General features: G+C 60.8%; 56 protein-coding genes. 36 read left to right on the top strand and 20 right to left on the bottom strand.

Features of this window, described 5'->3' with window-relative positions; translation table 11 throughout:
* Positions 1 to 87 precede the first annotated feature (87 nt).
* Both GXB78_RS21375 and GXB78_RS21370 read left to right on the top strand, forming a co-directional pair.
* Positions 88 to 303 carry a dodecin gene (locus GXB78_RS21375; RefSeq protein WP_039757080.1) on the top strand — a complete coding sequence of 72 codons (216 nt, stop codon included), beginning with the start codon at positions 88 to 90 and terminating at the stop codon, positions 301 to 303.
* Positions 304 to 432: 129 nt separating this feature from the next.
* Positions 433 to 657, top strand: coding sequence for a DUF1161 domain-containing protein (locus GXB78_RS21370; RefSeq protein ID WP_329516868.1), 225 nt, complete (start codon positions 433 to 435; stop codon positions 655 to 657).
* A gap of 163 nt (positions 658 to 820) precedes the next feature.
* Here the strand turns inward: GXB78_RS21370 and GXB78_RS21365 are convergent, their stop codons facing one another.
* Entirely contained in the window at positions 821 to 1822 is a 1002-nt protein-coding gene (locus GXB78_RS21365; RefSeq protein WP_329516867.1) for an LLM class flavin-dependent oxidoreductase, read from the bottom strand.
* A 240-nt stretch (positions 1823 to 2062) separates the two neighbouring features.
* On the opposite strand from GXB78_RS21365, the gene GXB78_RS21360 reads away from it, so the two are divergent.
* Together GXB78_RS21360 and GXB78_RS21355 are read left to right on the top strand one after the other, a co-directional pair.
* Positions 2063 to 2494: an OsmC family protein gene (locus GXB78_RS21360; protein WP_016772308.1), complete on the top strand. Its 432-nt coding sequence runs from the start codon at positions 2063 to 2065 to the stop codon at positions 2492 to 2494.
* 240 nt (positions 2495 to 2734) lie between these two features.
* Entirely contained in the window at positions 2735 to 2974 is a 240-nt protein-coding gene (locus GXB78_RS21355) for a DUF1161 domain-containing protein (RefSeq protein ID WP_329516866.1), read from the top strand.
* A gap of 4 nt (positions 2975 to 2978) precedes the next feature.
* Here the strand turns inward: GXB78_RS21355 and GXB78_RS21350 are convergent, their stop codons facing one another.
* Together GXB78_RS21350 and GXB78_RS21345 are read right to left on the bottom strand one after the other, a co-directional pair.
* Complete coding sequence (locus GXB78_RS21350) at positions 2979 to 3398, bottom strand: PA0061/PA0062 family lipoprotein (RefSeq protein ID WP_329516865.1); 420 nt, start codon at positions 3396 to 3398, stop codon at positions 2979 to 2981.
* A gap of 40 nt (positions 3399 to 3438) precedes the next feature.
* Positions 3439 to 3861 carry a PA0061/PA0062 family lipoprotein gene (locus GXB78_RS21345; protein ID WP_125917044.1) on the bottom strand — a complete coding sequence of 141 codons (423 nt, stop codon included), beginning with the start codon at positions 3859 to 3861 and terminating at the stop codon, positions 3439 to 3441.
* Positions 3862 to 3919: 58 nt separating this feature from the next.
* On the opposite strand from GXB78_RS21345, the gene GXB78_RS21340 reads away from it, so the two are divergent.
* Positions 3920 to 4996 (top strand): aminopeptidase, encoded by a 1077-nt coding sequence (locus GXB78_RS21340; RefSeq protein WP_329516864.1) that lies wholly within the window; start codon positions 3920 to 3922, stop codon positions 4994 to 4996.
* A 98-nt stretch (positions 4997 to 5094) separates the two neighbouring features.
* Here GXB78_RS21340 and GXB78_RS21335 read toward each other — a convergent pair whose 3' ends face one another.
* Together GXB78_RS21335 and GXB78_RS21330 are read right to left on the bottom strand one after the other, a co-directional pair.
* Entirely contained in the window at positions 5095 to 5745 is a 651-nt protein-coding gene (locus tag GXB78_RS21335) for an HAD hydrolase-like protein (RefSeq protein WP_329516863.1), read from the bottom strand.
* 28 nt (positions 5746 to 5773) lie between these two features.
* A complete protein-coding gene (locus tag GXB78_RS21330; RefSeq protein WP_329516862.1) occupies positions 5774 to 6319 on the bottom strand; it encodes a gamma carbonic anhydrase family protein in 546 nt (181 codons plus the stop codon).
* Between the two features lie 89 nt (positions 6320 to 6408).
* Here GXB78_RS21330 and prlC point away from each other — a divergent pair, with 89 nt between their 5' ends.
* The 3 genes from prlC (at position 6409) to GXB78_RS21315 (ending at position 10888) form a co-directional block, all read left to right on the top strand.
* Positions 6409 to 8460: an oligopeptidase A gene (gene prlC / locus GXB78_RS21325; RefSeq protein ID WP_329516861.1), complete on the top strand. Its 2052-nt coding sequence runs from the start codon at positions 6409 to 6411 to the stop codon at positions 8458 to 8460.
* Complete coding sequence (locus GXB78_RS21320; RefSeq protein WP_016772316.1) at positions 8457 to 8747, top strand: YheV family putative zinc ribbon protein; 291 nt, start codon at positions 8457 to 8459, stop codon at positions 8745 to 8747. The genes prlC and GXB78_RS21320 overlap by 4 nt, the downstream gene beginning before the upstream one ends.
* Positions 8748 to 8860: 113 nt before the next feature.
* Complete coding sequence (locus GXB78_RS21315; protein WP_329516860.1) at positions 8861 to 10888, top strand: M3 family metallopeptidase; 2028 nt, start codon at positions 8861 to 8863, stop codon at positions 10886 to 10888.
* Positions 10889 to 10893: 5 nt separating this feature from the next.
* Here the strand turns inward: GXB78_RS21315 and GXB78_RS21310 are convergent, their stop codons facing one another.
* A complete protein-coding gene (locus tag GXB78_RS21310) occupies positions 10894 to 11541 on the bottom strand; it encodes a phosphatase domain-containing protein (protein WP_329516859.1) in 648 nt (215 codons plus the stop codon).
* Between the two features lie 280 nt (positions 11542 to 11821).
* Between GXB78_RS21310 and GXB78_RS21305 the strand changes: the two genes are divergently transcribed.
* The 6 genes from GXB78_RS21305 (at position 11822) to GXB78_RS21280 (ending at position 19386) form a co-directional block, all read left to right on the top strand.
* Positions 11822 to 12568: a gluconate 2-dehydrogenase subunit 3 family protein gene (locus tag GXB78_RS21305; protein ID WP_329516858.1), complete on the top strand. Its 747-nt coding sequence runs from the start codon at positions 11822 to 11824 to the stop codon at positions 12566 to 12568.
* A gap of 2 nt (positions 12569 to 12570) precedes the next feature.
* The gene (locus GXB78_RS21300) at positions 12571 to 14355 is read left to right on the top strand and encodes a GMC family oxidoreductase (protein ID WP_329516857.1); all 1785 of its coding nucleotides are present in this window, start codon (positions 12571 to 12573) and stop codon (positions 14353 to 14355) included.
* A 13-nt stretch (positions 14356 to 14368) separates the two neighbouring features.
* On the top strand, positions 14369 to 15670 hold the full coding sequence (locus GXB78_RS21295) for a c-type cytochrome (protein WP_329516856.1): 1302 nt from the start codon (positions 14369 to 14371) through the stop codon (positions 15668 to 15670).
* A gap of 74 nt (positions 15671 to 15744) precedes the next feature.
* The gene (locus GXB78_RS21290) at positions 15745 to 16803 is read left to right on the top strand and encodes a PA0069 family radical SAM protein (RefSeq protein WP_329516855.1); all 1059 of its coding nucleotides are present in this window, start codon (positions 15745 to 15747) and stop codon (positions 16801 to 16803) included.
* 237 nt (positions 16804 to 17040) lie between these two features.
* Complete coding sequence (locus GXB78_RS21285; RefSeq protein WP_064365244.1) at positions 17041 to 17769, top strand: carbonic anhydrase; 729 nt, start codon at positions 17041 to 17043, stop codon at positions 17767 to 17769.
* A gap of 90 nt (positions 17770 to 17859) precedes the next feature.
* Positions 17860 to 19386 carry a SulP family inorganic anion transporter gene (locus tag GXB78_RS21280; RefSeq protein ID WP_125927300.1) on the top strand — a complete coding sequence of 509 codons (1527 nt, stop codon included), beginning with the start codon at positions 17860 to 17862 and terminating at the stop codon, positions 19384 to 19386.
* A 136-nt stretch (positions 19387 to 19522) separates the two neighbouring features.
* Here GXB78_RS21280 and GXB78_RS21275 read toward each other — a convergent pair whose 3' ends face one another.
* Positions 19523 to 20173, bottom strand: coding sequence for a hypothetical protein (locus GXB78_RS21275; protein WP_329516854.1), 651 nt, complete (start codon positions 20171 to 20173; stop codon positions 19523 to 19525).
* A gap of 370 nt (positions 20174 to 20543) precedes the next feature.
* Between GXB78_RS21275 and coxB the strand changes: the two genes are divergently transcribed.
* From coxB to GXB78_RS21255, 4 genes are all read left to right on the top strand, one after another.
* Entirely contained in the window at positions 20544 to 21671 is a 1128-nt protein-coding gene (gene coxB, locus GXB78_RS21270; RefSeq protein WP_016772326.1) for a cytochrome c oxidase subunit II, read from the top strand.
* A gap of 82 nt (positions 21672 to 21753) precedes the next feature.
* Positions 21754 to 23340: a cytochrome c oxidase subunit I gene (gene ctaD, locus GXB78_RS21265; protein ID WP_016772327.1), complete on the top strand. Its 1587-nt coding sequence runs from the start codon at positions 21754 to 21756 to the stop codon at positions 23338 to 23340.
* Positions 23341 to 23495: 155 nt separating this feature from the next.
* A complete protein-coding gene (locus tag GXB78_RS21260) occupies positions 23496 to 24047 on the top strand; it encodes a cytochrome c oxidase assembly protein (RefSeq protein WP_329516853.1) in 552 nt (183 codons plus the stop codon).
* A gap of 25 nt (positions 24048 to 24072) precedes the next feature.
* Positions 24073 to 24960: a cytochrome c oxidase subunit 3 gene (locus tag GXB78_RS21255; RefSeq protein ID WP_329516852.1), complete on the top strand. Its 888-nt coding sequence runs from the start codon at positions 24073 to 24075 to the stop codon at positions 24958 to 24960.
* Between the two features lie 83 nt (positions 24961 to 25043).
* On the opposite strand, the gene GXB78_RS21250 is transcribed toward GXB78_RS21255, so the two are convergent.
* On the bottom strand, positions 25044 to 25247 hold the full coding sequence (locus GXB78_RS21250; RefSeq protein ID WP_329516851.1) for a twin transmembrane helix small protein: 204 nt from the start codon (positions 25245 to 25247) through the stop codon (positions 25044 to 25046).
* 70 nt (positions 25248 to 25317) lie between these two features.
* Here GXB78_RS21250 and GXB78_RS21245 point away from each other — a divergent pair, with 70 nt between their 5' ends.
* Genes GXB78_RS21245 through GXB78_RS21225 form a run of 5 tightly spaced genes read left to right on the top strand, consistent with a single transcriptional unit; the run spans position 25318 to position 29226 of the window.
* On the top strand, positions 25318 to 26058 hold the full coding sequence (locus GXB78_RS21245) for an SURF1 family protein (protein ID WP_329516850.1): 741 nt from the start codon (positions 25318 to 25320) through the stop codon (positions 26056 to 26058).
* Complete coding sequence (locus tag GXB78_RS21240; RefSeq protein ID WP_329516849.1) at positions 26024 to 26617, top strand: hypothetical protein; 594 nt, start codon at positions 26024 to 26026, stop codon at positions 26615 to 26617. Before GXB78_RS21245 ends, GXB78_RS21240 begins: the two co-directional genes overlap by 35 nt.
* A 10-nt stretch (positions 26618 to 26627) precedes the next feature.
* Positions 26628 to 27707, top strand: coding sequence for a COX15/CtaA family protein (locus GXB78_RS21235; RefSeq protein ID WP_329516848.1), 1080 nt, complete (start codon positions 26628 to 26630; stop codon positions 27705 to 27707).
* Positions 27695 to 28594, top strand: coding sequence for a heme o synthase (gene cyoE / locus GXB78_RS21230; protein WP_329516847.1), 900 nt, complete (start codon positions 27695 to 27697; stop codon positions 28592 to 28594). The genes GXB78_RS21235 and cyoE overlap by 13 nt, the downstream gene beginning before the upstream one ends.
* Positions 28591 to 29226, top strand: coding sequence for an SCO family protein (locus GXB78_RS21225; protein ID WP_329516846.1), 636 nt, complete (start codon positions 28591 to 28593; stop codon positions 29224 to 29226). The genes cyoE and GXB78_RS21225 overlap by 4 nt, the downstream gene beginning before the upstream one ends.
* A 324-nt stretch (positions 29227 to 29550) precedes the next feature.
* Here GXB78_RS21225 and GXB78_RS21220 read toward each other — a convergent pair whose 3' ends face one another.
* From GXB78_RS21220 to GXB78_RS21210, 3 genes are all read right to left on the bottom strand, one after another.
* Positions 29551 to 30321, bottom strand: coding sequence for a MetQ/NlpA family ABC transporter substrate-binding protein (locus GXB78_RS21220; RefSeq protein WP_329516845.1), 771 nt, complete (start codon positions 30319 to 30321; stop codon positions 29551 to 29553).
* 64 nt (positions 30322 to 30385) lie between these two features.
* Positions 30386 to 31060, bottom strand: a complete 675-nt coding sequence (locus tag GXB78_RS21215; protein ID WP_016772337.1) for a methionine ABC transporter permease — start codon at positions 31058 to 31060, stop codon at positions 30386 to 30388.
* Positions 31060 to 32067 (bottom strand): methionine ABC transporter ATP-binding protein, encoded by a 1008-nt coding sequence (locus GXB78_RS21210; protein ID WP_016772338.1) that lies wholly within the window; start codon positions 32065 to 32067, stop codon positions 31060 to 31062. Before GXB78_RS21210 ends, GXB78_RS21215 begins: the two co-directional genes overlap by 1 nt.
* A gap of 263 nt (positions 32068 to 32330) precedes the next feature.
* Between GXB78_RS21210 and katE the strand changes: the two genes are divergently transcribed.
* Positions 32331 to 34472, top strand: coding sequence for a catalase HPII (katE, locus tag GXB78_RS21205; protein ID WP_329516844.1), 2142 nt, complete (start codon positions 32331 to 32333; stop codon positions 34470 to 34472).
* 94 nt (positions 34473 to 34566) lie between these two features.
* Here katE and GXB78_RS21200 read toward each other — a convergent pair whose 3' ends face one another.
* The 4 genes from GXB78_RS21200 to GXB78_RS21185 are packed head-to-tail and all read right to left on the bottom strand — an operon-like array spanning position 34567 to position 37366.
* Positions 34567 to 35280: a PA5502 family lipoprotein gene (locus tag GXB78_RS21200; RefSeq protein ID WP_252875375.1), complete on the bottom strand. Its 714-nt coding sequence runs from the start codon at positions 35278 to 35280 to the stop codon at positions 34567 to 34569.
* Positions 35281 to 35317: 37 nt separating this feature from the next.
* Positions 35318 to 36106 carry a zinc ABC transporter permease subunit ZnuB gene (gene znuB / locus GXB78_RS21195; protein ID WP_016772340.1) on the bottom strand — a complete coding sequence of 263 codons (789 nt, stop codon included), beginning with the start codon at positions 36104 to 36106 and terminating at the stop codon, positions 35318 to 35320.
* A complete protein-coding gene (gene znuC / locus GXB78_RS21190; protein WP_039757132.1) occupies positions 36099 to 36884 on the bottom strand; it encodes a zinc ABC transporter ATP-binding protein ZnuC in 786 nt (261 codons plus the stop codon). The genes znuB and znuC overlap by 8 nt, the downstream gene beginning before the upstream one ends.
* A complete protein-coding gene (locus tag GXB78_RS21185; protein WP_137214546.1) occupies positions 36884 to 37366 on the bottom strand; it encodes a Fur family transcriptional regulator in 483 nt (160 codons plus the stop codon). Before GXB78_RS21185 ends, znuC begins: the two co-directional genes overlap by 1 nt.
* Before the next feature lie 66 nt (positions 37367 to 37432).
* On the opposite strand from GXB78_RS21185, the gene GXB78_RS21180 reads away from it, so the two are divergent.
* Positions 37433 to 38353, top strand: coding sequence for a zinc ABC transporter substrate-binding protein (locus GXB78_RS21180; protein ID WP_329516843.1), 921 nt, complete (start codon positions 37433 to 37435; stop codon positions 38351 to 38353).
* Positions 38354 to 38481: 128 nt separating this feature from the next.
* On the opposite strand, the gene GXB78_RS21175 is transcribed toward GXB78_RS21180, so the two are convergent.
* Complete coding sequence (locus GXB78_RS21175) at positions 38482 to 39435, bottom strand: homoserine kinase (protein ID WP_329516842.1); 954 nt, start codon at positions 39433 to 39435, stop codon at positions 38482 to 38484.
* Between the two features lie 53 nt (positions 39436 to 39488).
* Positions 39489 to 39776 (bottom strand): DUF2782 domain-containing protein, encoded by a 288-nt coding sequence (locus GXB78_RS21170; protein WP_329516841.1) that lies wholly within the window; start codon positions 39774 to 39776, stop codon positions 39489 to 39491.
* A gap of 74 nt (positions 39777 to 39850) precedes the next feature.
* Here GXB78_RS21170 and polA point away from each other — a divergent pair, with 74 nt between their 5' ends.
* Positions 39851 to 42655, top strand: a complete 2805-nt coding sequence (gene polA, locus GXB78_RS21165) for a DNA polymerase I (RefSeq protein ID WP_329516840.1) — start codon at positions 39851 to 39853, stop codon at positions 42653 to 42655.
* Positions 42656 to 43076: 421 nt separating this feature from the next.
* Here polA and yihA read toward each other — a convergent pair whose 3' ends face one another.
* On the bottom strand, positions 43077 to 43721 hold the full coding sequence (gene yihA, locus GXB78_RS21160; protein WP_329516839.1) for a ribosome biogenesis GTP-binding protein YihA/YsxC: 645 nt from the start codon (positions 43719 to 43721) through the stop codon (positions 43077 to 43079).
* A gap of 191 nt (positions 43722 to 43912) precedes the next feature.
* Between yihA and GXB78_RS21155 the strand changes: the two genes are divergently transcribed.
* From GXB78_RS21155 to GXB78_RS21125, 7 genes are all read left to right on the top strand, one after another.
* A complete protein-coding gene (locus GXB78_RS21155; protein WP_016772347.1) occupies positions 43913 to 44218 on the top strand; it encodes a c-type cytochrome in 306 nt (101 codons plus the stop codon).
* A gap of 30 nt (positions 44219 to 44248) precedes the next feature.
* Entirely contained in the window at positions 44249 to 44860 is a 612-nt protein-coding gene (locus GXB78_RS21150) for a c-type cytochrome (RefSeq protein WP_042608292.1), read from the top strand.
* A 199-nt stretch (positions 44861 to 45059) separates the two neighbouring features.
* Complete coding sequence (locus GXB78_RS21145) at positions 45060 to 45701, top strand: thiol:disulfide interchange protein DsbA/DsbL (RefSeq protein WP_130910428.1); 642 nt, start codon at positions 45060 to 45062, stop codon at positions 45699 to 45701.
* Between the two features lie 14 nt (positions 45702 to 45715).
* Positions 45716 to 46594, top strand: coding sequence for an endonuclease/exonuclease/phosphatase family protein (locus GXB78_RS21140; RefSeq protein ID WP_329516838.1), 879 nt, complete (start codon positions 45716 to 45718; stop codon positions 46592 to 46594).
* Entirely contained in the window at positions 46591 to 48606 is a 2016-nt protein-coding gene (locus tag GXB78_RS21135; protein ID WP_329516837.1) for a GGDEF domain-containing protein, read from the top strand. The genes GXB78_RS21140 and GXB78_RS21135 overlap by 4 nt, the downstream gene beginning before the upstream one ends.
* 101 nt (positions 48607 to 48707) lie before the next feature.
* Positions 48708 to 49490 carry an N-acetylmuramoyl-L-alanine amidase gene (locus GXB78_RS21130; protein WP_329516836.1) on the top strand — a complete coding sequence of 261 codons (783 nt, stop codon included), beginning with the start codon at positions 48708 to 48710 and terminating at the stop codon, positions 49488 to 49490.
* A 75-nt stretch (positions 49491 to 49565) separates the two neighbouring features.
* A complete protein-coding gene (locus tag GXB78_RS21125) occupies positions 49566 to 51179 on the top strand; it encodes an EAL domain-containing protein (protein WP_329516835.1) in 1614 nt (537 codons plus the stop codon).
* On the opposite strand, the gene GXB78_RS21120 is transcribed toward GXB78_RS21125, so the two are convergent.
* Positions 51176 to 52966: an ATP-binding protein gene (locus GXB78_RS21120; RefSeq protein WP_329516834.1), complete on the bottom strand. Its 1791-nt coding sequence runs from the start codon at positions 52964 to 52966 to the stop codon at positions 51176 to 51178. The two genes, GXB78_RS21125 and GXB78_RS21120, sit on opposite strands and share 4 nt — an antisense overlap.
* Before the next feature lie 10 nt (positions 52967 to 52976).
* Positions 52977 to 54323, bottom strand: coding sequence for a sigma-54-dependent response regulator transcription factor AlgB (gene algB / locus GXB78_RS21115; RefSeq protein WP_039757147.1), 1347 nt, complete (start codon positions 54321 to 54323; stop codon positions 52977 to 52979).
* 428 nt (positions 54324 to 54751) lie between these two features.
* Here algB and GXB78_RS21110 point away from each other — a divergent pair, with 428 nt between their 5' ends.
* The 3 genes from GXB78_RS21110 (at position 54752) to GXB78_RS21100 (ending at position 55743) form a co-directional block, all read left to right on the top strand.
* The gene (locus GXB78_RS21110) at positions 54752 to 55036 is read left to right on the top strand and encodes a hypothetical protein (RefSeq protein WP_329516833.1); all 285 of its coding nucleotides are present in this window, start codon (positions 54752 to 54754) and stop codon (positions 55034 to 55036) included.
* Positions 55037 to 55111: 75 nt separating this feature from the next.
* On the top strand, positions 55112 to 55276 hold the full coding sequence (locus GXB78_RS21105; RefSeq protein ID WP_003177151.1) for a DUF1328 domain-containing protein: 165 nt from the start codon (positions 55112 to 55114) through the stop codon (positions 55274 to 55276).
* Positions 55277 to 55278: 2 nt separating this feature from the next.
* Positions 55279 to 55743 carry an inhibitor of vertebrate lysozyme family protein gene (locus GXB78_RS21100; RefSeq protein WP_329516832.1) on the top strand — a complete coding sequence of 155 codons (465 nt, stop codon included), beginning with the start codon at positions 55279 to 55281 and terminating at the stop codon, positions 55741 to 55743.
* Positions 55744 to 56010 lie beyond the last annotated feature (267 nt).

Raw genomic sequence — 56010 nt, 5'->3', positions numbered from 1 at the left:
CTTCGCCAGCGCAGCGGCGCCGAAATCAACAGTGCAATTGCCTGCTAGGCTCAATTTCACCTGCCATTCCAACCCAAGGAGATCGCCATGAGTGACCATCACACGTACAAGAAAGTCGAGCTGGTCGGTTCGTCCACTACCAGCATTGAAGACGCCATCAACAACGCCCTGGCCGAAGCCAACAAGACCCTGCGCAATCTGGAATGGTTTGAAGTGACCGAAACCCGCGGCCACATCGAAAACGGCCAGGTAGCGCATTTTCAAGTGACACTGAAAGTCGGCTTCAAGATTGTCGCCAGCTGAGTTTGAGCCAGTCTTCTGAACTTGCGCGCTGGCCGAGTGCCATAGGGAATGGCAAAGCGCTACAAGGTGAGCGCATCGGGTGGATGACCCGATGCCCGCCTCTTTCAATCCGACCAGGGAGTGCGACCGATGAAGAAGTTCATGTTGGCAGTAGGTTTGTTGAGCCTTGCGGGTGGTGCGTTTGCAGCCGGCAAGCCATGTGAAGAGCTGAAAAGCGAAATTGCAGCGAAGCTCGACGCCAAGGGCGTTTCCGGTTATTCGCTGGAGGTTGTCGACAAGGGCGCGGCGGCTGATGGTGACGTCGTCGGCACCTGCGAAGGCGGCAGCAAGGAAATCGTCTACAAGCGCGGTTGATCGCGCCTGAAATACAAAAGCCGACGTGGATGCGTCGGCTTTTTTTTGGGCGATGATTTCCCTGTGGGAGCTGCGGCACGCTGCGATCTTTTGATCTTGATTTCAAATCAGGATCAAAAGATCGCAGCCTCGTTTCACTCGACAGCTCCTACAAGGGTTCGCGTCATCCCTTCATGACTTGCGCAAGCAATTCGTAGGAATGGATGCGATCGGCGTGTTCGTAAAGATCACTGGTGAAGATCAGCTCATCCGCCTGGGTCTGCTCGATCAGCACTTCAAGCCTGGCGCGGATCTTCTGCGGGCCGCCGACCATGGCAAGGCCAAGGAAATCGCCCACCGCTTCACGCTCATGGGGCAGCCACAGGCCGTCCATTGTTTTCACCGGCGGACGCTGCACCAGGCTCCGCCCACGCATCAGAGCCAGAATGCGTTGGTACACCGACGTCGCCAGATAATCGGCTTGCTCGTCGGTATCGGCCGCCACCAGCGGCACGCCGAGCATTACGTACGGCTTGTCGAGCACCGCCGAAGGCTTGAAGTGGTTACGGTAGATGCGGATCGCCTCGTGCATGAAGCGCGGCGCGAAATGCGAGGCGAAGGCGTAAGGCAAGCCCCGCTCACCCGCCAGTTGCGCACTGAACAGGCTCGAGCCGAGCAACCATATCGGCACATTGGTGCCGGTGCCGGGCATGGCGATCACCCGTTGCTCCGGGGTGCGCGGGCCGAGGTAGCGCATCAGTTCGGCGACATCTTCAGGGAAGTCGTCAGCGCTGCCCGAGCGCTCGCGGCGCAAGGCGCGGGCGGTCATCTGATCAGAGCCCGGCGCACGGCCCAGACCCAGGTCGATCCGCCCCGGATACAGGCTCTCGAGGGTGCCGAACTGTTCGGCAATTACCAGCGGCGCATGGTTGGGCAGCATCACCCCGCCGGAACCGACACGGATCGTCGACGTGCCACCGGCCAGATAGCCGAGCAATACCGAAGTGGCGGAACTGGCGATGCCGTCCATATTGTGGTGTTCGGCGACCCAGAACCGCGTGTAGCCGAATTTCTCGACATGTTGCGCCAGGTCCAGCGAGTTGCGCAGCGATTGCGCAGCGCTGCCGTTTTCGCGCACCGGCACCAGGTCGAGGGTGGAAAATTTAACGTCGGACAGTTTTTTCATGAACCTGCATCTCCGGGTGGGGAGGCAGGTCTTTCTTGCGAACGAAAACCTGCCAAATCCATAAGCGTATTTTATGGAATGAGGGCATATACCCGAGATTCAATAGCAGCGACGAAATTTCCTACTAAAAAAGTCAACGATTCAGCCAGGCTGAACTTTGTTCCGCCGTCTATCCTCAGAAGCCTTGCTAGTAAAAACCGCGACGGCGCGGCGTTCCGCGCCACATTTGAGGAGGCAGACATGGCTATCGTGAAAAAGGCATCGGCGCATTGGGAAGGCGACCTGAAAACCGGTCTCGGCTCGATCTCCACCGAAACCGGTGTATTGCGGGAAGCGCCGTACGGCTTCAAGGCGCGCTTTGAAGGCGGCAAGGGAACCAACCCGGAAGAATTGATCGGCGCGGCCCACGCCGGCTGCTTCTCCATGGCATTTTCGATGATTCTCGGCGATGCCGGCCTGAAGGCAGACAGCATCGACACCAACGCTGAAGTTACTCTCGATCAGGTTGACGGCGGCTTCGCGATCACTGCGGTGAAGCTGATTCTCAAGGCGAAAATCCCGGGCGCGACCCAGCAGCAGTTTGAAGAGCTGAGCAACAAGGCCAAGGAAGGGTGCCCGGTTTCCAAGGTGCTGAATGCGAAGATCACTCTCGAGGCTTCGCTGGTCAGCTGATTGGGCGTTTGCCGGGCTGACGCCTTCGCGAGCAGGCTCGCTCCCACAGGGGATTTGTGCACGTCGCAGATCCAGTGTGGGAGCGAGCCTGCTCGCGAAGGCAGTCTCGAAACCTGCTCAGCGGCCGGCAATTAATACAAGGTGTGAGCGAAGTCAGAACCCGCTCCGCAGAATTGTGGTCGAATAATCGACAGCAGCTTCAGTGCACACCCGTGCGCGCTGCTTCAAGGAGCTTCATCGATGAAACGTATTGGCTTGGCGATCCTTTGCAGTGCACTGGCCACGTCCGCTTTCGCAGCCCCCAAGGACTGTGAAGAGCTCAGAAAGGAAATCGAGATCAAGATTCAGGCGAAAGCAATTCCTTCCTACACCCTGGAAATCATCACGGCGGAAGAGGCGAAGCAGCACGACTCAGCCATGATCGTCGGCACTTGCGAGAACGGTACCAAGCGCATCATCTATCAGAAAAACGGCAACTGAACCGCTAGATGATGCAGTTGAACTCGCGGTCTTCAGCGACGATTTCGCGCTTGGCATTGTACAAACGCGCACTCGGCGTGAATGCCAACGAGCGCCCTTCCAGCAGATAACGCTGGCCGGCCTCGAAGTGGTCATAGCGGATCGTCAGATAACACAGACGCTCCACCGGTCCCGTCAGCAGACTGCCACCGCCGCCAAACACTTCGAAGTCGAAACGCACCCGCAGCTCATGGCTGCCGGGGGTAACCTGGAAGAATCGGCCGTCGTTCAACCGCTGATTATCGAGACGCTCGGCCATCAGCAGTTTGCCGCCAGGGCTTGGCGTGGAGAAGTCGACCCAGGCCATTTGCGGGTCAACCGCGGGCAACGGCGTCTGGCAACCGGCGACAAGGCCGACAACGAGCAACAGCAGCACTTTACGCATGATGGATATCCACAGATCTGAATAGCCAGCATAGCGCCGATCAACTGCTCTGGCAGCCCGCCGGTGTGCCCTGACCGACTACCTTGCGCTGTTCATCATAGAGCTTGGCCCAAGGCCGGAAGCCGATACTGCCAGCCTGCAACTGATAGCGCTGGCCCGCGTTGAAATCCTTGAATTTCACGCTCATCTGGCAATCACGCCACAGCGGTTCGGCATTCGGGCCGATGTTGGTGGCCTCGACCGGAAACTGATAGCGCACCTTCAGCTCGTGGCTGCCGGGCTGCACTTCGAAATAGCGTTTATCGATGGCCTGGGTGGCATCGACTTGCACGGCTTGCAGCGCCGTGTCGTGTTGGCGGGCGTCGAGATCGATCCAGGCTTGCGAAGGGTCGGGGTCGGGCATTCCGAATCCGGCACAACCGGCCAGCGTCAGCAGGCCTCCTGTCAGCATCAACATGCGCATAGCGGTGCTCCTTGAGGCGGGATAGTCTTGGGGCAGACTTTCCGGGGAATTTCTTATTTTGATCAGGCCGTTTTCCAGCCTTGGGTTACTTGATCGCGTTTTTCCGATTTTGTTTCCGGGTGTGTTGTTTTTGTTGCTCAACGGTTGCGCCAGCGTCAGCTACTACAGCCAGCTCGCCAGCGGACAATTGCAATTGCTGCGCGCGCGGGAGCCGGTGGAGAAAGTCATTGCCGACCCGAGCCGCGACGCCAAATTGCGCACGCATCTGGCCCAATCGCAAAAGGCCCGCACGTTCGCCAGCGAGCATCTGCACCTGCCGGACAACCGGAGCTATCGCCTGTACGCCGACCTCGGCCGACCATTCGTGGTGTGGAACGTCTTCGCCACCGCAGAGTTTTCCCTCACGCCGCAGAATCACTGCTTCCCGATTGCCGGCTGCGTGGCCTATCGCGGCTATTACAGCCAGAGCGCCGCGCGTGGCGAAGCGGCGATTCAGCGCTTGCAGGGCATGGACGTGTCGATCGGCGGGGTCGAGGCGTATTCGACGCTTGGCTGGTTCGATGACCCGATCCTCAACTCGATGATGGGCTGGGGCGATGAGCGTCTGGCCACACTGATCTTTCATGAACTGGCGCATCAGAAGTTCTATGTGAAGGACGACACCGAATTCAACGAGTCATTCGCCACCTTCGTCGAGCAGGAAGGCACGCGGCAGTGGCGCGCGTTTCGCGGGCTGCCGGCGGAGTCGGATGCCAGGCTCAAGCAGCGTGACCAGTTCATTGCTCTGGTACTCGACACGCGCTCACGATTGGAGAAGCTCTATGCACAACCGTTGTCTGCCGAGCAGATGCGCGCGGGCAAAGCGGCAGAATTCGAGCGCTTGCGCCGGGAATATCGAGTAATGCGCGACAGTCAGTGGGCCGGGGACAAGCGCTATGACGCCTGGGTCAATGCGCCGCTGAACAATGCGCGATTGTTACCGTTCGGGCTGTATGACCAGTGGGTGCCAGCGTTTGCTGCGCTGTTCAGGCAGGTTGGCGGGGACTGGTTGAGGTTTTATGCCGAGGTTGAGCGGTTGGGGAAGTTGCCGGTTGAAGAGCGCAAGGCGGCGCTGAAAACGTTGGCCAGGTTCTAAGGAATTCGGGGGCATAACGGCCCTTTCGCGAGCAGGCTCGCTCCCACATTGGATAGCGGTGCCCCTGTGGGAGCGAGCCTGCTCGCGAAAGCTATTCATCAGCGCTGCAAAAACGCCTGATGCAACGCATCCAGCGTCTCGAAGTGATAAGCCGGCGCCTCGGCATTCAACTCCTCGAAACTGCCGAACCCATACCCCACCGCCGCTGCATCCAGGCCATTGCTGCGGGCGCCGATCAGGTCATGCTTGCGATCACCGATCATCAGGGTCTGCGCCGGGTCCAGGTGCTCTTCCTCGAGCAGATGCGCGAGCAGCTCAACCTTGTTGGTCCGCGTGCCGTCCAGCTCGCTGCCGTAGATCACTTTGAAATGCCGGGCGAAATCAAAATGCCGGGCGATTTCGTGGGCGAATATCCACGGCTTGGAAGTTGCGATGTACAACTGCCGTCCCTGCCCGCTCAAGGTTTCCAGCAGCGGCGTCACGCCGTCGAACACACGATTCTCGTAGAGACCTGTGACCTTGAAGCGCTCGCGATAGAAATTCACCGCTTCCCAGGCCTTGGCCTCGTCGAAGTCATAGAACTGCATGAACGCTTGCAACAGCGGCGGGCCGATGAAGTGCTCCAGTTTGCTCAGGTCCGGTTCGTCGATGCCAAGCTTGGCCAAAGCAAACTGAATTGAGCGAGTGATGCCCTCACGCGGGTCGGTCAGGGTGCCATCGAGGTCGAACAGTACAGTCTGGTAATGCATGAGAATTCCTGAGCAGATGTAGGGCAATTCAGAGCTGGTCGTAGCCTTCGGCCAGATGCAGGTCCTTGAGCTTGACGTAGTTCGCCGCGCTGTAAGTAAAAAAGGCGTTTTCCTTGTCGGTCAGCGCTCGCACCTGTTTTACCGGGCTGCCGACATACAGGAAGCCGCTCTGCAGGCGCTTGCCCGGCGGCACCAGGCTGCCGGCGCCGATGATCACATCGTCTTCGACCACAGCGCCGTCCATGACGATACTGCCCATGCCGATCAACACGCGGCTGCCGACGGTGCAGCCATGCAGCATGACCTTGTGGGCGATGGTCACGTCATCGCCGATCAGCAAGGGAAAACCGTCCGGGTTGAACGGGCCGGCGTGGGTGATGTGCAGCACACAGCCGTCCTGCACGCTGGTGCGCGCACCGATGCGAATGCGGTGCATGTCGCCACGGATCACCGTCAGCGGCCAGACGGAGCTGTCTTCGCCAATTTCGACGTCGCCGATCACCACCGCCGAACCGTCGACGAATGCGCCTTTGCTCAACTGCGGGGTGTGATTCTGGTATTTGCGAAGGGACACGATTAGTTCTCTCTCTGTCGCCGATAGCTGCGGTGAGTGTCGATTGTAATTAAGATGGGCGCATGTTTCTTCCAGCCAAGGTGCCAACCGTGAGCGTGAACAACCCTCTTTTGCAGTCCTACGACCTGCCGCCGTTCTCCACGATCCGTGCCGAACACGTCCTGCCCGCCATCGAAACCATCCTCGCGGACAACCGCGCCGCCATCGCCGAAATCCTCAAGACCCAGGGCAAGAACCCGACCTGGGCCGGTCTGGTGCTGGCGATGGACGAACTCAACGATCGTCTTGGTGCAGCGTGGAGCCCGGTCAGCCATCTTAACGCCGTGTGCAACAGCGCCGAACTGCGTGAAGCCTACGAGTCGTGCCTGCCGGCCCTGAGCGCCTATTCCACCGAAATGGGCCAGAACCGCGAACTGTTCCAGGCGTATGAAACGTTGGCCAACAGCCCGGAAGCCGCCGGTTTCGACGTCGCGCAAAAAACCATTCTGGAACACGCCCTGCGCGATTTCCGCCTGTCGGGTATCGACCTGCCGGAAGCCGAGCAGAAGCGTTACGCCGAAGTGCAGAGCAAATTGTCAGAGCTCGGCAGCCGCTTCTCCAACCAATTGCTCGACGCTACGCAGGCCTGGACCAAGCACATTACCGACGAAGCCGCCCTCGCCGGCCTGACCGATTCGGCCAAGGCGCAAATGGCCGCCGCCGCACAGGCCAAAGGCCTCGACGGCTGGCTGATCACTCTGGAATTCCCCAGCTATTACGCGGTGATGACCTACGCGCAAGACCGCGCACTGCGCGAAGAAGTCTACGCCGCCTACTGCACCCGCGCCTCGGACCAGGGCCCGAATGCCGGCCAGAACGACAACGGCCCGGTGATGGAAGAGATCCTCGATCTGCGCCAGGAACTGGCCCGACTGCTGGGCTTCGGCAGTTTCGCCGAGCTGAGCCTGGCGACAAAAATGGCCGAATCCAGCGATCAGGTGCTGAGCTTCCTGCGCGATCTGGCCCAGCGCAGCAAGCCGTTCGCCGCGCAGGATCTGCAACAGCTGCGCGCTTACGCCGCCGAACAGGGCTGCGCTGACCTGCAAAGCTGGGACAGCGGTTTCTATGGCGAAAAACTTCGCGAGCAGCGTTACAGCGTCGCTCAGGAAACCCTGCGTGCGTACTTCCCGATCGATAAAGTCCTCAGTGGTCTGTTCGCCATCGTCCAGCGTTTGTACGGCATCGAGATCGCCGAACAGAAAGGCTTCGACACTTGGCACCCGGACGTCCGCCTGTTCGAGATCAAGGAAAACGGCCAGCACGTCGGCCGCTTCTTCTTCGACCTGTATGCCCGCGCCAACAAGCGTGGCGGCGCCTGGATGGATGGCGCCCGCGATCGTCGTCGCACCGTCGACGGCGTGTTGCAAAGTCCGGTGGCCAATCTGGTGTGCAACTTCACTCCGGCTGACAGCGGTAAACCGGCACTGTTGACCCACGATGAAGTGACCACCCTGTTCCACGAATTCGGCCATGGCCTGCACCACCTGCTGACCCGCGTCGAACACGCCGGCGTTTCCGGCATCAACGGCGTGGCGTGGGATGCGGTCGAGCTGCCGAGCCAGTTCATGGAAAACTGGTGCTGGGAGCCGGAAGGCCTGGCGCTGATTTCCGGCCACTACGAGACCGGCGAGCCACTGCCGCAGGATCTGCTGGAAAAAATGCTCGCGGCGAAGAACTTCCAGTCTGGCCTGATGATGGTGCGTCAGTTGGAGTTTTCGCTGTTCGACTTCGAACTGCACGCCACCCACGGCGATGGCCGCAGCGTGGCGCAAGTGCTCGAGGGTGTGCGTGACGAGGTCTCGGTGATGCGACCACCGGCGTACAACCGCTTCCCCAACAGCTTCGCGCACATCTTCGCCGGTGGTTACGCGGCCGGTTACTACAGTTACAAATGGGCCGAAGTGTTGTCCGCCGATGCCTTCTCGAAGTTCGAAGAAGACGGCGTGCTCAACGCTGAAACCGGTCGCGCCTTCCGCGAAGCGATTCTGGCGCGCGGCGGCTCGCAGGCACCGATGGTGCTGTTCGTCGACTTCCGTGGCCGTGAGCCGTCGATCGACGCGCTGTTGCGCCACAGCGGTCTGAGTGAGGACGCGGCAGCATGAGCGACGGCCCTGTGATCACCAAGAAGCGCTTCATCGCCGGGGCGGTCTGCCCGGCGTGCAGCGAGCCGGACAAGTTGATGATGTGGAACGAGGACGGCGTGCCCCACCGCGAGTGCGTGGCCTGCGGTTACTCCGACACCCTCAACGAGCAGGGCCTGTCGGTGCCCAAGGAGCTGGGCACGCGGGTCAATACCAGTGCGCTGAAACCTGCGGCCGACAAGAAGGTTCAGGCGGTGCAATTCTTCCCGAACCCGAAGCTGAAGAAAAAGCCCGACGAGCAACAATGACAACTACCGCCACCTGCCGATGATCGTCGGCTGGTGGCGGTAACTATCTACCACCTCGCCCCCGCGCTTCCTGATTAGGCTCGTCAATCCAGCCCTCTCTCACGGAAGACGCCATGCCTGACACCAATCCCCTCCTGCAACAATGGCAGTTGCCGCCCTGGGCGGCAGTACGCGCCGAGCACTTGCTGCCGGCGGTCGAGCGCATCGTTGCCGATAATCTGCTGATTATCGAAAACGTCATCGCCACTCAGGTCGAGCATCCCAACTGGGACGACGTGGTGATCGCCATCGATGAAGCCGATGCGCGTCTGGATGAAACCATGGCGATCATCGAATTCCTCTCGGTGATTCATGCCGATGATCTCCAGTGGTCGTCGCAGGAAGCCCTGAGTACGCACGCCGCGCAGCGTTACACCACCGCTAAAGCCGCCAATCGACAGTTGCTCCAGGTTTATCAACGATTGGCAAAGAGCTCCATAGCCGCCAGTTTCAGTGAGGCACGCAAAGCCTCGCTGGCGAAAATGCTGCACAGCTTTCACTTGGCGGGGAGCGAATTGCCGAGTGCGCAGCGCAAGGATCTGGCGCGCTTGAACGGTGAAATCGATCTGCTGCAAAAGCGTTTCTCAAGCAATCTCAAAGCCGCCAACACTGCCTGGCACAAGGACATCGACGATGCAGCGCGGTTGGCGGGGCTGCCGTCCGAAACGCTGGCGCAGCTGGCCGCCAATGCCAATAAGGCAGGCCGTTCCGGCTGGCGGCTGACACTGGATCAGAACACTTACCAACTGGTCATGAAGCAGGCGCAGCACCGCGGCTTGCGGGAAGAGTATTTCAAAGCCTGGTGCACCCGCGCTTCGGATCAGGGCCCATACGCCGGTCACTTCGATAACGGACCGGTGCTGGAAAAACTGCTGGCCGCTCGTCATGCCAAAGCACGGCTTCTGGGTTACGACAACTTTGCCCATCTGCGGCTGCATGAGTGCATGGCCAGCGGTACCGATCAGGTTCGCCGTTTTCTGCGCCAGCAGATCGCCCTCAATGCAGTGTCGCTGGCGCGCGAAACCGATGACCTGCAAGCCGCGGCCCGCGAGCAAGGGATCGAGCAGCTGGAAGCGTGGGATCACGATTTTCTCGCAGAGCAGTTACGCCTGGAGCAGTCGCACGGCGGCGGGCAGGACCTGCGCCAGTTCTTCCCGCTGGAAGCCACATGGAACAGCCTCTGCCGCTTCAGCGAGCATATGTTCGGCATCAGCATCAGCGAAATTACCGGCCAGGAACGATTCACCGAAAACGTTCGCCTGTTCGAAGTCAGCGAGCATCAGCAAACGGTTGGTTTCATCTACCTCGACCCGTTCCACCGCGACGCGGGCAACGACTATGCGTGGACCGGTGTACTGCGCAATCGACGGATCAACGCTGAAGGCCGGCCATCACTGCCGATAGCCTCGCTGCAGTGCAATTACACGGCGGCCGCAAACGGGCAGCCGCACCTGCTGGCACTTCAGGATCTACGCGTGCTGCTGCATGAATTCGGGCACTGCCTGCATCATGTGCTGACGCGTTCGCCGCACTACAACCTGTCCGGCATTTCGCACCTGAGTCGCGACGCTGCCGAGTTCGTCGGTCAACTGTTCGAAAAATGGGCGTTGTCCGGGCAATTCCTGCGCTGGCTGGGTACGCATCACCAGAGCGGTGAGCGCCTGTCGGAAACGCAGGCCAACGCCGTGTTTTCCACCACCGACATCCAGCGCAGCCGGGAGACGGCGATGCTGTTGCTGAGCGCGCTGTTCGACTTCGAACTGCACCGCTGTCATGGCGACGGGCGCACTGTTCAACAAGTGGTGGAGGAGGTGCAACGCGAATTCCCGAGCCTGCATGTTCCAGCCTACTGCCGCTTCGCCAACAGCTGCGATTATCTGGTCACTGGTTACGAGGCTTCGCTTTACGCCTACAAATGGTCCGGTGTGCTGGCAAGCGAAGCGTTCAAGCGCTTCGAACGGGAAGGCCTGTTCAACGAGCAGACGGGCCGGGACCTGCGCGAACATCTGCTGTCGGGTGACAAACAGACCCTGCCTGCCGCACTGCAAGCCTATCTTGGCAAACCAATCGACAACGCGCTATTTCCTGCGCCAGCCGATTGAGCTGATCAACGCTGGACGTGCGCCGAGTCGAACCAGTTCTTCATTGAACACATGGCGAATGCACTGGTGCTGCATTCGCCATTGATCAAGGCTTCGTGCAAGCGGTCGACGTCGGCTTGCATCACATAACGCACGCTGTCGTGAAAGTGCTGACTGTCACCAAAACCGCCCTCGGTCATTTCCTTGAGCGCCTGCTCCTTGCTCCAGCCCTGCACCACCACCCGGTACATTGCCGCCATCAGCCCGGTGCGGTCAGAGCCGTGCTTGCAGTGCATCAGCACCGGGCCGTCGGCTTCGGCGGACTGAATCGCACGCAGGGCCTTGAGCACATCGCTGTCGTCGACATGGTTGGTGCGATACGGCAATTGCACCTGCTTGACCCCGGGCGTGGACAGCCAGTCGCTGTCGGCTTCTGGCAGGAAGTTGATCACCGTAACGACATGCAGACTGTTCAGCAGCGGTACCGCGCCACGACTGGGCAAGGCGCTGCGATACAGGGTCGGCGACATGCGGAACAGGTTGAACTGCGCCTCGACCGGCTGCGCCCACTCGGCCTGGCGTGGCGGCGTGGCGTCGGCCGCCCGGGCGGCAATGCCATGCAACAGCGCGACAAGCGAAAAACACAAAGCCGGGAAAAAGCGCATTCGAGACATGCTGGGCTGACCGATTCGGCATCTTGATTGAAGGAATTGCAGCTTCGCTGCTCGGCGGTCAATGCACTGTGAGCCGGCCGTCAAAGAAACGTGAATCATCACCTCGCCGGGCTTTTTTCCGCCCGAAAGCTTTTTCTTGATGCTTAGCCTGCTACCATTTGTCACATGATGTTGCAGAGGGAACGGCTTTTACCGGACCAGACCCTGATCGTCGCGACGCCAAATTCCTCGAGCCGCTCGCAGAAGCGGCTGACTTCTATGCCTGATGAGGTGCCCCCCCATGTCTGATCAAGATCGAGACAACCCGCGGCGTGAGTTCTTGCGCAAATCCCTGACCCTGATACCGGTGGTCACTCTCGCCGGTACCGGCCTGGGCAGCAGCGTGCTGCAAGCCGCACCTGAAAGCGCACCGGCGCCTGCCGCGGCAAAACCCGCCCCTGCCGGCGCCGGTGATTATCAGCCGAGCTTTTTCACCGCCGAAGAATGGGCGTTCATCAACGCCGCCGTCGCCCAGTTGATCCCCAACGATGCGCAAGGCCCCGGCGCCCTCGAGGCCGGCGTGCCGGAATACATCGACCGGCAGATGAACACCCCGTACGCCGCCGGTGCGCTCTGGTACATGCAAGGCCCATTCAATGCCGACGCGGCACCTGAGATGGGCTGGCAGAGCAAACTGGTGCCCAAGGACATCTATCGCCTTGGCATCGCTGCCACGGATCAGTGGGTAAAAGGTCTCAGCGGTAAAACATTTGCCGAGCAAGACAGCGCTACCCGAGACGATTTGCTCAAGCAGCTCGAAGCCGGAAAACCGCAGTTCGATGCGGTGCCGGCGAAGATCTTCTTCAATCTGTTGCTGCAAAACACCAAGGAAGGGTTCTTCTGCGACCCGATCCATGGTGGCAATAAGGGCATGGTCGGCTGGACCATGATCGGTTTCCCCGGCGCCCGCGCCGATTTCATGGATTGGGTGGAACGCAACGAGCAATACCCCTTCCCGGCAGTGTCGATTCGCGGCGAGAGGGCATAAGCATGGCAACGGTAATGAAGAAGGTTGATGCGGTCATCGTCGGTTTCGGCTGGACCGGCGCGATCATGGCCAAGGAACTCACCGAGGCAGGTCTCAACGTGCTGGCGCTGGAGCGCGGGCCGATGCAGGACACCTACCCCGACGGTAACTATCCGCAGGTGATCGACGAACTCACCTACAGCGTGCGCAAGAAACTCTTTCAGGACATCTCCAAAGAGACGGTGACCATTCGCCACAGCGTCAACGATATCGCCCTGCCCAACCGCCAGTTGGGCGCGTTCCTGCCGGGTAACGGCGTGGGCGGCGCCGGGCTGCACTGGTCCGGTGTGCACTTTCGTGTCGACCCGATCGAGTTGCGCATGCGCAGCCACTACGAAGAACGCTACGGCAAAAGCTTCATCCCCAAGGACATGACCATCCAGGACTTCGGCGTCAGCTATGAAGAGCTGGAGCCGTTTTTCGACTTTGCGGAGAAAGTCTTCGGCACCTCAGGCCAGGCCTGGACCGTGAAGGGCCAGTTGGTCGGTCAGGGCAAGGGCGGCAACCCGTACGCGGCGGATCGCTCCAATCCGTTCCCGCTTGAAGCGCAGAAAAACACCGTGTCCGCCCAGCTGTTCGGCAAAGCGGCGACGGAAGTCGGTTACAAACCCTACAACCTGCCTTCGGCAAATACCTCGGGGCCGTACACCAATCCCTACGGCGCACAGATGGGCCCGTGCAACTTCTGCGGCTTCTGCAGCGGCTACGTCTGCTACATGTATTCCAAGGCCTCGCCGAACGTGAACATTCTGCCGGCGCTCAAGCCGCTGGCGAATTTCGAACTGCGACCCAACTCGCATGTACTGCGGGTCAATCTCGACAGCAGCAAATCGAAAGCCACCGGCGTCACCTACATCGACGGCCAGGGCCGCGAGATCGAGCAGCCCGCGGATCTGGTGATCCTCGGCGCGTTCCAGTTGCACAACGTGCGTCTGATGCTGCTGTCCGGAATCGGCAAACCCTACGACCCGATCAGCGGCGAAGGCGTGGTCGGGCGTAACTTTGCCTACCAGAACATGGCGACCATCAAAGCGTTCTTCGACAAGGACACCCATACCAACAACTTCATCGGCGCCGGCGGCAACGGCGTGGCGGTGGACGATTTCAATGCCGACAACTTCGATCACGGCCCGCACGGTTTCGTCGGCGGCTCGCCGATGTGGGTCAACCAGGCCGGCAGCCGACCGATTGCCGGCACCTCTAACCCGCCGGGCACCCCGGCCTGGGGCAGTGCGTGGAAACGCGCGACTGCCGATTACTATACCCATCAGGTGTCGATGGATGCCCACGGCGCGCATCAGTCCTACCGTGGCAACTACCTCGATCTCGATCCGGTGTACCGCGACGCCTACGGTTTGCCGCTGCTGCGCATGACCTTCGACTGGCAGGAAAACGACATCAAGATGAACCGCTTCATGGTCGAGAAAATGGGCAAGATCGCCGAAGCCATGGGCCCGAAAGCCATCGCGGTGATCGGCAAAAAAGTCGGCGACCACTTCAACACCGCCTCGTACCAGACCACCCACCTCAACGGTGGCGCGATCATGGGTACCGATCCGAAGACCAGCGCGCTGAACCGCTATTTGCAGAGCTGGGACGTGCACAACGTGTTCGTCCCGGGCGCCTCGGCGTTCCCGCAAGGACTGGGCTACAACCCGACCGGTCTGGTGGCGGCGTTGACCTACTGGTCGGCGAAAGCCATCCGCGAGCAATACCTGAAAAACCCCGGCCCGCTGGTGCAGGCTTAAAGGAGCGATGACCATGAAAACTTTCGTTATCGCCACCCTCGCCCTGCTCGCCAGCACGGCAGTTGATGCGGCTGAAGTTGATCAAAATCTGATCAAGCAAGGCGAATACCTCGCCCGCGCCGGTGATTGCGTGGCCTGCCACACGGCCAAGGGCGGCAAGCCGTTCGCCGGCGGTCTGCCGATGGAAACCCCGATCGGCACGATCTACTCGACCAACATCACCCCGGACAAGACCGGTCTGGGCGACTACAGCTTCGAGGACTTCGATCAGGCCGTGCGCCATGGCGTCGCCAAAAACGGCAGCACCTTGTACCCGGCGATGCCCTATCCGTCTTATGCGCGGGTCAACCAGGCCGACATGCAAGCGCTGTATGCGTACTTCATGCACGGCGTCGAACCGGTGGCGCAGGAGAACAGGGCCAGTGACATTCCGTGGCCGCTGAGCATGCGCTGGCCGCTGATGGGCTGGCGCTGGCTGTTCGCGCCGAAGGTCGAGGATTACAAGGCTACGTCGGACGACCCGGTGATTGATCGCGGCGCGTACTTGGTTGAAGGCCTCGGCCACTGCGGTGCCTGTCACACGCCACGCGCGCTGACCATGCAGGAAAAAGCCCTGAGCGCGGCGGACGGCAACGAATTCCTCGCCGGCAGTGCGCCGCTGGAAGGCTGGATCGCCAAGAGCCTGCGCGGCGATCACAAGGATGGCCTGGGCAGCTGGAGCGAAGAGCAACTGGTGCAGTTTTTGAAAACCGGGCGCAGTGATCGCAGTGCGGTGTTCGGTGGCATGAGCGATGTGGTTACTCACAGCATGCAATACATGAGCGATGCCGACCTCACCGCGATTGCCCGCTATCTCAAATCGCTGCCGGCCACTGACCCTGCGGATCAGCCGCATCGGTACGACGAGAAAGCCGCGAAAGCCCTGTGGAACGGTGATGACAGCCAACGCGGCGCATCGGTGTACATCGACAACTGCGCGGCATGCCACCGCACCGACGGCCAGGGCTACACCCGGGTATTCCCGGCGCTGGCGGGCAACCCGGTGCTGCAGACGGACGATCCGACTTCGCTGATCCACATCGTGCTCAAGGGCGGAACCTTGCCAGCGACCCACGCGGCTCCTTCGACCTTCACCATGCCCGGCTTCGCCTGGCGCCTGTCGGATCAGGAAGTCGCGGATGTGGTGAGTTTCATTCGTGGCAGTTGGGGCAACAAGGGTGCGCCGGTGAAAGCTGCCGATGTTGCCGAGTTGCGTACGGAGGATATGAAGCAGACCTCCGGTGACGATCTTGGCCAAGTGACGCAACACAACTGACCACTCGCCCGACGGCACTAGCCAGATGAGGAACGCCCCGATACTGTGCGCATATACAGTATCGGGGCGTTTTTATGTCTACTCCATTGCCACCTCGCGGTCGCGGCACCGCAACCAACCCGCACAATCGCTTTGCGCCGAGTCGCTCGGTGGCCGAGGACGACGGCTGGTATCAGGAAGTACCGGCGACGCAAAACACCGAAGTGATCATCGAAAAAGCCAAATCGATCATCAGCCGCAACACCTCGCCGGATCTGCCCTTCGACCGTTCGCTCAATCCCTATCGCGGCTGCGAACACGGCTGCATCTATTGCTACGCGCGCCCCAGCCACGCCTATTGGGACATGTCGCCGGGCCTCGACTTCGAAACCCGGCTGATCGCCAAGACCAACGCCGCGCAGATCCTGGAAGAACAGCTGAGCAAACCCGGCTATCAATGCGCGCCGATCAATCTCGGTTCCAACACCGACCCGTATCAGCCGATCGAGCGCGAATACCACATCACCCGACAGACCCTGGAAGTGCTGCTGCGCTATCGCCATCCGGTGACCATCGTCACCAAGGGTTCGCTGATTCTGCGCGATCTCGATTTGCTCACCGAACTGGCGCAGCAACGACTGGTGTCGGTGATGATCAGCCTGACCACCCTGGACGACGAACTCAAGCGCATCCTCGAACCGCGCGCCGCTGCGCCCAAGGCGCGCCTGCGCGCGATCCGGGTGATGCGCGAAGCAGGCATTCCGGTGGGCGTGCTGTGTTCGCCGATGATTCCGATGATCAATGACAGTGAAATCGAAAGCCTGCTCACCGAGGCCCACGCTGCCGGTGCGCAAAGTGCCGCCTACATGATGTTGCGCCTGCCGCTGGAAGTCGCGCCGCTGTTCGAGGAGTGGTTGCAGGGGCACTATCCACAGCGTGCCGCGCATGTGCTGAGCCTGATTCGCCAGAGTCGCGGCGGCGAGCTCTACGACAGTCGTTTCGGTGCGCGGATGCGCGGTGAAGGGCCGTTCGCCGACCTGCTTGCGCAGCGCTTTGCCAAGGCGACCAGGAAAGTCGGGCTGAACAAACGCGAGGGCTATAACCTCGACTGCACGGCCTTCTGTCCGCCGGGTCGCCAGATGTCGTTGATTTAGCGACAATTGACTTTGGGTTGACGGGTTGGAATCCTTCCGCCGAAACACGCCGGTCACGTTTTTTGTGACCTGGAACACACGTTCTAGAGCGTTTGATTCAGTTTCAGTTAAGTTTCGGCGGCTACCTTGTTCATCGAGTGACTGACGGGTCGGGATGACCCGGATGGTTTAAACAGCCACTGGCTTCATACCGGAATACCGGGGAAGACTCCCTGAATCCGCACAAGAGGATGAATCATGAGTGACAAGGATAAACAGTCGTTGGCTGCCTCGGCGCAAAGCCCTGAAGCACAATCCGCCGATGCAGCACTGCGACAGATCGTTGATGGCTTTTTACGCTTTCACCATGACGTTTTTCCCCAGCAGGAAGAACTGTTCAAGAAGCTCGCCACCGCCCAGGCGCCCAAGGCGATGTTCATCACCTGCGCCGACTCGCGCATCGTTCCCGAGCTGATTACCCAGAGCTCGCCGGGCGATCTGTTCGTCACCCGTAACGTCGGCAACGTGGTGCCGCCCTACGGTCAGATGAACGGCGGCGTCTCCACCGCGATCGAGTACGCGGTACTGGCGCTGGGCGTGCAGCACATCATCATTTGCGGCCACTCCGATTGCGGCGCCATGCGTGCGGTTCTCAACCCCGACAGCCTGGAAAAAATGCCGACGGTCAAAGCCTGGCTGCGCCACGCCGAAGTCGCAAAAACCATGGTGCACGACAACTGCAACTGCACCGACGAAAAAGAAAGCATGCCGATCCTCACCGAGGAAAACGTCATCGCCCAACTGCAGCACTTGCGTACCCATCCTTCGGTAGCCTCGCGCATGGCGAACGGTCACCTGTTCATCCATGGCTGGGTCTACAACATTGAAACCAGCGAAATCAAAGCTTACGACGCGGACCAGGGTCGTTTCCTGCCTCTCGACGGCAGCCATCCGATTCCTGTGGCGACGCCCAAAGCGCGCTTCTAAATCTTCCCAACAATCTGTGTGGTATGACGCCGGCCGCTGATTCAGCGGCCCGGCCTCGCCACGCCTGAAGAAAACTTCGGGAGAATCGCCATGCGTGCGGCTCAATTGAAAGCTGTGTTGCCACGGGAGCTGCTCGCCTCCGTGGTTGTGTTTCTGGTCGCCCTGCCGCTGTGCATGGGCATCGCGATTGCGTCAGGGCTGCCGCCGGCCAAGGGTCTGATCACCGGCATCATCGGCGGTCTGGTGGTCGGTTGGCTGGCAGGTTCGCCGTTGCAGGTCAGCGGTCCGGCGGCGGGGTTGGCGGTGTTGGTTTTCGAACTGGTGCGCCAGCACGGCATCGAGATGCTCGGACCGATCCTGCTGCTCGCCGGTTTTCTGCAACTGGTCGCCGGGCGACTGAAGCTTGGCTGCTGGTTTCGGGTGACGGCGCCAGCGGTGGTCTACGGCATGCTCGCGGGGATTGGCGTGTTGATTGTGCTCTCGCAAATCCACGTGATGCTCGATGCCAAGCCGCAACCGTCAGGTCTGGACAACCTCACGGCGTTCCCGGCAGCCGTGGCGCAAGCCTTGCCGTCGTTCGGCTGGCAGGCGGGTCTGCTTGGCTTGTCGACGATTGCGGTGATGTGGCTGTGGGAAAAATTCCGTCCGCATTCGCTGCGCTTCATCCCTGGCGCATTGCTCGGTGTGGGTCTGGCGACCGTGGCGAGTCTGATGCTGGCGTTGCAGGTCAAACGCGTTGAAGTACCGGCGAACCTGGCCGAAGCCATCGATTGGCTGAAACCTGCCGACCTGATGAATCTGGCCGACCCGACGCTACTGATTGCCGCGTTTGCCGTGGCATTCATTGCCAGCGCCGAGACCCTGTTGTCCGCCGCAGCGGTGGATCGCATGCACAGCGGCGTGCGTTCGGATTTCGACCGTGAACTGTCGGCGCAAGGTGTCGGCAACATGCTCTGCGGTCTGGTCGGCGCGTTGCCGATGACCGGGGTGATCGTGCGTAGCTCGGCCAACGTCCAGGCCGGTGCGACCACACGTTACTCGACGATCTTCCATGGCCTGTGGCTGCTGGCGTTCGTGCTGTTGCTGTCGAGCGTGTTGCAGAGCATTCCGGTGGCGAGCCTGGCGGGCGTGCTGGTGTATACCGGTTTCAAACTGGTCGACCTCAAAGCCTTCCGTGGTCTGGGTCGTTACGGACGGATGCCGATGTTCACCTACGCCGCCACGGCGCTGGCGATCATCTTCACTGACCTGCTCACAGGTGTGCTGATCGGTTTCGGCCTGACCATGTTGAAGCTGGCGTTCAAGGCTTCGCGCCTGAAGATCAGCCTGATCGACCTGCCGCAGGACGGTGAGATGGAATTGCGTCTGGTCGGTGCGGCGACGTTCCTCAAAGTGCCGGCGCTGACGCAGGTGCTGGGCAGCATCCCTCACGGCACGACCGTGCATGTACCGCTGAACAACCTGAGCTACATCGACCATTCGTGTCTTGAGTTGCTTGAGGAATGGGGCCGGGCGAATGCGGCCAAGGGTTCGAAGCTGTTGATCGAATCGCGTGGGTTGAAGCGACGGCTTGAGGGGCGGGTTCGGACTAACACTGGCATCGGTGCGGCCGGCTAGATAATCCACTGTGAACACAAACCCTGTGGGAGCGAGCCTGCTCGCGAAAGCGGTGTATCCGCCAACAGAGATGTTGAATGATCGACCGCATTCGCGAGCAGGCTCGCTCCCACATTGCATCTATGGAGTATGAGGGTTACGCAGCTGGCTGATCCAGCTCAAGCCCCACACCCAACCGGCGGCTCATGCACGGCCAGCGTTTCCACGCCGCGCCGGTGTCCGGGCTGCTGAGTTTCTCGCGGTAGGCTTCCACCGACTCCAGAGCAAAACTCTCGTCGTTGAGCATCTCATCGATCGCGTGATGCACTGCTTCGTCCAGTTGGTTGGCAAATTCCTCACCGATCAATTGGTGAGCAATCAGGTTGGCGACCGTCATGTCCAGGGGGATCAATGGCTGGCCGAAGTGCTTGATGTACAGGTCGTTGACCTCTTCGACAAAACGGTGCGCCAGATAGGCTTCGTCGAGCAGGCCATCCAGGCCAACGTGTCCGGCCATGATCGCCGGCGGCTGGAGGAAATACTGCTCGGCGATTTTCAGCACCGGTTTGATCTGCGATTCGATGCCCGCTTCCCTGGCGACTTCATTGGCTGCATCCAGGAGGTCGGGTACTTCATCGATGTAGGCGGCAACAAAACGCGTCAGCACACCATTGGCGTCGGCTTCCGGCAACTGGATCGCCGGGTGCAGGTGAGGCAGCTTGCTTTCCAGCTGACGGGTCAGCAGGCCGGTATCTTTTTCGTGCTGTTGGGCTTTTTGGATCTGCTCGCGCAATGCGGCGGTGTTCATGAAAACTCCAGGAAACAAGGCAATGAAATAGGGAAGACATAACTTAGCTGGCTTACGAAAAACGCTAAGACGCATTTGTCATAATTATTTCATCCTTGATGCAGCTGCGTTATATCCATTTGCCACCACTCGTCTGCATCCTTCTCCATTCGGGCACTTGAACGCAAGGGCCGGTTGTTTCAGCTCATTTACGTGTCCGGGTTGCAAATCCCGGGCGCTGTCTATACTCGCCAATGAATGGAGTTAGCTGATGACGCCCGACTGCACCCGCAGCAAGGCCCGGCGATTCAAGTTCGTAGTCTGATGCAGCCGCTCCCTTGCCGCAGGCGATACGCCGGCGGGATAACAAGAACGATAAGGGGAACCCGCAATGATGCGACATCCACATGTCTGGATGGGCCTCCTGTTGTGGTCGATTTTCAGCCCGGCCAACGCGGCGTGGACTGTGAATATGGCGCCTGGAGCGACTGAAATCAGTCACGCAGTATTCGACCTGCACATGACCATTTTCTGGATCTGTGTGGTGATCGGGATCATCGTCTTCGGCGCCATGTTCTGGTCGATGATGGTGCACCGCCGCTCTACCGGCCAGGTCGCGGCCAAATTCCACGAAAGCACCGGCGTCGAGATCATGTGGACCATCGTGCCGCTGCTGATCCTGGTGGCCATGGCCGTCCCCGCCACCGCGACGCTGATCAAGATGTACGACACCAGCGAGCCGGACATCGATATCCAGATCACCGGTTATCAGTGGAAGTGGCACTACAAATACCTGGGCCAGGACGTCGAGTTCTTCAGCAATCTGGCCACTCCCGCCGAGCAGATTCACAACAAGGAAGCCAAGGGCGAGCATTACCTGCTCGAAGTCGACAAGCCGCTGGTGCTGCCGATCGGCGCCAAGGTGCGCTTTCTGGTGACCTCGGCCGACGTCATTCACTCATGGTGGGTGCCGGCGTTTGCGGTCAAGCGCGATGCGATTCCCGGGTTCGTCAACGAAGCCTGGACGCGCATCGACAAGCCCGGCCTCTACCGTGGCCAGTGCGCCGAACTGTGCGGCAAGGATCACGGCTTCATGCCGATCGTGGTCGAGGTCAAGGAGCAGGCCGATTACGAAAAATGGCTCGCCGAGCGCAAGGCCGAGGCGGCGCAACTCAAAGAACTGACCAGCAAGGAATGGACCCTCGACGAGCTCAAGGAGCGCGGCGACAAGGTCTATCACACCACTTGCGTGGCCTGTCACCAGGCCGAAGGCCAGGGCCTGCCACCGATGTTCCCGGCGCTCAAGGGCTCGAAAATCGCCACCGGGCCGATCAAGGATCATTTGAGCATCGTCTATCACGGCAAGCCCGGCACCGCCATGGCGGCGTTCGGCAAACAGCTGTCGGAAGTCGATATTGCAGCGGTAGTGACCTACGAACGTAACGCCTGGGGCAACAACAAGGGCGACATGGTCACGCCAAAAGAAGTGCTGGAGCTGAAACAGGCGGAAAGCAAATGAGCCGGTCAATTGCGTATTCAGTGAACCGGTCGGGGCAGCGCGCCCCGGCCCACCCCGTGCACTTTCGTGAAGGAGACCGGCCATGAGCGCTGTCATCGATGACCACGGTCACGCCGACCACGCCCACGGCCCGGCGAAAGGCCTGATGCGCTGGGTGCTGACCACCAACCACAAGGACATCGGCACGCTGTACCTGTGGTTCGCGTTCTGCATGTTCCTGCTCGGCGGTTCGTTCGCCATGGTCATTCGCGCCGAGCTGTTCCAGCCCGGCCTGCAAATCGTGCAGCCGGAATTCTTCAACCAGATGACCACCATGCACGGTCTGGTGATGGTGTTCGGTGCGGTGATGCCGGCGTTCGTCGGCCTCGCCAACTGGATGATCCCGCTGATGGTCGGCGCGCCGGACATGGCGCTGCCACGGATGAACAACTTCAGTTTCTGGCTGTTGCCGGCGGCGTTTCTGCTGCTGGTGTCGACGCTGTTCACCCCGGGTGGCGGGCCGAATTTCGGCTGGACCTTCTACGCGCCGCTGTCGACAACCTATGCACCCGAAAGCGTGACGTTCTTCATCTTCGCCATCCACTTGATGGGCATCAGTTCGATCATGGGCGCGATCAACGTGGTCGCGACCATCCTCAATCTGCGCGCCCCCGGCATGACCCTGATGAAAATGCCGCTGTTCGTCTGGACCTGGCTGATCACCGCGTTTTTGCTGATCGCAGTGATGCCGGTGCTCGCCGGCTGCGTAACGATGATGCTGATGGACATCCACTTCGGCACCAGTTTTTTCAGCGCTGCCGGCGGCGGTGACCCGGTGCTGTTCCAGCATGTGTTCTGGTTCTTCGGGCATCCCGAGGTGTACATCATGATCCTGCCGGCGTTCGGCGCGGTCAGCCAGATCATCCCGACCTTCGCGCGCAAGCCGCTGTTCGGCTACACCTCGATGGTCTACGCCACGGCGAGCATCGCGTTCCTGTCGTTCATCGTCTGGGCGCACCACATGTTCGTGGTCGGCATCCCACTGGTGGGCGAGCTGTTCTTCATGTACGCGACCATGCTGATCGCCGTACCGACCGGGGTGAAAGTCTTCAACTGGGCGAGCACCATGTGGCAAGGCTCGATGACCTTCGAGACGCCGATGCTGTTTGCCGTGGCGTTCGTCATCCTGTTTTCGATCGGCGGTTTCTCCGGGCTGATGCTGGCGATCGCCCCGGCGGACTTCCAGTATCAGGACACCTACTTCGTGGTCGCGCACTTCCACTATGTGCTGGTGCCGGGGGCGATCTTCGGCATCTTCGCCTCGGCCTATTACTGGCTGCCGAAGTGGACCGGGCACATGTACGACGAGACCCTCGGCAAGCTGCATTTCTGGCTGTCGTTCGTCGGCATGAACCTGACCTTCTTCCCGATGCACTTCGTCGGTCTTGCGGGGATGCCACGGCGAATTCCGGACTACAACCTGCAGTTCGCCGACTTCAACATGGTCTCGTCGATCGGCGCGTTCATGTTCGGCGCCACGCAGATCTTTTTCTTGTTCATCGTGATCAAGACCATCCGCGGCGGCGCCCCGGCCCCGGCGAAACCGTGGGACGGCGCCGAAGGGCTGGAGTGGAGCGTGCCGTCACCGGCGCCGTATCACACCTTTACCACGCCGCCGGAAGTGAAATGAAACGCTCTTCTGCTAACACATCCCCTGTGGCGAGGGAGCTTGCTCCCGCTGGGTTGCGCAGCAGCCCCAAAGATTTTGTGGGCGCTGCGCACCCAAGCGGGAGCAAGCTCCCTCGCCACAAAAGCTTGCTCGCAATTTCGGAGGAGGCATGAACCATGGCTGACTCGATCTCGCTGAAGAAACTCGTCACCCGCCTGCTGCTGGTGGTCGTGGCGATGTTCGTCTTCGGTTTCGCTCTGGTGCCGATCTACGACGTGATGTGCAAAGCCTTCGGCATCAACGGCAAGACCGGCGGCCAGTACGCGGGCGAGCAGGTGGTCGACACTTCACGCCAGGTGCGCGTGCAGTTCCTGTCGACCAACACCGCCGACATGCCGTGGGACTTCTACCCGAAACACGACGAGCTGACCGCCAACCCCGGCGCGGTCAACGAGATGGTGTTCATCGCGCGCAACCCCACCGACAAACCGATGAGTGCGCAAGCCGTGCCGAGCATCGCGCCGAGCAACGCCGCAGCATATTTCCACAAGACCGAATGCTTCTGCTTTACCCAGCAGGTGCTACAACCCGGTGAACAGATCGAGATGCCGGTGCGTTTCATCGTTGACCGCGACATGCCCAAGGAAGTGAAGCACCTGACGCTGTCCTACACGCTGTTCGATATCACCGCCCGACATCCTCCGGTGGCTGTTAACACTGGCGGTTGAGCGTGGCCGATAAGGAGAACAATAAATGGCAACTCATGAGCATTATTACGTCCCGGCCCAGAGCAAATGGCCGATCATCGCCACGCTCGGGATGTTCGTCACCGTGTACGGCCTCGCCACCTGGTTCAACGATCTGAAGGCTGCGCGCCCCGATTCCCACGGCCCGCTGATCTTTTTCGTCGGCGGCCTGCTGCTGGCGTACATGCTGTTCGGCTGGTTCGGTGCGGTGATCAAGGAAAGTCGCGCGGGGTTGTACAGCCCACAGCTGGACCGCTCCTTTCGCTGGGGCATGAGCTGGTTCATCTTTTCCGAAGTGATGTTCTTCGTCGCCTTCTTCGGCGCGCTGTTCTATATCCGCGTGGTTTCCGCGCCCGGGCTGGCCGGTGAAGGTCCCAAGGGTCTATCGGAAATGCTCTGGCCGAACTTTGAGTATGTCTGGCCACTGCTGAACAATCCGGACCCGAAACTGTTCCCGCCGCCCAAGGACGTCATTAGTCCCTGGGGCCTGCCGCTGCTGAATACGATCCTGCTGGTCAGCTCCAGCGTAACCATCACCATCGCCCACCATGCGCTGAAGAAAGGCCATCGCGGCGCGCTGAAACTATGGCTGGCGATCACCGTGCTGCTGGGCCTCGCGTTCCTCGGTTTCCAGGCCGAGGAATACATCCACGCCTACAAAGAGCTGGGGCTGACCCTCGGCTCGGGCATCTACGGCGCGACGTTCTTCATGCTCACCGGGTTCCACGGCGCCCACGTGACCATCGGCACGATCATTCTGTTTGTGATGCTGATGCGGATCATGAAGGGCCATTTCGACAACGAACACCAGTTCGGTTTCGAAGCGGCGAGCTGGTATTGGCACTTTGTCGACGTGGTGTGGATCGGCTTGTTCTTCTTTGTCTATGTGCTTTGACGGCAGCTGCAAGCTTCAAGCGGCAAGCTTCAAGTAAAAGCGGTAAGGCTTCTAACTTGCAGCTTGTAGCTCAACGCTTGCAGCTACCACGGCACGTGGGAGACCAGCTGGCCGCTGTAGAAACCCCAGGCCATCAGGCCGACGGTGACCACGGCCAGTGCCACCCGAACACTCAGGGCGATGACCAGGCGATTGGAGCTGCTGTCGTCCTTGACCAGGAAAAACAGGCCGCTGAACAGGCTGACGACCGTGGCAATCAGCATCAGGACGATCGCTGCTTTGTACATGGCAAGACTCCGGGGGACAGGCAATGCAATTGAGTATAGCGATCGCGATGACTGACTTTGTGGCGCGGCCATGAAGCGCTTTCGCCCGGGCGTGATCCCCACGGTGGTGGTCGCGCTGTTGCTGCCGCTGATGGTCGCGCTGGGCTTCTGGCAACTGGGCCGGGGCGCGGAAAAAACCGCGCTGCTCGCCAGTTACGCCGAACGTCGCGTGGCCGAACCGATGGCCAGCAGTGAACTGCTCGGCAACGCCGACCCGGCCTACCGCCGCGTGCGACTGCACGGTCAGTTCGATGCCGCCCACACTTTGTTGCTCGACAACCGTCAGCGGAGCGGCAAGGTCGGTGTCGAGTTGCTGCAACCGTTTCAGGATCAGCGCAGCGGCCTGTGGCTGCTGGTCAATCGCGGCTGGCTGCCATGGCCCGACCGGCGCGTGCCGCCGCAATTCAGCACACCGGCCGAGACGCTGACATTTGAAGCCTGGGTCTACGTCGCTCCCGGCACGACGTTCCAGTTGCACGCCGATCCGGTCAGCAGTGTCTGGCCGCAAACCATTACCGCTGTCGAGCCGAGCAAATTGTGGCAAACCCTCGAGCGCGACGGCTTCGCCTACGAAGTACGCGCTGAACCCGGCCCGGCCAGCTACCAGACCGATTGGCCAGTAGTCGCGATGGGCCCGGAAAAACACCTCGGCTATGCCGTGCAATGGTTCGCCATGGCCACGGCCCTGCTCGGGCTCTACCTCTATCTTGGCTGGCACAACGCAAAGGAGAAACGCCATGGGAAGCGCCATGAATCCACTCAGCATGTCTGAGGCCAAACCAGCCCCCAGCCGCCGGCGCGGGCGCATTCAGTTGCTGTTGATCGTGCTTGGTGTGGTCGGGCCGATGCTCCTCGCCACCGGCATGTACAAATTGCAGTTCTGGGTGCCGGAAGGACGCAGCTACCACGGCGAGCTGATCGGCAACGGCCAGACCCGCGCCGATCTCGGTGTGCAGGCCGATGAGCAGCGCTGGCAGATTCTGGTCACGGCGCCGAAGGACTGTGCCGTCGATTGCCAGCAACTGGTTTATCTGGCGCGGCAGATCCAGATCAGCCTCGGCCGCGAAGCCGGGCGCGCCAGCCACGCCCTCGCCGCCGCGCAACCGTTAAGCGCCGACTACGCCGCCAAGCTCGATCGCGAATACCCGCAACTGCAGCGTTACCCACTGGATGCCGGCGTGTTTGCCAGGACCACCGGCGACAAAGCCGCGCCGCAGCTGTGGATCGTCGACCCGCACGGCAATCTGGTGCTGCGCTACGAGCCGAATGTGAAGGGCAAGGATCTGCTCAACGACCTGCGGCATCTGCTGAAACTGTCGAACATCGGATAAGGGCATCGTCATGGCCAAACCTGGATTTCGCCTCGCGCTGTTTGCCACCCTGCTGGCACTGATTGTGGTGCTGCTCGGCGCCTATACGCGCCTGACCCACGCAGGCCTCGGCTGCCCGGACTGGCCGGGCTGCTACGGGTTTATCAGCGTGCCGAAAAGCGAGGCGCAACTGGCCCATGCCGAACTGCATTTCCCCGACGCGCCAGTGGAGGCGCACAAGGGCTGGAACGAGATGATCCACCGCTACTTCGCCGGCACCCTCGGTTTGCTCATTTCAGTTTTGGCCGGGCGCGCCTGGGTCAATCGGCGCCATCCGGGCCAACCGGTAAAGCTGCCGCTGTTTCTGTTGGCGGTGGTCATCGCCCAGGCGGCGTTCGGCATGTGGACGGTGACGCTCAAGCTCTGGCCGCAAGTGGTCACCGGGCATTTGCTCGGCGGTTTCGCCACGTTGAGTCTGCTGTTTCTGTTGACGCTGAGGTTGTCCGGCGTGCTGCCAGCGCTGACCGTGCCCAAGCGCCTGCAATATTGGGCGACGGCGGGTCTGTTGCTGGTGATCGGCCAGATCGCGCTGGGCGGCTGGGTCAGCTCCAATTACGCAGCGGTGGCGTGCATCGACTTCCCCACCTGTCATGGCCAATGGCTGCCGCCGGCGGATTTCGCCAACGGTTTTCACCTGACCCAGCACATCGGTCCGAATTATCTCGGCGGCCAACTGGATAGCGACGCGCGCACGGCGATTCACCTGACCCACCGCATCGGCGCTTTGCTGGTGACTGTCGTGCTGCTGGGTCTGGCCTGGCAATTGAAGGTGGTCGGCATGACCCGGCTCGCCCGGTTGCTGCTGATCGCCCTCGCCGCGCAGATCACCCTCGGCATCAGCAACGTGCTGTTCCATCTGCCGCTGCCGGTGGCCGTCGCCCATAACGCCGGCGGTGCGGCGCTGTTGCTGACCCTGGTGCTGGTCAATTATCACGCGCGCACCAGTCTGCTGCGGGCGAGCCAACCGGTGCTGGCGCGCTGGCGCTTGAGTGCGCACAAACCTGCCGTCGCGCCCATCGCATTGAAAGGAGAAACGCCATGGCGAGTCTGATCGGCGAGCGTCCAGCGCAAGCGCTGTGGCGCGATTACCTGGAGATGACCAAACCGAAAGTCGTGGTGCTGATGCTGATCACCTCACTGGTCGGCATGTTCCTCGCCACCCGCGCGGGCGTACCGTGGACAGTGCTGGTGTTTGGCAATCTGGGCATTGCCTTGTGTGCCGGTGGTGCGGCGGCGGTCAATCATGTGGTCGATCGGCGTATCGATGCGGTAATGGCGCGCACGCACAAACGTCCGCTGGCCGAAGGCCGGGTCTCACCGGCGGCGGCGTTGACCTTCGCCTTGGTGCTGGCGCTGCTCGGCCAAGCGCTGCTGCTGACCTTCACCAATCAACTGACCGCGTGGCTGACCCTCGCCTCGCTGCTCGGTTACGCGGTGGTCTACACCGGTTTCCTCAAACGCGCTACGCCGCAGAACATCGTCATCGGCGGCCTCGCTGGCGCCGCGCCACCGCTGCTCGGCTGGACGGCCGCCACCGGCCATGTCAGCGCCGAACCGCTGTTGCTGGTGCTGATCATCTTCGCCTGGACCCCGCCGCATTTCTGGGCGCTGGCGATTCATCGCAAGGAGGAATACGCCAAGGCCGACATTCCGATGCTGCCGGTCACTCACGGCGAGCACTACACCAAAGTGCACATTCTGCTGTACACCTTTGCGTTGCTGGCAGTGAGCCTCTTGCCCTACGTGATTCACATGAGCGGCGTGCTGTATCTGGTCAGTGCGCTGGCGTTGGGCGCAAGGTTTCTGCAATGGGCCGTGGTGCTGTACCGTGGCACTCGGCCGCACGCGGCGATCAACACCTTCAAGTACTCTATTTATTACTTGTTCCTGTTGTTCATCGCCCTGCTCGTAGACCACTACTTACTGTTGAACCTATGACCCGAACCCAGAAAACCGTCTTCATCCTCGTCGCCGTGATCGCGTTGATCCTCGGGCTTACCGTCAACAAGGTGCTGAGCGGCAAAGGCCAGGGCGACCCCACGGCACTGATCGACGCCGGGATCATCCTGCTGCCGCAAAGTCGCAACCTGCCGGACGTGACCATGACCGATCAGGACGGCAAACCGGTGGCGATCGATGAGTTGAAAGGCAAGTGGAGTCTGTTGTTCTTCGGCTACACATTCTGCCCGGACATCTGCCCGACCACCCTGGCGCAACTGCGGCAGATCAAGAGTGAGTTGCCGAAAGAGGCTGTGGACAAGTTGCAGATCGTGCTGGTCAGCGTTGACCCGAACCGCGATACGCCCAAGCAGTTGAAGCAGTATCTGGGCTACTTTGATCCGCAGTTTGTTGGCTTGACCCCAACGTCGATCGAAGAGCTGCAGAAAGTGGCGAATGCGGTGAGTATTCCGTTCATTCCGGCCGATACCAGCAAACCGAACTACACCGTCGACCATAGCGGCAATCTTGCGGTGATCGGCCCGGATGGTACGCAGCGCGGGTTTATTCGGGCGCCGTTGAACAATGCCAAGCTGGTGGCACAACTCCCGGCGATGCTTGAGCGCAAGTGACAGCTTAAAAGCCAAGAGCCCCTCACCCTAGCCCTCTCCCAGAGGGAGAGGGGACTGATTGGGGGAAGGTGGGGAAATACGTCAACCTGTAAGCGCTGTGCTGAATCCATAATCGCCAAGATCGTTCAGATCGATGTGCTGTGCCGAATCCATAATCGACTGGATCTCTCAGGTCGATGTAGAACGCAAGACACCTCGGTCGGCACCCTCTCCCTCGGGAGAGGGCTGGGGTGAGGGGCGGATTCACAGCAGGTCCGAAGCCGAGCGCCAGGCACAAAAAAGGGGACGCTCTTGGCGCCCCCTTTTTCATTGCAGCAACCTTAATCAGAACGCCGGCAACACCGCACCTTTGTACTTCTCGGTAATGAACTGCTTCACTTCCGGGCTGTGCAGGGCTGCAGCCAGTTTCTTCATCGCGTCGCTGTCCTTGTTGTCCGGGCGGGACACAAGAATGTTCACGTATGGCGAGTCGTTGCCTTCGATCACCAGCGCATCCTTGGACGGATCGAGCTTGGCTTCCAGCGCGTAGTTGGTGTTGATCAGCGCCAGATCGACTTGGGTCAGCACGCGCGGAATGGTCGCGGCTTCCAGTTCACGGAATTTCAGGTCTTTCGGGTTCGTCGCGATGTCTTTGGTGGTCGACAGAATGTTGGTCGGGTCCTTCAGGGTGATCACGCCGGCCTTGGCCAGCAGCAACAGGGCCCGGCCGCCGTTGGTGGCGTCGTTCGGAATTACCACGTTGGCGCCGCCGGGCAGGTCCTTCAGATCCTTGAGCTTGCTCGAGTACGCGCCCAACGGCTCCAGGTGCACGCCGGTCACGGCGACCAGATCAGTGCCCTTGGCCTTGTTGAACTCATCCAGATACGGCTGGTGCTGGAAGAAGTTGGCGTCCAGGCGCTTTTCCGCAACCTGTACGTTCGGCTGAATGTAGTCGGTGAAGACCTTGACCTTCAGATCCACGCCTTCCTTGACCAGGGCCGGCTTGACGAATTCGAGGATTTCCGCGTGCGGCACCGGGGTGGCGGCGACCGTCAGGGTTTCGGCGTGGGCCGAAAACGCAGCGACGGCAGCGAAAGCAGCGATCAGTTTTTTCATTCAGCTAACTCCTTTTCGGGCGCCCGCCATCTTGGCCAGCGCCTCTCTAGATGATCGAAACCCGTTATTTGCGCGAGAAATGCACGACCAGACGATCGCCAACCATTTGCAGCACTTGCACCAGAATCAACAGCAGCACCACGGTGACGATCATCACGTCGGTCTGGAAACGCTGGTAGCCGAATCGGATCGCCAGGTCGCCCAGACCACCGGCGCCCACCACACCGGCCATCGCCGTGTAGGACACCAGTGTAATCGCTGTCACCGTAATCGCTGCGAAGATGCCCGGACGGGCTTCCGGCAGCAAGGCGTTCATGATGATCTGCCGCGTGGTCGCGCCCATCGACTGGGTCGCTTCGATGATGCCGCGATCGACTTCGCGCAGCGCAGTTTCCACCAGCCGCGCGAAGAACGGCGTAGCACCAACCACCAATGGCGGAATCGCCCCGGCCACCCCCAGCGAGGTGCCGGTGATCAGCACGGTGAACGGGATCATCACGATCAGCAGGATGATGAACGGCAGCGAACGCAAGATGTTCACCACCAACGACAGCACGGCGTAGAGGCCACGGTTTTCCAGCAACTGCCGCGGGCTGCAGAGAAACAGCAGCACGCCCAGCGGCAGGCCGAGCAGCACGGTGAACAGCAGCGAACCGCCGAGCATCAGCATGGTGTCGCCAGTCGCCAGCCAGATTTCGTACCAGTCGATATTGGCGAAGAAACTCATCAGGTCAGCCATTAGCGCAACACCTCCATGTGAACGTCAGCGGCGGTGAAGCGGGCAAACGCCGCTTCCATGTCACCGCCGGTGACAGCGAGGGTCAGTTGCCCGTACGGAATGTCTTTGATGCGGTCGATGCGACCGGCAAGGATGCTGTAGTCGACGCCGGTTTCCCGGGCGACGGTGCCGAGCAGCGGCGCATAGGTCGCTTCGCCCTGGAAGGTCAGACGCACGATGCGCCCAGGCACATGGGCGAAATCGTCGCGCTGTTCGCTCTCGTCGATCTGCTCGCTTTCCTGGACGAAACGCTTGGTGGTCGGGTGCTGCGGATGCAGGAACACATCGGCCACCGGACCCTGCTCGACGATCACGCCGGCGTCCATCACCGCGACCTGATCGCAGACGCGACGGATCACGTCCATCTCGTGGGTGATCAGAACGATGGTCAGTTTCAGTTCGCGATTGATCTCGGCCAGCAGTTGCAGGACCGACGCAGTGGTCTGCGGGTCGAGGGCGCTGGTGGCCTCGTCGCACAGCAGAATTTTCGGCTTGGTCGCCAGCGCGCGGGCGATGCCGACGCGTTGCTTCTGACCGCCGGACAATTGCGCCGGGTACTTTTTCGCATGGTCGGACAGACCGACACGCGCCAGCAACTCGGCCACGCGCTGGTTGATTTCACTGCTCGACAGCTCACCGGCCAGGGTCAGCGGCAAGGCCACATTGTCGGCCACGGTCTTGGAGGCGAGCAGGTTGAAGTGCTGGAAGATCATCCCGACCTGCTGGCGGAAACGGCGCAGGCCGTTGGCGTCCAGTGCGGTGACTTCTTCGCCGTCGACGATGATCTTGCCGCCACTGGAATCTTCCAGGCGATTGATCAGACGCAGCAGGGTACTTTTGCCCGCACCGGAATGGCCAATCAGGCCGAACACCTGGCCGTTCTCGATGGCGAGACTGGTCGGGTGCAGCGCGGGAATATCCTTACCGGCGACGCGGTAAGTCTTGTGGACGTTTTGAAACTCGATCACGTAGCGAACCTTGTGGGGCGCGTTGGAAAAGGATCAGCGGTTAGCCGGGCGCGCATTTTAGCCTGTCCGTATAGAGGTTCTTAGCATTTATTTCGCAATTATCCTTCGATTTGGCAATAACGCGATCAAAGGTCAGATAAACGGAACGGCTGAAACGCTCATCAGTCACTACTTAAGCGACTTGAAACCCTGGGTGCCGTGCCCGGGAATCACTCAAGGGTCTGCGGAAGGCATCCGGGGGCCAAACGAGGAGTTTACGTCTGATGAGCATCAAAAAGCCTGCACCTGATAAAAGCGAATTGGCCGGGACCGATACCCCGGATCGCGCCAACACCAACGCCAAGCTCGACAGCCTGGAAGAATTCCGTTCCGACGCCACCGGTCAGGCACTGCGCACCAACCAGGGTGTGAAGATCGCCGACAACCAGAACACCCTCAAAGCCGGGCCGCGCGGGCCATCGCTGCTGGAAGACTTCATCATGCGTGAAAAGATCACGCACTTTGACCATGAGCGGATTCCGGAGCGCATAGTCCATGCGCGCGGCACCGGGGCGCACGGTTTCTTTCAGACTTACGAGAACCATGCAGCGCTGACCAAGGCCGGCTTCCTACAGGATCCGGGCAAGAAAACCCCGGTGTTCGTGCGCTTTTCCACCGTGCAGGGGCCACGCGGTTCCGGCGACACCGTGCGTGACGTGCGTGGCTTTGCGGTGAAATTCTTTACCGACGAGGGCAACTTCGACCTGGTCGGCAACAACATGCCGGTGTTCTTCATTCAGGACGCGATCAAGTTTCCTGACTTCGTCCACGCGGTGAAACCCGAGCCGCACAACGAAATCCCCACCGGCGGCTCGGCTCACGACACCTTCTGGGATTTCGTTTCGCTGGTGCCGGAATCGGCGCACATGGTGATCTGGGCGATGTCCGACCGGGCGATCCCGAAAAGCCTGCGTAGCATGCAGGGCTTCGGCGTCCACACCTTCCGCCTGATCAACGCCGAAGGCAAATCGCGCTTCGTCAAATTCCACTGGCGCCCAACCGCCGGCACCTGCTCGCTGGTGTGGGACGAGGCGCAGAAGCTCGCCGGTAAAGACACCGACTACCACCGTCGCGACCTGTGGGAAGCGATCGAGATGGGCGACTACCCGGAATGGGAACTGGGCGTGCAGATCGTCGAAGAAGAGAACGAACACGACTTCGACTTCGACATCCTCGACCCGACCAAGATCATTCCCGAAGAAATCGTGCCGATCACCCCGCTGGGCAAAATGACCCTGAATCGCAACCCGGACAACTTCTTCGCGGAAACCGAGCAGGTTGCCTTCTGCCCAGGCCACATCGTGCCGGGCATCGACTTCTCCAACGATCCGCTGCTGCAAGGTCGGCTGTTTTCCTACACCGACACGCAGATCAGCCGACTCGGCGGGCCGAACTTTCATGAGCTGCCGATCAACCGTCCGGTCGCGCCGTTCCATAACGGCCAGCGCGACGCGCAGCACCGCACCACCATCGACAAGGGTCGCGCTTCCTACGAGCCGAACTCGATCGACGGCGGCTGGCCGAAAGAGACCCCGCCGGCGGCACAGGACGGTGGTTTCGAGAGCTATCCAGAGCGCATCGACGCGGCGAAGATCCGCCAGCGCAGCGAGTCGTTCAGCGATCACTTCTCCCAGGCGCGCCTGTTCTTCAACAGCATGAGCGACCATGAGAAAGAGCACATCATCGCTGCCTATAGCTTCGAGCTGGGCAAGGTCGAGCGTGAGTTCATCCGTGCCCGTGAGGTGAACGAGATCCTCGCCAATATCGACCTGACCCTGGCCAAACGCGTCGCGGAAAACCTCGGCCTGCCAGCGCCGACCCAAGGTACGGTCGAAGTACGCAAAACCTCGCTGGAGCAATCGCCAGCGCTCAGCCAGGCCAACCTGCTGCCGGGCAATATCAAGACGCGCAAAGTGGCGATCCTCGCGGCCAATGGCGTTGACGCTGCGGCCATCGATGCGATGAAAAAAGCACTGGAAGCCGAAGGCGCCCACGCAAAACTGCTCGGCCCGACTTCGGCGCCAGTGAAAGCCGCTGACGGCAAGGCATTGCCGGTGGATGCGTCGATGGAAGGCATGCCTTCAATTGCCTTCGACGCGGTATTCGTGCCGGGTGGCGCGGCGTCTATTACCGCATTGAGCGGTGACGGTGTGGCGCTGCATTACCTGCTCGAGGCGTACAAGCACCTGAAGGCGATCGCGCTGCACGGCGAGGCCAAGCAATTGCAGGACTTGTTGAAGCTGGATGCGGATGCGGGGTTGTTGCAGGGTGCGGATGTAGATGCGTTGACCAAGCCGTTCTTCGCCGCGATTGGCGAGCATCGGGTCTGGGCGCGGGAGCCTAAGGCCAAGGCGATTCCAGCTTAAGATCTTTATTGGCTGAGAGGACGCTTTCGCGAGCAGGCTCGCTCCCACAGGTACGCTGCTGCACCTGTGGGAGCGAGCCTGCTCGCGAAGCTTTTTAGGGTTTACGGGGACTCAAGACCATCTGCGCCGGCACTGTGCGCAAGATCTGCTTCTCGATCTGCAAATCAAATTCGGGGTCGAGCTTCTTGACTCGCTTGGTCAGCAAGGTCGCCAGCCAAGGATAATCCGCGGTACGCGGGGCCTGGATGCTGACAGCACATTCATAATTCACTACATCGGCGGCGATCGCATCGAGCTGCCGCTGCAGCTTGTGAATATCACCAATGTTCAGCGCAACCGTGGTGCTCTCGGCGGTCGGGTCGATGACCTTGGCTTTCGGCCGGGCCTCGGCAGCCAGCAGCGCGGCTTCTGCCTTTTCCAGCTCGGCCTTGCGCGCTTCGGTGATCGCGCCATTGACACCACCGGTCAGCGCGGGCGCTTTGGGCATCAAGGCGCGGGCACGGCTCAACGCAGTGGCGGCAGCGTTGACATCACCTTTCTGCAGGACGATCTGGCTGCGGCGCAGGTACGCCTCCGCCAACTGCCGCTGATACTGCTCGAGGGATTGATCGTTGGGGGTCTCGGCCTGCAACGCGGCCAACTGGTCTTCGGCGGTGGCCAGTTCGCTGCTGGCCAGGCTTTGCTCCAGCTGTGCGATGGCCGTAGCCCGCGCATCCGGGACTTCAGCCACCGGCGGCGTGCTTTGGCAGGCGCCCAGCAGCACTGAAAATGCGACAAGGAGCAGATAACGGGAGGCGAACGGCTTCATTCCTGCGACTCTCTAATTGCGCAAAAAGCGGCCAAGTCTACACCCCACGACGGGGCAGAACAAAACTCAACAGAAACAGCGCGGCTGCCGTCACCACGATCGACGGCCCCGCCGGGGTGTCCTTGAACCACGACAACGCCAGCCCGCCGCACACCGCGAGCATGCCCAGCAGGCTCGCGCCGAGGGCCATCTGCTCCGGCGAACGGGCGTGACGCTGCGCCGCAGCCGCCGGAATGATCAGCAGCGAAGTGATCAGCAACACGCCGACGATTTTCATCGCCACCGCGATCACCACCGCGATCAACAGCATCAGCGCCAAGCGTAAACCCGCCACCGGCAGGCCTTCGACCCGCGCCAGCTCTTCATGCACGGTGACCGCCAGCAGCGGCCGCCACAGCGTCACCAGCAACACCAGCACCGCCGCGGTGCCGCCAAGAATCCAGGCCAGGTCGCTCGGACTGATCGCCAGCAAGTCGCCGAACAGATAGGCCATCAGGTCGATCCGCACTTCATGCATGAAGCTTAGTACCACCAGGCCGAGAGAGAGCGTACTCGGCGCAAGAATTCCCAACAGCGTGTCGGAGGCCAAGGGCTGGCGCTGTTGCAGAGTCACCAGCAGCACCGCCAGCAGCAGACAACCGACCGTCACCGCCACCGTCGGGCTGACATCCAGCAAAAAGCCCAGGGCCACACCAAGCAATGCGGCGTGGGACAGTGTGTCGCCGAAATAGGCCATGCGCCGCCACACCACAAACGAACCGAGCGGCCCGGCCACCAGCGCCAGCGCCAGACCTGCAAGCAGGGCATACAAGAGAAAATCAGCCATGCTTGCAGCCGTCTCCATGAACATGAGGTTGCCCGCTCAGCGGGCCTTTGACCACCGAACCATGCAGGTCGTGGGCATGGTCGTGATGGTGGTGATAGATCGCCAGACTCGGCGCATTCTTGCCGAACAGCTCAACGAATGCCGGATCACCGCTGACCTGCTCGGGATGCCCGGAGCAGCAGACGTGGCGGTTGAGGCAGACCACCTGATCGGTGGTGCTCATCACCAGATGCAAATCGTGGGACACCATCAGCACGCCGCAACCGTGGCGGTCGCGCAGACGGGTGATCAGGCTGTACAGCTCGGCCTGCCCAGCCACGTCGACGCCCTGCACCGGTTCGTCGAGCACCAACAGCTCAGGCTCACGCAGCAGGGCCCGAGCCAGCAGCACGCGCTGCATTTCGCCGCCGGAAACGCTCTGCACCGGGCTGTCGATCACGTGTTCGGCGCCGACTTCCTTCAGCGCGGCCAAGGCGCGCGGACGATCGACGCCGGGCACCAGGCGCAGAAAGCGCAGCACTGAGAGCGGCAGCGTCGGATCGACGTGCAGCTTCTGCGGCATGTAGCCGACGCGCAGCTTCGGCTTGCGCCAGACGCTGCCGCTGTTCGGCTTCAACAGCCCAAGCACGGCGCGCACCAGGGTGGTCTTGCCGGCGCCGTTGGGGCCGATCAGGGTGACGATCTGGCCCGGCTCGACGCTCAGCTCGATGTTGTCCAGCACGGTCTGCCCGGCAAATGTGACGGCGACCTGCTCCAGACGGATCAGCGCGTTGCTCATCAGGCCCCCTGGCAACCGGCGCACAGGCCGACCACTTCGACCGTCTGCGCTTCGACGATGAAACCGACCTCTTTGGCGCTGCTGATGATCGCGTCACTGATCACTTTTTGCTCAAGTTCGATGGCGGCGTGGCACTCACGGCAGATCAAAAACTGGCCCTGATGCGCATGTTCCGGGTGCACGCAGCCGACAAAGGCGTTGAGCGAGGAGATGCGATGAACCAGGCCGTTTTCCAGGAGGAAATCCAATGCGCGGTACACCGTTGGCGGCGCGGCACGGCGGCCGTCCTGTTCGCTGAGCACGGCGAGGATGTCATAGGCACCCAGCGGCTTGTGGCTCTGCCAGACCAGTTCCAGCACCCGGCGGCGCAACGCGGTCAGACGCAAACCTTTCTGCGCGCACAAGGTATCGGCCTCGGACAGAGCGCTGTGCACGCAATGGGAGTGGTCGTGGGGACGGCTGGCAATCGGTGTAATAGGCATGAGCGGCGACGAGATTTGCTGGAGACGTTATTATGTTACCCGTTCTCGCTTCCCTGAGTGGTCATCGTGTCCCGACTTTTTTCTGTTTTTGTGGCTTTTACTGCCAGTTTTCTGCTGATCGGTACGGCGCAGGCCGAGGTCAAAGTGCTCACCAGCATCAAACCGTTGCAGCTGATTGCCGCTGCCGTGCAGGACGGCGTAGCGATTCCCGAAGTTTTACTGCCGCCGGGTGCGTCGCCGCACAATTACGCACTGCGCCCATCCGACGTACGGAAGGTGCAGTCGGTCGATCTGCTCTACTGGATCGGCCCGGACATGGAAGGTTTCCTGCCGCGGGTACTCGGCGGTCGCAGCCTGCCGAGCGTCGCAGTGCAGGATCTACCGGGCCTCAAGCTGCGGCATTTCGGCGCGGACAACCATTCCCATGCCGAAGAAGCCGACGAGCATGACCACGACCATCGCCCCGGCTCGCTGGACGCGCACTTATGGCTGTCACCGGACAACGCCCGGGTGATCGCCGACAAAATGGCCGCCGACCTCAGCGCCGCCGACCCGGCCAATGCCCAGCGTTATCAGAGCAATGCCAAAGCCTTCGATGAACGTCTGGATGCGCTCGATCAGCGCTTGAAGAAACGTCTGGCCAATGTTGAAGGCAAGCCGTACTTCGTCTTTCACGAGGCGTTTGATTATTTCGAAGATGCTTACGGCTTGAAGCACGCGGGCGTGTTCGCGGTGGCCGCCGAAGTACAGCCCGGCGCCCAGCATGTCGCGGCGATGCGCAAGCGTTTGCAGGAAGTAGGCAAGACTTGCGTATTCAGCGAGCCACCGTTGCGTCCGCGTCTGGCGGAAACGCTGGTGGCCGGTTTGCCGGTGAAACTGGCGGAACTGGATGCGTTGGGTGGTTATACGCCGGCGACGGCTCAGGGCTATGAGCAGGTGCTGGAAAAGCTCGGCAATGATCTGGCCGGGTGCCTGGAATCGCTGTAACAACACAAAACCTGTGGGAGCGAGCCTGCTCGCGAAAGCGGTGGGTCAGTCAGCAAAAATGCTGAACGGGCCGCCGCCTTCGCGAGCAGGCTCGCTCCCACAGGTTCGTGTTTGCTAGGCGAATCTACTTAGAGGGCAAAAGGCAACGGCGTACTGACCTTCTGCCGCTGTGCCAGGCGCTGCTCGAACTCCCGCGGATCATGAATCAACACGTCCTGCCCGGCGAACTGCTCGGCGGCGATCAAGCGTGACAGCCAGAACCGCACACAAGCGACGCGCAACATCGTCGGCCACAATTCAGCCTCGGCCGCCGTGAAGGGCCGAAGCGCCGCGTAGGCCCCGAGAAACGCTCGGGCCCGTGGGCCATCGATCACGCCCGCTTCATCCGAGCACCAGTCGTTCAACGCGATTGCCACGTCGTACAGCATCGGCCCCGAACAGGCGTTGTAGAAGTCGATCAACCCGGTCAGGTGAGTGCCTTCGAACATGGCGTTGTCGCGAAACAGATCGGCGTGGATGTTCGCCCGCGGCAGCGCGAGGATGCGGTCCTTCTGCGCAGTGATTTCATCGAGAGCCTTTTGCAGCAAGGCCTGCGGCTCATCACTCAAGTGGGACAGGAACTCGCCGCCCTCCTCCAGCATCCAGTCCAGACCGCGATCGGTCTTGCGCTTGATCATCCGCTCGCCCTGAGTCGCCAGGTGCAGATGCGCCTGCAACTCGCCGACCTGTACACAATGCTGGGCGTTGGCGACTTTGATGTGCTTGCCGGACAGGCGCGGTTGTAGCAGCGCCGGTTTGCCTTTTAGCTCACGCAACGCCACGCCGTCCGTGGTGCGCAGTGCGTAAGGCACCGGCAGATCGGCTTCGTGCAGCACGTCGAGCAGGTCGATGAAGAACGGCATCTCCTGCACCGGGCCGCGTTCGACCAGAGTCAGGACAAACTCGCCCTGCTCCAGGCTGATGAAGAAATTGGTGTTTTCGCTGCCGGCGGCGATCCCCTGGAAATCAAGCAGGCGGCCAAGCCCGTAAGGGGCGAGAAAGGTTTCCAGCTCGGGCCGAGCCAGGGGAGTGAACACAGACATGTCTTAACTGCCAGTACGGGCGCTGCAACCGCGGCGCCGGGTGAATTAAAAACCTACCATTCGAAGATCTTCCATGACGGAATCAGCATATCCGGCTGATCCGAGCGGATGAAATTGGCATCCGTACCGTCGGCGCGTACCAGAAAGTACGGCGGCGCGCCCTTCGGCGTGACTTTGATCGCATACAGGAAACCGTTCTGGCGGAACTCCTGAATGGTCTTGTCGCCCTCCGTGCGGATGGTGACCTCGGGGTCGCCGCCCGGCGCATCATCCGCCGCGATCGCGGCCAGTGGTGAGACAGCGATCAACCCGACCAGCAGCAAGCGATTTAACGTACGCATGATAACCTTGTCCCTTTGTCGTCAACGGTCCCGCTATTCTAGCCCCGGACCCGCCGAAAAGGTTGATCCTGCTCATGAGCCAAGCCCCCCTCGTCCTGGTGGACGGTTCGTCTTACCTGTACCGCGCCTTTCATGCACTGCCACCACTGACCACGTCCAAAGGCCTGCCGACCGGCGCGGTCAAAGGCGTACTGAACATGCTCAAGAGTCTGCGCAAGCAGTACCCGGACAGCCCCTTCGCCGTGGTGTTCGACGCCAAGGGCGGGACATTCCGCGATGAGATGTACGCCGAATACAAGGCCAACCGGCCGAGCATGCCCGATGACATGCGCGTGCAGATCGAGCCGCTGCACCAGAGCGTGATCGCCCTCGGCTTCCCGCTGCTGTGCGTGGACGGCGTCGAGGCCGACGATGTGATCGGCACCCTCGCCCGCAGCAGCGCGGCGGCGGATCGGCCGGTGATCATCTCCACCGGCGACAAGGACATGGCGCAACTGGTCGACGGCCACATTACCTTGGTCAACACCATGTCCGGTAGTTCGATGGATGTGGAAGGCGTGAAGGAGAAATTTGGCGTCGCACCGGAGCAGATCATCGATTATCTGGCGCTGATGGGCGATTCCTCCGACAACATTCCGGGCGTGCCAGGCATCGGCCCGAAAACCGCCTCCGGCCTGCTGGTCGGCGTCAACGGCGGCCTGAAAGAGCTGTACGAAAATCTGGATATCGTGCCGACCCTGCCGATTCGAGGGGCGAAAACCCTGGTGGCCAAGCTCGAAGAGCACAAGGAAATGGCTTTCCTTTCCTATCAACTGGCAACCATCAAGATCGACGTGCCGCTGGATATCGGCCTCGACGATCTGCAGATGGGTCAGGAAGATCCGGCCAAACTCTATGAGCTCTACACCCTGCTGGAATTCAAGAGCTGGCTCAATGATCTGGATCGCGACGCCAAGCGCCTGGAACTGAGCGCGACGGCCGAGCCTGCGCCCGTGCATGATCTGTTCAGCGCCCCACAAGCCGAGGCAGCCGCTGCCCCTGCCGAAGCGGTGTACGAAACCATCCTCGATCAGGCGCGCTTTGACGTCTGGCTGGAAAAACTGCGCAACGCCAGGCTGATCGCTTTCGACACCGAAACCACCGGCATCGACGCGCAGCAGGCGCAACTGGTCGGTCTGTCCTTCGCCGTGCAGGCCAACGAAGCCGCGTACATTCCGCTGACCCACTCCTACATCGGCGTGCCGGAGCAACTGGATCGCGACACCGTGCTACGTGCACTCAAGCCGATCCTGGAAGACCCGAACAAGCTCAAGGTCGGCCAGCACGCCAAGTTCGACATGAACATCCTGGCCAACTGCGCGATCGGCGGTGATCAGAGTGAAGGCATCAGCGTGCAAGGCATTGCCTTCGACACGATGCTTGAGTCCTACGTGCTCAACTCCACCGCGACCCGCCACGACATGGACAGCCTCGCGCAGAAGTACCTCGACCACACCACGGTGAGCTTTCAGGACATCGCCGGCAAAGGGGCCAAGCAACTGACCTTCGACCAGATCGCCCTGGAACAGGCCGGTCCATACGCCGCCGAAGACGCCGACATCACCCTGCGTCTGCATCAGACTTTGTTCGAGAAGCTCAGCGCGATTCCGAGCCTGGCCAGCGTGCTGACTGATATCGAAATTCCGCTGGTGCCGGTGCTGGCGCGCATCGAACGCCAGGGCGCGTTCGTCGATGCCGAACTGCTCGGCATCCAGAGCATCGAGCTGGGCAACAAAATGGTCGCGCTGGAGCGTGAGGCCTTCGAGATTGCCGGGGAGGAATTCAACCTTGGCTCGCCGAAGCAACTGGGGGTGATTCTCTATGAAAAGCTCGGCCTGCCGGTGCTGAAGAAAACCGCCAAGGGCCAGCCGTCCACCGCTGAAGAGGTGCTGGCGAAACTCGCCGAGGACGATCACCGCTTGCCGAAGGTGCTGATGGAGCACCGCTCGATGAGCAAGCTGAAAAGCACTTATACCGATCGCCTGCCGGAACAGATCAACCCGCGCACCGGGCGCATTCATACTTCGTATCATCAGGCCGTGGCCTCGACCGGTCGACTGTCTTCGAGTGATCCGAACCTGCAGAACATCCCGGTGCGTACCGCCGAAGGCCGGCGCATTCGTCAGGCGTTCGTCGCGCCGAAGGGCTACAAGCTGCTGGCGGCGGACTACTCGCAAATCGAACTGCGGATCATGGCGCACCTGTCCCGCGACGAAGGCCTGATGAACGCCTTCCGCAACAACCTCGACGTGCACACCGCGACCGCTGCCGAGGTATTCAAGGTCGAGCTTGAGCAAGTGACCTCGGACCAGCGCCGCAGCGCCAAGGCGATCAACTTCGGTCTGATCTACGGCATGGGCGCGCAGAAGCTCGGCAAGGACATCGGCGTCGACACCAAGACCGCCAAGGCTTACATCGACACTTACTTCGCGCGTTATCCAGGCGTTCGCGAATACATGGAGCGCACCCGCGCGCAGGCGGCGGATCAGGGTTACGTCGAAACGTTCTTCGGTCGTCGCCTGTACCTGCCGGAGATCAACTCGAACAAGCCGCAAGAACGCGCTGCTGCTGAGCGCACGGCAATCAACGCGCCGATGCAGGGCACGGCGGCGGACATCATCAAGAAAGCCATGGTGGCGGTGGATAACTGGCTGGCGACGTCGGGGCTGGATGCCCGGGTCATTCTGCAGGTGCACGATGAACTGGTGCTGGAGGTTCGCGAGGATCTGGTCGAGCAGGTCAGTGCCGAGATTCGTACGCACATGAGCGAAGCGGCAATACTGGATGTGCCGCTGCTGGTGGAAGTTGGCGTGGGCAATAACTGGGATGAGGCGCACTGAGTCATTTTCGGGCGGCATCGCCGCGACCTGCTGTCGCGGCGCGCCCGGTGAAACGGGCTTAGACCGATAAATGCTTGAGGCTATTCCAAAGCTTTTTGAAAAAAATCTGAACTAATCTGCGGGTCGCACACTCAGAGGTACTGAATGGCTGGTGAAGCCCTTCGATGCTCCTATGTTGTGTTAAGTGTTGGCAGATATCTGAACCCCGCCCTAGCGGTTCGGAACTTAGACCCCGGAATTCTCCCTCCCCACTGAATCCCGGGGCTTTTTTTGCCTCAAAACTGGCTTTGATGCCGTCATGCCGCGTTAAAAGCACCGCTAAAAATGCTCATTTAGGTCCCCTAAAGTCGAGCGCGACCCCGGCCGTTTTAGCGGTGCTTTTGCCTTGCCTGACAGCACCTCAGACAGTTTTGAACTTGTCTTACTCGCCGGCGGCCTCGGTGTTTTTGTCTGCCAGTTCCATCCAGTTGGCCAGTACGGTGTAGGCCTCTTCCAGGCCCATGCGTTTTGGCGCGGAAAACAGTTGGATGGTGATCGAGTCGCCCCAGCCTTTGCGGATTTCCGACTGCACTTTCAGCAGAGTGTTCTTGGCTGCGCCGTAGGTGAGCTTGTCGGCCTTGGTCAGCAGGATGTGCATCGGCATGCCAGCGGCGACGGCCCAGTCGAGCATCAGCAGGTCGAAGTCGGTCATCGGATGGCGGATGTCCATCATCAGAATCAGACCTTTCAGACTCTCCCGACCACCGAGGTAAGCCTCAAGGTGGCGCTGCCAGTGTTGCTTGAGCGGGATCGGTACTTTTGCATAACCGTAGCCCGGCAGGTCGACCAGACGGCGATCATCGTCTAGCTTGAAGAAGTTCAACAGCTGTGTGCGACCTGGAGTTTTCGAGGTGCGCGCCAGGCTGGCGTGGGTCAGGGTGTTCAGCGCGCTGGATTTGCCAGCGTTGGAACGACCGGCAAACGCCACTTCGAAGCCTTCGTCGTCAGGGCATTGATCGACTTTGGCGGCACTGAGCATGAATGTGGACTGTTGGCACAGGCCGAGGATGGGATTCTTGAGTTGCATGGGATTTCCGATGTGGGCGGCGCCGGGAATGGGCGCGGAACGCGGTGTCGCTTCCGTTTCAGTGACGCCAGTATATAATGCCGCAGATTTTGTGTGTGCTTTGTCCCAGCGAAGGATGAAGTTCACGAGAGCGCCAGACTTTGATTGCGCATTAGAACGCAGAACGCTCTCAACCCTGAAAAGGTCGTTTTATGACGAAATGGCTGCTGGCTGCCGGAGTCTTGATGCCGCTTTACAGCGCACAGGCTACACAGGATCCGGAAGCTGTGTACAACCGTGTTTGTGGTGCCTGTCATTCCGGCCAACTACCCATGGCGCCCGCAAGAGGCGATCAGGAAGCTTGGACGCCGAGGTTGGCGAAAGGTATGGGGACGCTGGTGCAACACGTGACCCAGGGTTTCAAGGCGATGCCGCCGCGTGGTTTGTGCATGGACTGCAGTGCCGAGGATTACCAGGCCATCATCCTGTGGATGAGCGAGAGTAAACCCGGTCCATAACTTAACCCTTAGCCGTAGTTGGATTAGCTGATGAACAAATTGATCGTGAGTCTGCTGTTGACCGTGGGAATTTCAGGCGTCGCCCATGCTGCCGGCGATGCCGCAGCAGGCCAGGCCAAAGCCGCCGTGTGCGGGGCCTGCCATGGCCCGGACGGCAACAGCATGGCGCCGAACTTTCCGAAACTGGCCGGTCAAGGTGAACGCTACCTCGACAAGCAATTGCACGACATCAAGTCGGGCAAGCGCGTGGTGCTGGAAATGACCGGGTTGCTGACCAACCTGAATGATCAGGATCTCGCTGACATTTCCGCTTACTTCGCCAGCCAGAAAGGCAGCGTTGGTGCCGCCGATCCGAAGATCGTCGCGCGCGGTGAAGCATTGTTCCGTGGCGGCAACCTGGAAAAAGGCCTGCCAGCCTGCACCGGTTGCCACTCTCCGAATGGCGCCGGCAACGCCGCTGCAGGCTTCCCGCATCTGGGTGGCCAGCACGCTCAATACATCGCCAAGCAACTGACCGATTTCCGCAAGGAAGTCGACGGTCGCGCCAATGACGGCGACGCGATGACCATGCGCACCATCGCGCGCAAGCTGAGCGACGAAGACATCGCTGCGGTTTCCAGCTACATCCAGGGCTTGCACTGAGACCCTGATTCGAGGGTTGCACGAGGCGCGTAACGCCTGCCACGTTAACGCTCGATTAATCCTTCGCAGCAAGTATAAAAAGGGTGGCTTTGGCCGCCCTTTTTTGTGGCCGCTGCCGTTACACTACAGCACTCATGCCCGCCAGGATCTGTGTCGAAACAGGTCGAGCGAGGCGACCCAAATTGTTCAGGAGTAAAGCATGCGTAATCTGATCATCAGCGCCGCCCTCGTCGCTGCCAGCCTGTTCGGCGTCACCGCCCAGGCCGCTGAAGCCCCTGCCGCCCCTTACGTCGAACTGGCCAACCCGGTCCCGGTTGCAGTGCCTGGCAAGATCGAAGTGGTCGAGCTGTTCTGGTACGGCTGCCCGCATTGCTACGCGTTTGAACCGGTGATCAATCCATGGGTGGAAAAACTGCCGTCCGACGTCAATTTCGTGCGCATTCCTGCCATGTTCGGCGGCCCATGGGACGCTCATGGCCAGATGTTCCTCACACTGGAAGCCATGGGTGTCGAGCATCAGGTGCACAACGCCGTGTTCAACGCCATTCAGAAAGAACACAAGAAGCTCACCGACAAGAACGACATGGCTGACTTCCTCGCCACTCAGGGCGTGGACAAGGACAAGTTCCTCGCCACTTTCGACTCGTTCGCCATCAAGGGTCAGATCGTCAAGGCCCGTGAGCTGGCCAAGAAGTACGAAATCACCGGCGTGCCAACCATGATCGTCAACGGTAAATACCGCTTCGACATCGGCTCTGCCGGTGGTGCCGAGCAAGCACTGAAACTGGCTGACGATCTGGTCGCCAAAGAGCGAGCGGCTAACAAGGCAGCTGCCAACTAAGCGCGGCATTCGCCATGCGCCGCTGGAAATCCGAACGCATCGTTGGCCTGCATGATCCGCAGGTCAACGAGCTTCACCTGGCGTCTACGGGCCTGCCCGCGGACCAGCGTCTGCGCTTGCTCAGTTTCAACATTCAGGTCGGCATCAGCACCGAGCGCTATCGGCATTACCTGACCCGCAGCTGGCAGCATCTGCTGCCGCACACCGGGCGTTCCGGCAATCTGCAGAAAATCGGTGACCTGCTCGGCGACTTCGATCTGGTCGCGCTGCAGGAAGCCGACGGCGGCAGCCTGCGTTCGGGCTACGTCAATCAGGTCGAACACCTGGCCCACCTCGGCGCCTTTCCCTACTGGTATCAACAACTCAATCGCAACCTCGGTCGACTGGCCCAGCACAGCAATGGCGTGCTCAGTCGCCTGAAGCCGTGGGCGATCGAGGATCACCCGCTGCCCGGTCCGAAAGGTCGCGGCGCGATCCTGCTGCGCTTCGGTGAAGGTCCGGAAGCGCTGGTGGTGGTGATGATGCACCTGGCCCTCGGCGCGCGCACGCGCAGCCTGCAACTGGCCTACATTCGTGATTTGATCAGCGGTTACAAGCACCAGGTGCTGATGGGTGACATGAACACCCATGCCAGCGACCTGCTCGAACACTCGCCGTTACGCGATCTCGGCCTGCTGGCCCCGCAGGTGGAAGCGACCTTCCCCAGCTGGCGCCCACAGCGTTGCCTTGATCATATTCTGCTCAGCCCGACCCTGACCCTGGAAAGGGTCGAGGTGCTGGCCCAGCCCATTTCCGATCACCTGCCGGTCGCGGTGGAAATTCGTCTGCCGGGTTCGCTCACGGCCGACGCATTGCCCGCGTTGAGCCCTGCCCCTCGCGGAACCTGTGAATGAGCGACGACGCCCAGCGCTGGAAAGAGAAGTACCTCAAGAGCATCGAACAGCAGGACAAGCTCGAACGCCGCTGGGCCGCGCGACTCGACCTGCTGCGGCGCGGGCTGGTGCGCAGCACGCTGGCGGCCGAAGGCACCGACAAGGCTGTCGATCAGTGCATGAAGGAAATGCGCGAAGTGGTGCGCACCGATGACATGGACGCCGGCCTCGCCGCCTTGCTGCCGCGCCTGGAAAAAGCCGTACTCGACTCAGAGCAGCGCCGCGAAACCCGCATCGATCAGGTCAGCACCGCGCTGACCGCGCTGGTCACCCAGTTGCAGGCCCTCCCTTTGCCGCGCGAAGTCGCGCAACCGCTGAAGAAATTTGCCAAACAACTGGACAGTCGCGTCGGTCAGGCGCGGGAAATGCCCCTGCTGCTGAGCGAGCTCAGTGGCTTGCAGGGCAAGGCCTTGAGTCAGTTGGAGACGCCTGCCGAGCCGGGCCGTCCGGGGTTGTTGCAGCGTTTGTTTGGCAGTCGTGACAGTGAGGACGCCGCTGCTCCAACGGCAGACCCGTCGGTAGCATTAGCGCCGCAGCTGGTCGCCACCGCGCAACCGGAACCGGAGCCTGCGCAAATGGCGCCGGTCGCGGACGCTGAGCCGGCGAGTGTGGCTCCCGCCGCCGTCGAAGCGCCGCTGCAGGCCGCGCCCGAACCGCAAATCGTTGCGTTCTCTACGCCCGCCGTCACCGTTGAACCCGAGCCGGCGCCGGTTGAGCCAGCCGCTCCCGCCGCGCCAGGCCCCGTTGCGCCACCGCTTGCAACCGAAGCATTCAACCCCGACGAACTGAGCCATCCCGGCGATCCGTCGCCGCTGATCCTCGACAGCCTGCCCGTGCCCGAGCCGATCGCCCAAGCCCTGGCCGCCATCGATCCGAATCAGCTGGAACACGACATCCTCTTCGCCCTGCCGGATTCGCCGGAGCCGTCCTACAGCTCCGTGGCCAGGCATATCGAAGACACGCTGATCGGCCTGCTCGACGATCTGACCCTGCCCGAGCGTCACCGCCCACAAGCCGAGGCCATGCGCGAACGGCTCAAGCACGGGCTGAACTGGTACGAGCTGCTACCAATCCTCGACGATCTCGCGACTTTGATGCTGGCGATTACCGACAGCGGTCAGCACGAATTCGAAGCCTATCTGCAACAACTCAACGAACGCCTCGAAGCGTTTCAGAGCAACCTGCAAGCGGCCAGCGAAGGGCATGCCGACAACAGCTCGGCGGCGCGGGCCATGGACACGCAGATCCGTGAACAGGTCGACGGCTTGCAGAGCAGCGTCCAGCAAGCAGCCGACCTCGATGACCTCAAGCATGTGCTGGAGAATCATCTGGAGGGTCTGCTCGGCACCATGGACCAGCACCAGAAACAGCGCGACGCCCGCGAGCAGGAAGTCGCCGCCAGACTCAAGAGCCTGTCGGAGCGCGTGGCGCATATGGAACAGGAAGCCCTGGGTTTTCGCGAACACCTTGAGGAACAGCGGCAGAAAGCCTTGATCGACCCGCTGACCGGCCTGCCCAACCGCGCGGCGTGGAGTGAACGCCTCGCGCATGAAATCCAGCAATGGCAGCAGCACGGCAACACCTTGAGTCTGGCGATGCTCGACCTCGATCACTTCAAGCATATCAACGACAACTACGGCCACCTGGCCGGCGATAAAGTGCTGAAGATCATCGCCACGGTGCTGCGCAAACGCCTGCGCGGCTCGGATTTCATTGCTCGCTTCGGCGGCGAAGAGTTCGTGCTGTTACTGCCGGCAACGCCGCCAGCGGTAGGCGCGAAACTGCTGGAAACCCTGCGTGCGGCGATCGAGGCCTGCCCTTTTCACTTCAAGGGCGAACGAGTGACCATCACGATATCCATGGGGCTGGCTTCTTTCAGGGTGGGAGAACACAGCGATCTGGTGCTGAAAAGAGCCGATCAGGCGCTGTATCGGGCGAAAAACGCCGGACGCAATCGTGTGGAGCTGGGCTGAGGCAATTGTTCCATTTTGTTTAAATCCGCCCGTTGGCGGCCTCTCGCCAAATCCGTACGTTACACTGTTGCATTATTGTCTTCTGCGTATCGTCCTTTGCCATGAAACTCCTTTCTCTTGTCGCCTCGCTGCTTTTCCTCGCTGGTTGCGCCAGCGGCCCGCGCTACGACACCACTCATCCTTCGGCCAATTACGACAGCCGCATCCAGTTCGTCGTAGTGCATTACACCTCGGCATCGCTGGAGCGTTCGCTGCAATTGCTGACCCATGGCGAGGTCAGCAGCCATTACCTGATCGGCGATGACAAGGGCGCCACGATCTATAAGCTGATGGATGAGAACCAGCGCGCCTGGCATGCGGGCGAGAGTCAGTGGCAGGGCCGCACCTGGTTGAACTCCAGCTCCATCGGCATCGAAATCGTCAATCCCGGCTACAAGGACACCCCGACCGGGCGCCTGTGGTACCCGTACAGCGAGGCGCAGATCCAGTCGCTGATCACCTTGCTCAAGGACATCAGCCAACGCAACGGCATCAGCCCCCGGCACATCATCGGTCACAGCGACATCGCGCCGCTGCGCAAGCTTGATCCGGGTCCGCTGTTCCCGTGGAAACGTCTTGCCGCCGAAGGCCTTGGCCTGTGGCCGAACGAGCAAGCGGTGGCGCGGCAGCAGGCTGTATTCAACACCAGCCCATTGCCGGAAATCGGCTGGTTCCAGGCGCAACTCGCGCGGCTGGGTTACGACACGCCGCAGACCGGCGAACTGGATGTCGCCACGCGCCACGTCCTTGCCGCGTTCCAGATGCACTATCGCCCTGCCCGCTTTGACGGCACGCCGGATGCACAAACCGCAGCACTTCTCCTGGTGCTCAACCAGACAAAATAATGACGCCCGCCCGACGGTCAGGGCGAAATTGCAATCAGCAGCTATAACTCATGGTAATTCTTCGGAAAATTCCTGATGGCTGCGACCCGAGAGACGCTGCGTAGCTGGTTCTATCGCCCTGTTTTTTTGGCGATGATCGCGGCTGTCCTCAGTGCCAGCCTGCTGATCGCCGGCGGTATGTTCGCGGCGATGCGGCAGATGGAAATGCGCGAGAGCCAGGAAATGAACGCCCAGGGTGAGCGTTTCCTCGCGCGCCTCGAACAATTGTTCGGCCAGTTGCGCGAAAGCCTCGACGATCTGGAGGCCCAGCCCTTGCGCGGCTGCGACGAGGAAATGATCGCGACCTTGCAGCAAGTCACCTTCAACTATCGCTTCGTCTATGAAGCTGCCTATATGGACGCGTCGCGATTCTGCTCCAATCGCCCGCGCCAGGAAGGCCTGTCACTGGATCGCGCGCCGGACATCCATGGCCCGACCTACAGCTATTGGCTGAACACCACCACCGAACCCGATGAAAACCGCGCGGCGCTGATGCTCGGCCGTGGGAACTTTCGCGTCGCCACCTCGCGCGGGCATCTGACCGACATGGTCGATCTGTCGCCCGGCAGCAGCCTGCTGGTGGTGCTCGATCACGGTACTCGCGCGATCCCGGTGCTCGGCTATGCACAAATTTGGCCGCCGACTGAACCCTGGCCACCGAAAAGCCGCGATGCGCTGCAGGTGACGCAAACGCGGCTGATCTACCGCATGCCCACCAACAACCCGGAATACCAGCTGGTACTGATTACGCCGCGCACGGGCATGCACGTCCCGGCTGTGTGGTGGTGGCTGTTGCCGGTGTGCCTGATCGCCGGGGCCATTGTCGGCTTTCTGACCTTGCTGCTGGTGCGCCAGCGGCAATCGCTGGATGCCGAGCTGCACGGGGCGATCCGTCGGGGTGAGTTGCAGGTGTTGTATCAACCGATCTTCGACCTCGACAGCCGCAACTGCGTCGGCGCCGAAGCCCTGCTGCGCTGGCGGCGACCGGACGGCACGCTGACCAGTCCCGATCTGTTCATACCGATGGCGGAGAATACCGGACAGATCCGGCAGATGACCGATTTCGTGTTGCAGCGTTTGCTCGAACAACTCGGCCAGTTACTGCGCGCCAACCCGCAGCTGTATATCTCGGTCAATCTCGCGGCGTGCGATGTGATGGTGCCGCGCATCGGCCAGGTCATGGCGCGCCTGCTGGCGCTGCACCGTGTCGCCGCGCGGCAGATTGCCTTCGAAGTCACCGAGCGTGGGCTGATCGATGTGGTGGTGGCGCGGGAAAATCTGCAAGCCTTGCGTGACGTCGGTCATCAGGTGCTGATCGACGACTTCGGCACAGGCTATTGCAGCCTCGCCTACCTGCAGACTTTGCCGGTGGACTGCCTGAAAATCGACAAAGCCTTTATTGATGCGCTGGGCCATGACGCGGCGAGCAGCGGCGTCGCGCCGCACATCATTCACATGGCGCAGGCGCTGGATCTGAAGGTGATTGCCGAAGGCATCGAGCTGGAATCCCAGGCGACCTTGCTCAGCAGTGAGGGGGTGAAATTCGGTCAGGGCTGGTTGTTCGCTCACGCACTGAGCGCCGTGCAGTTCATCGAACTGATCACCCGCGGCAGGCGCCTCGCCGGGCGGCGTATGGACGACGAAGCCTAGACCGCCAGCGCCATGTAGAACTGGGTGCCCTGCCCCGGCCGCGAATAAACGCCCATGCGTCCGCCGTGTAACTGAACGATTTCCTTGCACAGCGCCAGGCCGAGCCCGGCGCCACCCTTCTTGCGACCGACCTGCACGAACGGCTCAAAGATCCGCCCCTGTTGGCCGTAGGCAATGCCTTCACCGTTGTCTTCGACGCTGATGATCACCCGCTCGCCATGGCGCCGCGCCTGCAAACGGATCTGGCCGTCGCGGGCGGTATGGCGCAGGGCGTTGTCGATGAGATTGTCGAGGACACGATCGAGTTGCGCCTGATCGGCCTGCAAACGTGGCAACGGCCCTTGAATCTCGACGTTCAGCGCAACACCTTTGGCCGCAGCCGCGTCGGCAAAGCGCAGCTGCGCCTGCTCCAGCAAGTCCTCAATGGAACATGGCGCCAGGGTGAGTTTCTGCAAACCGTTCTGGTAGCGCGAGAAGTTGAGCAAGTCGTTGATCAATTGCATCAGACGCTGCATTTCTTCATTGACCGTATCCAGCAGGTCAGCCTCGCGCGACTCCGCCGGGAACTTGGCCCGCTCACGAAACAGCCCGAAGGCCATGTGCATGCCCGTCACCGGCGTACGCAATTCATGGGAAGCGCGCAGCACAAATTCGCTGCGAACCCGCTCGAATGCACGCTGTTCGGTGACATCGTGCAGGACCATGACCGCACCGAGAATATGCCCTTGGGTGTGGCTGACCGGCGTCAGGCTATAAGTCAGGAGGCGCGATTCGCCATCGACTTCGATACTCAGATCTTCCGGCGCCCGCTCCAGCGTGCCGCCGCGCAGCACCAGTTGCAGTTGTGCATCCAGTTCCGGGCGGCCGAGTGCAGTGCCCAGGCCTTGGCCGAGACGATCATCTTCCCAACCCAACTGGCGCTGAGCCACCGGGTTGAGATGCTCGAGCTGGCCTTGCCGATCGATCATCAGCAAGCCGTCATCGATGCTGTCGAGTACCGCCTGCAAACGTTGTTGACCGGCCAACAGCTCATCGACATTCATCGCCTGATGTTCGCGCAGCGCCTCGGCCATCAGACCAAAGCGCCGCGACAACAGGTTGACTTCCATGGCCGTGGAAATCGGCAGGGTCACGTCGTAGTTACCCTGGCCGATGTTATCGGCAGCCTTGGCCAGCGCTTCGATCGGCGCGCCAAAGCGTCGGGCAATACCCTGAGCAGTGACGAAACCGATGATCAACACCGCCAGACCGACCAGACCAAGCAGCCCGGCGATGAGTAACGCGCGTTCACGCGCGGCGTGTTGCACCTCGTTGATACTGTCCAGTGCGTGTTTGTGCTCAGTGATCAACCCATTACGGAGGATATTGAAGCGCTCGCGGAAATCCGCGCTGGTGCTGGCGTCTTTCGCCGCTTCGGCAGTCACGTCGAATGAGGCGAGGAAGTTGAGGTAATCGGCCTTGGCCTGGCGGAACCCGTAAGGTTGGTCGTCGCCCTCCTGCTGCTGGGCGATGCCTTGGTCGAGCAACTGGAAGTAATGCTGCTTGGACGCCTCGAACGCAACGGGGTCGGGCTTTTCGGCGAGCATGATGATCAATTGATCACCGAGGGTCTGGCGCAATTTGAGGCCCAGATCCAGGGTGACGAAATTGCTGCGCACCAGCGCTTCCTGCGACCCGGCCATCTGCATCACGCTGACCAGCCCGAGCAGAAGCCCGAGCAAGGCCACGGTGATCAACGCGGAAATGCTCAGGAACAGGCGCGTGCGCAGCTTGATCGCCAGTTTCATCGCGCAGTGCTCACAGGTTGTACTGCTTGCGTTTGCGATACAGGGTCGAGGCGTCGATGCCGAGGGTTTTCGCCGCTTGGTCGAGGGTGCCGGCGGTGGCCAGGACCGCGCCGATGTGCGCTTTCTCCAGCTCGTCGAGGCTCAGCGCCGCGCCGACCCGTGGCGCATTGTTCGCCGGTTGTTCGGCCATGCCCAGGTGGCTGATTTCCACGCGTTCCTGCGGGCAGATGATGCTCGCCCGCTCGACCACGTTGCGCAGCTCGCGAATATTGCCCGGCCAGCGATAACCGAGCAGCGCTTCACGGGCCTCATCGCTGAAGCCACGCGCTGGACGTGCGTACTCCTTGACGAAACGTGCGAGGAAACGATCGGCAAGGGTCAGGATGTCTTCGGCGCGCTCGCGCAGGGGCGGCAGATGCAGGGTGATGACGTTGAGGCGATAGAGCAGGTCTTCGCGGAAACGGCCGTCGCGGACCATGTCTTCGAGGTTGAGGTTGGTCGCGGCGAGAATGCGCACATCGGCGCGGCGGGTCACCGGATCACCCACTCGCTCGTACTCCTTGTCCTGGATGAAGCGCAACAACTTGGGTTGCAAGGTCAACGGAAAGTCGCCGATCTCGTCGAGAAACAGCGTGCCGCCGTCAGCCTGATTAACTCGACCCAGCGTGCTTTCACTGGCGCCGGTAAACGCACCACGGCTGTGGCCGAACAGCTCGCTTTCCATCAGCTCGGCAGTCAGCGACGGGCAGTTGATGGTCACGCAGGACTTCTTCTCGCGCTTGCTCCAGCCGTGGATCGCACGGGCCAGTTCACCTTTACCGGTGCCGGATTCGCCAAGGATAAGAATGTTGGCGTCAGTGCTGGCGACCTGACGGGCCGTCTCCAGCACGACTTTCATCGCCGGGCTGTGGGAATCGAGGCCATCTTTGGGTTTACGGATCTCGCCTTCCAGCGCTTCAAGGCGCGCGGAGAGCTGGCGCACTTCCAGTTGCTTGGCAGTGGCCAGACGCAGTTGATCAGGGCTGCACGGTTTGACCAGATAGTCGGCGGCGCCAGCCTGGATGGCATCAACGGCGGTGTCGACCGCCGAATGGGCAGTGACAATCACTACGCGCATCCACGGCGCCTGAATGCGCATCTGTGCAAGGACGTCGAGACCGTTGTCTTCGCCCAGGCGCAAATCGAGGAAGCACAGGTCGAAGACCTGACGTTGCAGCAATGCTTCAGCCTGAGCCGCGCTATTGGCGGTGGCTACCGTATAGCCTTCGTCTTCGAGGCAATAACGAAACGTACGCAGGATGGCGGATTCATCGTCCACCAGCAGAATGCGGCCTTGTTGCTCAGTGGCAGATTCCATTTTTCCTACGCTCCATAGTGATTAGTCTTGGGTTAGTCCCGGAAAAATCGGGCAAGTTGCATGGTTGATTCTGAACGATACCAGCCATAGGAGGGTAGCTCTCTACTGCCATAACGGCCAATTCATTGATTTCGTTGAGTTTTAAAAAATTCTGCGATTTGCAGGGCAGATCCTGCGTCCTCTTCTGACATCTGCGTACCGGTAGCAATTCCATATCATCGAAATTTCCCACGAAATAATCGTGCATTGCGCACGACCGCAAAAGAGCCATCGTGCAGGATGCGTCGCAGGAAATTTCTCATTCACTTATAAGCTGTTGTTTTAATTGATTTTTTTTGACATCAAAAAACTGGCATGCAGGCTGCAATAGCTCACTCAGCCCGGGCAGATCAGCACTGCCCCAACCGAACAAGCGTGAGGAACACAGGATGACTCGCCCAATCGCCGCCCAAGTACGTATTTCGCCATTGCAGATCCAGCAAGGTCTGTTCGGTGTACTGGCGTTGTTGATCACCCTGATCGTCTGCCAGCAGTACATGAGCTGGGAAAACAGCCGTAAACCCGAACCACTGATTTCGATGCAGCACAGCACTCAAAAGCATTTCAGTGCCGTGAGCAGCAGTCAGGCCGAGAACGCTTCGATGCACATGATCGATGTCGACCAGGCGCAACCGCTGGACCAACTGCCACGGGAAGAGCGCTGGGTTTTTTAAGTCGTTGAACAAATTCGGACGCCTGAGCGTCGGAAACCGGAAACACCCCTAAATAGAGAAGTAAGGAGAATCACCATGTTGAGCTGGGCAATTACATTCTTGATCATTGCCATCATCGCCGCCGTACTGGGCTTCGGTGGTATCGCGGGCACCGCCACGGGTATCGCCAAGATTCTCTTTGTCGTGTTCCTGGTGATGTTCATCGCTTCCTTCTTCTTTGGCCGTCGCGGCCGAGGTTAACGATGATCGGTCTCAAGACATTGGCCGCCGCCCTGCTTCTGGGCGGCAGTGCCATGGCCATAGCGGCCAATGACGGCCAGGCCCGGGTCAACGAACTGCTCGCCTCCGACGAGCAGTACCGTGAAACCTGGGAAGGCGTGATCAAAAAGGAAGAGCGCGTACCGGAATGGGTCATCAACCTGTCCGGCACTTCCGAGCAACAGATGCATGCCGTTACGGAAGATGGCGACAAGTATCTGGTCGGCCCGCTCTGCGAGAATCAGGACAAGTGCCTGAATCACCGGTTGATAGTTGCCTTCAGCTTCGACAAGGATGACGCCTACGCCATGCTGGTCGATGTCCCGGAAGGTCTGCCGCAGGACAAATCGCCAACGCGCCACGCGACTTATCGCTTCTTCGGCAAGCCTGATCAGGGCATGCAGGATCTGCTGATGGAAACCCTGAAGAAAGATCCGAAGTGGTACTGACGCAGGACGCACAAGGTTTCGAACACGAAAGCAGCACCCCGCTGCTTTCCATTGCGCCACCCGATGAGGGTCGGCGCATGACCAGGGGGCCGGGACGTTCTGACTGATACAGGGTCGGAGTGACCTACGGGTACAGGGAGTACCTGCGCAAGGGCCGGGTCAGGGTAAAAGCTGCGCCGCAGGTTCGTCGACCCGCTGGTCTGACGAATCTGCGCTGGGCTTTGAATCCGCTAAAACGTTGATCCAGCACGCCAATTCCCTTCTTTC

It is taken from the genome of Pseudomonas moraviensis subsp. stanleyae (assembly GCF_036283065.1).
Lineage (GTDB): Bacteria > Pseudomonadota > Gammaproteobacteria > Pseudomonadales > Pseudomonadaceae > Aquipseudomonas > Aquipseudomonas stanleyae.
This window is presented reverse-complemented; position numbering and strand designations above follow the sequence as displayed.

Bases quoted from the DNA above. Each gene is read 5' to 3' on its own strand.
- GXB78_RS21375 (WP_039757080.1), top strand. From the start codon at position 88: ATGAGTGACCATCACACGTACAAGAAAGTCGAGCTGGTCGGTTCGTCC.
- GXB78_RS21370 (WP_329516868.1), top strand. From the start codon at position 433: ATGAAGAAGTTCATGTTGGCAGTAGGTTTGTTGAGCCTTGCGGGTGGT.
- GXB78_RS21365 (WP_329516867.1), bottom strand. From the start codon at position 1,822: ATGAAAAAACTGTCCGACGTTAAATTTTCCACCCTCGACCTGGTGCCG.
- GXB78_RS21360 (WP_016772308.1), top strand. From the start codon at position 2,063: ATGGCTATCGTGAAAAAGGCATCGGCGCATTGGGAAGGCGACCTGAAA.
- GXB78_RS21355 (WP_329516866.1), top strand. From the start codon at position 2,735: ATGAAACGTATTGGCTTGGCGATCCTTTGCAGTGCACTGGCCACGTCC.
- GXB78_RS21350 (WP_329516865.1), bottom strand. From the start codon at position 3,398: ATGCGTAAAGTGCTGCTGTTGCTCGTTGTCGGCCTTGTCGCCGGTTGC.
- GXB78_RS21345 (WP_125917044.1), bottom strand. From the start codon at position 3,861: ATGCGCATGTTGATGCTGACAGGAGGCCTGCTGACGCTGGCCGGTTGT.
- GXB78_RS21335 (WP_329516863.1), bottom strand. From the start codon at position 5,745: ATGCATTACCAGACTGTACTGTTCGACCTCGATGGCACCCTGACCGAC.
- GXB78_RS21320 (WP_016772316.1), top strand. From the start codon at position 8,457: ATGAGCGACGGCCCTGTGATCACCAAGAAGCGCTTCATCGCCGGGGCG.
- GXB78_RS21315 (WP_329516860.1), top strand. From the start codon at position 8,861: ATGCCTGACACCAATCCCCTCCTGCAACAATGGCAGTTGCCGCCCTGG.
- GXB78_RS21310 (WP_329516859.1), bottom strand. From the start codon at position 11,541: ATGTCTCGAATGCGCTTTTTCCCGGCTTTGTGTTTTTCGCTTGTCGCG.
- GXB78_RS21305 (WP_329516858.1), top strand. From the start codon at position 11,822: ATGTCTGATCAAGATCGAGACAACCCGCGGCGTGAGTTCTTGCGCAAA.
- GXB78_RS21300 (WP_329516857.1), top strand. From the start codon at position 12,571: ATGGCAACGGTAATGAAGAAGGTTGATGCGGTCATCGTCGGTTTCGGC.
- GXB78_RS21295 (WP_329516856.1), top strand. From the start codon at position 14,369: ATGAAAACTTTCGTTATCGCCACCCTCGCCCTGCTCGCCAGCACGGCA.
- GXB78_RS21290 (WP_329516855.1), top strand. From the start codon at position 15,745: ATGTCTACTCCATTGCCACCTCGCGGTCGCGGCACCGCAACCAACCCG.
- GXB78_RS21285 (WP_064365244.1), top strand. From the start codon at position 17,041: ATGAGTGACAAGGATAAACAGTCGTTGGCTGCCTCGGCGCAAAGCCCT.
- GXB78_RS21280 (WP_125927300.1), top strand. From the start codon at position 17,860: ATGCGTGCGGCTCAATTGAAAGCTGTGTTGCCACGGGAGCTGCTCGCC.
- GXB78_RS21275 (WP_329516854.1), bottom strand. From the start codon at position 20,173: ATGAACACCGCCGCATTGCGCGAGCAGATCCAAAAAGCCCAACAGCAC.
- coxB (WP_016772326.1), top strand. From the start codon at position 20,544: ATGATGCGACATCCACATGTCTGGATGGGCCTCCTGTTGTGGTCGATT.
- ctaD (WP_016772327.1), top strand. From the start codon at position 21,754: ATGAGCGCTGTCATCGATGACCACGGTCACGCCGACCACGCCCACGGC.
- GXB78_RS21260 (WP_329516853.1), top strand. From the start codon at position 23,496: ATGGCTGACTCGATCTCGCTGAAGAAACTCGTCACCCGCCTGCTGCTG.
- GXB78_RS21255 (WP_329516852.1), top strand. From the start codon at position 24,073: ATGGCAACTCATGAGCATTATTACGTCCCGGCCCAGAGCAAATGGCCG.
- GXB78_RS21250 (WP_329516851.1), bottom strand. From the start codon at position 25,247: ATGTACAAAGCAGCGATCGTCCTGATGCTGATTGCCACGGTCGTCAGC.
- GXB78_RS21245 (WP_329516850.1), top strand. From the start codon at position 25,318: ATGAAGCGCTTTCGCCCGGGCGTGATCCCCACGGTGGTGGTCGCGCTG.
- GXB78_RS21240 (WP_329516849.1), top strand. From the start codon at position 26,024: ATGGGAAGCGCCATGAATCCACTCAGCATGTCTGAGGCCAAACCAGCC.
- GXB78_RS21235 (WP_329516848.1), top strand. From the start codon at position 26,628: ATGGCCAAACCTGGATTTCGCCTCGCGCTGTTTGCCACCCTGCTGGCA.
- cyoE (WP_329516847.1), top strand. From the start codon at position 27,695: ATGGCGAGTCTGATCGGCGAGCGTCCAGCGCAAGCGCTGTGGCGCGAT.
- GXB78_RS21225 (WP_329516846.1), top strand. From the start codon at position 28,591: ATGACCCGAACCCAGAAAACCGTCTTCATCCTCGTCGCCGTGATCGCG.
- GXB78_RS21220 (WP_329516845.1), bottom strand. From the start codon at position 30,321: ATGAAAAAACTGATCGCTGCTTTCGCTGCCGTCGCTGCGTTTTCGGCC.
- GXB78_RS21215 (WP_016772337.1), bottom strand. From the start codon at position 31,060: ATGGCTGACCTGATGAGTTTCTTCGCCAATATCGACTGGTACGAAATC.
- katE (WP_329516844.1), top strand. From the start codon at position 32,331: ATGAGCATCAAAAAGCCTGCACCTGATAAAAGCGAATTGGCCGGGACC.
- GXB78_RS21200 (WP_252875375.1), bottom strand. From the start codon at position 35,280: ATGAAGCCGTTCGCCTCCCGTTATCTGCTCCTTGTCGCATTTTCAGTG.
- znuB (WP_016772340.1), bottom strand. From the start codon at position 36,106: ATGGCTGATTTTCTCTTGTATGCCCTGCTTGCAGGTCTGGCGCTGGCG.
- znuC (WP_039757132.1), bottom strand. From the start codon at position 36,884: ATGAGCAACGCGCTGATCCGTCTGGAGCAGGTCGCCGTCACATTTGCC.
- GXB78_RS21185 (WP_137214546.1), bottom strand. From the start codon at position 37,366: ATGCCTATTACACCGATTGCCAGCCGTCCCCACGACCACTCCCATTGC.
- GXB78_RS21175 (WP_329516842.1), bottom strand. From the start codon at position 39,435: ATGTCTGTGTTCACTCCCCTGGCTCGGCCCGAGCTGGAAACCTTTCTC.
- GXB78_RS21170 (WP_329516841.1), bottom strand. From the start codon at position 39,776: ATGCGTACGTTAAATCGCTTGCTGCTGGTCGGGTTGATCGCTGTCTCA.
- polA (WP_329516840.1), top strand. From the start codon at position 39,851: ATGAGCCAAGCCCCCCTCGTCCTGGTGGACGGTTCGTCTTACCTGTAC.
- yihA (WP_329516839.1), bottom strand. From the start codon at position 43,721: ATGCAACTCAAGAATCCCATCCTCGGCCTGTGCCAACAGTCCACATTC.
- GXB78_RS21155 (WP_016772347.1), top strand. From the start codon at position 43,913: ATGACGAAATGGCTGCTGGCTGCCGGAGTCTTGATGCCGCTTTACAGC.
- GXB78_RS21150 (WP_042608292.1), top strand. From the start codon at position 44,249: ATGAACAAATTGATCGTGAGTCTGCTGTTGACCGTGGGAATTTCAGGC.
- GXB78_RS21145 (WP_130910428.1), top strand. From the start codon at position 45,060: ATGCGTAATCTGATCATCAGCGCCGCCCTCGTCGCTGCCAGCCTGTTC.
- GXB78_RS21140 (WP_329516838.1), top strand. From the start codon at position 45,716: ATGCGCCGCTGGAAATCCGAACGCATCGTTGGCCTGCATGATCCGCAG.
- GXB78_RS21135 (WP_329516837.1), top strand. From the start codon at position 46,591: ATGAGCGACGACGCCCAGCGCTGGAAAGAGAAGTACCTCAAGAGCATC.
- GXB78_RS21130 (WP_329516836.1), top strand. From the start codon at position 48,708: ATGAAACTCCTTTCTCTTGTCGCCTCGCTGCTTTTCCTCGCTGGTTGC.
- GXB78_RS21125 (WP_329516835.1), top strand. From the start codon at position 49,566: ATGGCTGCGACCCGAGAGACGCTGCGTAGCTGGTTCTATCGCCCTGTT.
- GXB78_RS21120 (WP_329516834.1), bottom strand. From the start codon at position 52,966: ATGAAACTGGCGATCAAGCTGCGCACGCGCCTGTTCCTGAGCATTTCC.
- algB (WP_039757147.1), bottom strand. From the start codon at position 54,323: ATGGAATCTGCCACTGAGCAACAAGGCCGCATTCTGCTGGTGGACGAT.
- GXB78_RS21110 (WP_329516833.1), top strand. From the start codon at position 54,752: ATGACTCGCCCAATCGCCGCCCAAGTACGTATTTCGCCATTGCAGATC.
- GXB78_RS21105 (WP_003177151.1), top strand. From the start codon at position 55,112: ATGTTGAGCTGGGCAATTACATTCTTGATCATTGCCATCATCGCCGCC.
- GXB78_RS21100 (WP_329516832.1), top strand. From the start codon at position 55,279: ATGATCGGTCTCAAGACATTGGCCGCCGCCCTGCTTCTGGGCGGCAGT.